Genomic DNA, 57,671 nt, shown 5'->3' with positions numbered 1-57,671 from the left:
CCACCTGCTTTCTCTGCGTTGTCCGGCTCCGCGGTCTGCGGTCGTCCGCGGCCCGTCCACTTTACTTGCAGCCTTGCGCAAACGGGCAACCAGAGGTGACTTCCGCCCGTCTTTGGGGATGAGTCTTTGGGGGACCGTGGGGAAACGCCTTTGGGAGCGAGGGCGCGGAGGGGCTGGGGGGCTCGGAGATGGGCGGAGGGGGCGGCGGCCGGGAGCGGCGGCGCGGCCGGACGTTCGGCGGCGCGTCGCTGGCGCTGCTGATACTGCTGCTGGCCGCGGCCGGCTGGACGTACCTGCGGCTCGACGGCAACCTCGGCGTCTTCGACGCGGACGGCATCGCCCGGGACCGTCCCGGCTCCGCCGCCGGCGACAACGTCCTCGTCATAGGCTCCGACTCGCGCGCCGGCGGTAACCGGGACCTGGGCGGCGGCACCGGCCGCGTCGGCCGCTCGGACACGGCCTTCCTGCTGCACGTGTACGGGGACGGGGAGCGGGCCGCCGTCGTCTCCATCCCCCGGGACACCCTCGTCGAGATACCGCCCTGCCGGCTCCCCGACGGCAGTTGGACGGCCGCGCGGGACAGGGCGATGTTCAACTCGGCCTTCTCGGTCGGCGGTACGGCCGAGGGCAACCCCGCCTGCACCCAGAACACCGTGGAACGGCTCACCGGGCTGCGCGTGGACCACACCGTCGTCGTCGACTTCGCCGGTTTCGCCGCGCTGACCGACGCCGTGGGCGGCGTCGAGGTCTGCATGCCGCAGGACGTCTACGAGGGCGACCTCGACCCGAACCGCGGCAGCCGCGGCGACCTCCTCTTCACGAAGGGGCGGCAGACCGTGTCGGGGCGGAAGGCGCTGGACTACGTACGGGTGCGGCACGGGCTCGGCGACGGTTCCGACATCGGGCGCATCCGCCGCCAGCAGGCGTTCGTCGCCGCCCTGATCAAGAAGGTGCGGTCCCGGGGGCTCGATCCCACGGCGCTGCTGCCGCTGGCGGACGCCGCCACCAAATCCCTCACCGTGGACCCGGGGCTGGGCTCCGTGGAGAAGCTGGTGTCCTTCGCGCGGTCGCTCAAGGGCATCGACCAGGGCGACATCACGTTCGTGACGATGCCGTGGCGGTACGAGGGCGACCGGGTGGCGGTCGTCCAGCCGGAGGCGGACGCGCTGTGGGCGGCGCTGCGGGAGGACCGGGCGGTGGCGGGCGGAGGATCCGGCGGCTCCGCCGGGGACACCAAGGGGTCGGGGGACCGCAAGGGATCGGGGGACAGCAAGGGATCAAAGGGTGGCGAAGGCGCGGGCGTCCGGGTCTCGCTCGCCGACGCGACGCACACGGACGGGCCGGCCGCCCGCGCCGCCGCGCTCCTCCGGCGGCACGGCTACACGGTGACGGGCCCGCGCACGGTCGAGGCCGACGACGCGGGCACCACGGTGATCGAGTTCGGCCCGGGGCAGGCGGGCCGCGCCCGTACGCTGGCCCGGCTCTTCCCCGGGGCGTTCGTGCGGGGCACCGCCGATTCCGGTATTTCCGTCACCCTGGGGCGGGACTACGGCACGGCGGCGGACGGCACGGCGGCGGAGGGGACGGCGGCGGAGGGGACGGCGGCGGCGGACGCGTCGCGAGCGTCCACGGGCGTCTCCGCCATGCGCCCGGCGGCCGACAACCCCTGCCCCGGCCTGTCCTACGGGTGACATCGGGGTGACATCAGCGTGCGGAAGGAGATGCCTGGGGAACCGACTGCCCGAATGGCCCGTTGTTTCAGTGAACGCGGAGTAAGTTCGGGATTCCCATGAAATGCCGCCGCAGTGGCTGTCACCCGACCTGCCGCCGACGCATCCATCCGTAGTCATCCGTTCCGTACGCCCCTCCGAGGAGCACCGTCTATGTCCGCCACTCCCAGGGCCCTCCTCCGGCCCCTGCCGGCCCTCTTCGCGGGGCTCGTCGCGGCGCTGCTGCTGGTGGCCGGCGGCGCGGCCCTCGCCCCGCCCGCCCACGCCGCCACCGGCCTGAACGAGGTCGCCGAGGGGCTCAAGAAGAGCCCGGTCTACGTCGACCCCCGGGCGTCCTCCCAGCTCTCGTCGGCCGACGCGGACGCCCTCGCCAAGAAGATCAAGGACGCGGGCAAGCCGGTGTTCGTCGCCGTGCTGCCGAACACGCCGGAGTTCCCGCGGTCGACCGTCCTGGGGGACCTGCGGGGGAAGGTCGGCGTCAGCGGCGTCTACGCCATCCGGCTCGGTGACAAGTTCAACGCCGGTGCCGACCGCGGCGTGATGTCCGGCAACGCCGTCGCCAACCTGCGCGACTCGGTCCGCCGCAACGACAACGCCAGCGCGAGCACCGAGCTCAACGCGTTCGTCGACGGCGCGATCAGGACCGCCCGGGGCCACGCCCCCGGCTCGTGGGGCGGCTCGGGCTCCGGGAGCGGCTCCACCGGCCTGATCGTCGTCGGCGCGATCGTCGTCGCCGGCGCGGGCGGCGCCTACGCGTTCTACCGGCGGGCGAAGAAGAAGCGCGAGGAGCGCGAGCGCGCCGAACTGGACGCCCTGCGCGTCGTCGTCGACGAGGACATCACCGCGTTCGGCGAGGAGCTCGACCGCCTCGACTTCTCACCGTCGGAGCCGGGCGCCACGGACGCCATGCGGCAGGACTACGAACAGGCCCTCGACGCGTACGAGGAGGCCAAGCGCCGGATCGCGGCCGCGACCAGGCCGCAGGAGGTCACGGCCGTGACCGAGGCCCTGGACAACGGCCGGTTCGCCCTCGCCACCCTCGCCGCCCGCCGCACCGGCGCGCCGCTGCCCGAGCGCCGGCTGCCCTGCTTCTTCGACCCGCGCCACGGCCCGTCCGTCGAGGACGTCCAATGGGCGCCCCCGGGCGGCGCGCCGCGTACCGTCCCGGCCTGCCGGGCCGACGCGACGCGCATCGCCGACGGCGAGGACCCCGTGTCCCGTACGGTCCAGACCGCCCAGGGCCCGCAGCCGTACTGGAACGCGGGACCCGCCTACGCCCCCTGGGCCGGCGGCTACTTCGGCGGCGGCATCCTGCCCGGCCTCCTCATGGGCACCATGCTCGGCAGCATGCTCAGCGGCCCCGCCTACGCGTCGGACTTCGGCGGCGTTCCCACGGACACCGGCCCCGAAGGGGGCGACTTCTCCGGCAGCGACTTCAACCCCGGGGACTTCGGCGGCGGCTGGGGCGACGGCGGCGGGGGAGACGGCGGTGGTTTCGGGGGCGGGGACTGGTGAGCGCGCCTTCCGGGCCCCCGCCCCCGCCCCCGTCCTGATCCCCGTCCCCGTCCCCCGCCCCGCTCATCCGCCGACCCGCCGCGCGTACCGGTTCCTGGCGACGGTGAGGGCCGCGCCGTACACGGTCAGGACGGTGGCGAGGAGGACGTACGACAGCGGCGGCAGGCCGGTCATGGCCAGGAGCGGGCCCAGCGGGGACAGCGGCAGGAGGAGGCCCACGACCGCCAGGGCGGTGGTGGCGAGGCGGACGGGGCCGGGGGGACGGCCCTCGGCCAGGTGCCGGCCGGAGCGCAGGACGAGCATGACCAACGCCTGGGTCAGCAGGTTCTCGGTGAACCACCCGGCGTGGAACGCCTCCTGGCCGCCGTCGTCCCCCAGCGACCGTACGGCGAAGGCCAGGACGCCGAACGTGGCGAGGTCGGCGGCGGCGTTGAGCAGGCCGAAGACCGTGACGAACCGCAGCAGGTCGCGCGGGCGCAGCCGGGTCGGCCGGCGCAGCGCGGCGGGGGCGGGACGGTCGAAGGCCAGGGCGAGCTGGGCCGCGTCGAAGAAAAGGTTCTGCACCAGCACCTGGGCGGGGAGCATCGGCAGGAACGGCAGGAGCAGCCCGGCCGCCAGCATGGCGATGACGTTCCCGAAGTTGGACGAGAGCGTGATCCGCAGGTAGGCGGCGATGTTGCCGGTGCTGCGCCGGCCCGCGGTCACCGCCCGGTCGAGGGCCGTGAGGTCCTTGGAGGCGAGGACGACGTCCGCCGCCTCGCGCGCGACGTCGACGCCCGCGCGGGGGCAGACACCGACGTCGGCGGCGTGCAGGGCGGCCAGGTCGTTGACCCCGTCGCCCAGGAAACCGGTGGTGCGGCCGTTCGCGCGCAGGGCGCGGACGATGCGGGCCTTGTGGTCGGGGGAGCAGCGCGCGAAGACCGTCGTCCGGCCGGCGAGCGCGGCCAGTTCGGCGTCGGTGAGGCCGTCGACGCGGTCGGCGGTCACCACCTCGCCCGGGTCCAGACCGAGGTCGCGGCAGACGCGGGCGGCCGTGCCCGGGTGGTCGCCGGTGAGGACCCGGACGGCGATGCCCCGGTCCGCGAGGACGGCCAGCGCCTCGGCGGCGGTGGGGGTGAGGGCGTCGTGCAGCGCGAGGAAGCCGGTGAACTCCAGGCCGTGTTCGTCGGCCGGGCCGTAGGGGCGGTGGCGGGACGGGCGCCCGGCGCGGGCCACGGCGAGCACGCGCAGTCCGTCCGCCGCCAGGTCCGCCGCCCGCCGCGCCAGGCGGTCGCGCTCCGCCGGTTCGAGGGCGCAGCGCTCCAGGACGTCCTCCGGGGCGCCCTTGACGACGAGGACGTGGACCCCCGCGAGGCCGAACCGGGGCTCGTCGGCGCGTCGGACGACGGCCGTGGACAGGGGGCGCCCGGGAGCGCAGGGGAGCGCGGCGATCCCCTCGTACTCCTCCTCGGCGGCCAGCAGGGCGTCGTCCCCCGCCGCGTCGAGGACGGCCTCGTCCAGGGCGTCGGGCAGCGGGAGTTCGGCGAGGTGCAGGGTCCACAGGGCGTTGACCGCCGCCCAGCGCAGCACCTCCTCGCCGTCGCGCCCGTGCCCGTCCTCGGCGTGGTGGAGGACGGGGCGGTCCTGGGTGAGGGTGCCCGTCTTGTCCACGCACAGCACGTCGACGGCGCCCAGGTCGTGGAGGGCGGGCAGGCGCCGCACGATCACCTCGCCGCCGCGGGCGAGACCGGCGGCGCCGCGCGCCAGCGCCGCCGTCACGACGACGGGCAGCATCTCGGGCGTCAGCCCGACCGCCACCGCCACGGCGAACGGCAGCGTCTCCATCCCGCGCCCGCGCAGCAGCGCGCTCGCGACCAGCACCAGGGGCGCGGTCAGCAGCATGAACCGGATCAGCGTCCAGGCGATGCCGTTGACGGACCGGTCGAACGGCGTGACCCGGCGCCCGCCCCTCCCGGCCGCCGCGCCCGGCAGCGCCCCGGAGAGCCGGGTCGCGGCCCCGGTCGCGACGACGACGCCGGTGGCGGTGCCGGAGAGGACGCTGCTGCCCTGGAAGCAGAGGTGGGCGGGGTCGGGGTCGTCGTATGCGCCGCCCGGGCCGCTTGTCCGGCGGCCGTCCGCGTACTCCGGACCGGGCGCCGGGCGGTGGGGGCCGTGACGGTGGAGCGCCGCTCCGTCGTCGTCCGCCGGGGTGCTCGCCCCGTCGGCCGGTACGAGGGTGAGGCGGCGCGCCGGTGACGGCGTCGTCCGGAGGCCGTCGGCCGCGCCTTCCAGGGCGGTGTGCGGGAGAGGGGTGCGCTCCGCCGGCGTCCGGCCGGGGAGGCGGGAGCGGCCGGCGGGACCGCCCGTCCGGTCGCGGTCGTCCGTTCCGTCGACGGGGTCGTCGGCGGCTCCCGCCGCGGCCGGGCCGCCGACGTCGCCCGCGTACGCGGCGGTGGACACCGGTCGGAGCGCGCCCGCCGCCAGGTCCCGGGCCCGCTTCTCCGCCGGCGTCGACTCGCCCGTCAGGACGGCCTCGTGGACCGTCAGACCGGTCGTGCGGAGCAGGCGCAGGTCGGCCGGGACGAGGTCGCCGGGGGAGAGGAGGACGACGTCGCCGGGGACGAGTTCGCCGACGGGCAGCTCCCGGTGGGCCGGGGGCGCGTCGGGCGCGGGGCGGCGGCGGACGGTTGCGGTGGTGGGGACGAGGTCGCGCAGCGCCGCCGCGGCGCGTTCCGCGCGGTGCTCGCCGACGGTCCTGAGGGCGCAGCTGACGGCGACGAGGACACTGATCACACAGGCGGTGCCCCAGGAGGCGACCGCGGCGGAGACCAGGCCGAGGCAGAGGAGGACGGCGGTGAACGGGTCGCGGAGGCCGTGCGCGAACCGCCGGACGGGCCCGGGCGGCCGGCGGCCGGGCAGGACGTTCTCGCCGGCGTCGGCCAGCCGGCGGGCGGCCTCGTCCTCGGTCAGTCCGCGCGGGCCGCTGCCCAGCTCCCGCAGCGCGTGAAGGGTGGAGCCGGCCTGGCCGACCTCAGGCGCCCAGGCCACGGAGGCGTCCGGAACCGGCGCCGGACCGGGACCGGGGCGCGGGTTCGGCCCGGCGGTCGGAGAGCTGGTCGACCATGAGGCGGACGATGGTCACCACGTGCGGGTCGTCCACCAGGTAGACCACCCGGCGGCCTTCGCGGCGGGACCGCACCAGCCCGGCGAGCTTGAGCTTCGCGAGGTGCTGGCTGATCGCGGGCAGCGCGCCGCCGACCCGTTCGGCCAGCCCGGTCACGTCGCTCTCGCCCTGGGCGAGGGCCCAGACGAGGTGCAGCCGGGCGGGGGAGGCCAGCAGCCCGAACGCGGCGGCGGCCTCGCCCAGCACGTCCGCCGACGGGTCGGCGGCGCTCCGTTCGACGGCCCCCTCGGGGCTCTCGAATCTGCCGACGCCTGCCGTCACTGTCGCTCTCCCGTCCCTGCCGGGCGTCGTCACGCCCGAGGAGAACAGTCTAGGCAGAGGGGCGGCCGGCTCCCCAGTACCCTCCGGGCGGCCGGGCTCAGGACAGCTTGCCGTCGTAGTCGGGGAGCTTGACCGTGAGTTCCGCGTGGCCGCCGGAGAGGTCGGTGGTGTTGTTGCCGATATTGGCGATGATCTTGTAGCCCTTGGCCTCGATCTTCGCGCGCTCGGCGGTCTTGTAGGCGCTGACGTCGCGGAAGAGGTCGGGGAGGCGGCGGACGGAAAGGCCGTCCACCGGGTAGCCGACGCGCTTGAGGTTGTCCTCCGTCAGGGAGCCCAGGAGGCGGGGGCGCGCGGTGACGAAGAAGACGGCGGCGCCGCGCTCGTGCGCGTACCGGACCAGCTCGCGGACGGGGGCGACGGCCGGCGTCGGGTACGTCCAGTGGAAGTCGGTCTCCAGCGAGGTGTTGTCGATGTCCAGGACCACGGCCTGCTTCTCGGTACGGGCCTGGGCGGTGCGCTCGCGGACGTACGGCGTCGCCCGGTCGACGGCGGCCTGCACGTCCCGCTGCCAGGCCGCGTAGTCGACGCCCTTGAGGCCGGCGGTGCCCGAGGTGTGCGCGGGAGAGGTGGTGGCCTGGGTGTCGTTCGTCGCGGGGGCGGCGGGGGCCGTCGTGGTCGTGCCCAGCGTGGCGAGGGCGGCGGCGGTCGCGGAGACGGCGACGGCCGTGCGACGGGCCCGGATCGATGCGGTCATGCCGGGAACGATCACGTTGTTGTGTGACGGGGGAGGAACGTGGGGTTGTCCGGGGGGTGATGGTTGGGTTCCGTGCGCGGGGTGGTGCGGTACGGGCGTGTGGTGCTGGATGCGGGTGCCGGTCGGCGCGCGGGCGGGCCGGCCGGCCGGTCGGGGAAGCCGCCTTGAGGCCGAGGTGCCGCCGTCCCCTCCACGGCGGCAGCCCCGCGTATTCCCTGCGGCTTCCCCGCAGGCCTGTGGGTCACCGGCGGGGTTCAGGCCGCCGGCGTCAGGCTCCCGCCCTCCGCGCCGAGCACGCGGGCGGCGACCCGCAGGGCGTCCTCGACGTGGCGGGTGCCCGTCGAGACGCACAGCGTGTACGCCAGGTCGTCGGCGCGCCGACGCGTCGCGGCGTCCGCCGCTCCGACGGCGGCCTGGGCCGTGTACCGCTCCACCAGTTGGTGCAGGACGGCTGGGTGGGCCATGAGCATGGGGGCGTCTCCTCGTTCCGGGGCCGTGGCGCCGTGGTCCGGCGGTGCTGCCATGGCACCACGGGTGGTCGCCAAGTGCCGGGTGGGACGGGGGAGTTCGTCAGCTGGGCGAGGGTACGTGACGCACTCGGTGTGACGCGCGCCGCCAGGCGCCGGGGACGGCCTCCGTGGGAGTCGCTCGTGGGAGTCACTCCAGCCGCTTGTCTCCCAGGCTCACCAGCAGGGCGCGCAGGGCCTCCGCGACGCGGTCGCATTCCTCGCGGCCGAGGGCGGAGAGGATCCGCTCGCCGTTCGCCGCGTGGAGGGCGATCAGCTCGTCCATGAGGCGGTAGCCGTGCTCGGTGAGGCGGATGCGGACCGTGCGGCGGTCGGCGGTGTCGCGGACGCGCTCCACCAGGCCCTTGGCCTCCATGCGGTCCACCCGGTTGGTGATCGCGCCCGAGGTGACCATGGTCGCGCTGGTGATGGCGCCCGCCGTCCGCTCGTAGGGCGGTCCGCAGCGGCGGAGGGTCGACAGGACGTCGAACTCCCAGACCTCCAGGTCGTGCTGGGCGAAGAACGCCTTGAGCTCCTTGTCGAGGAGACGTGAGAGGCGCTGTACCCGGCTGATCACCCCGGTCGGCCAGACGTCCACGTCGGGGCGCTCGCGCGCCCACTGCTCGATCACGCTGTCCACTGCGTCGATGGCCATGGATGTCTCTCCCTTGAAAATCTCAACGTTCAGATAGTTGACGTTCGCTGAAGTGCCGTGCTGTTATTTCAACGTTGAGATTATCAATGAGGGGAGAACGGCATGCAGACGACCACACCGGCACCGGTGGGCGGCGGCGCTGCGGGCGGAACGTCCGGCACAGCCCAGACGAGCGCCCGCGGAACCGCCGCCACGGGAGCAGCCGCCGGATCGAACGTCCGGGACCTGCTGCTCACCGCGCTGGCACCCGCCAGCTGGGCCACCGTCTACTCGGTGACCGCCGCGCTCCTCCCCGACAACCGCCCGATGCTCGCCGCCACCCTGCGCGCGCTGCCCGCCGGACTCGTCCTGCTGGCGTACAACCGCAAGCTGCCGCGCGGCTCGTGGTGGTGGAAGTCGACGGTGCTGGCGATCCTCAACTTCGGCGCCTTCCTCCCGCTGATCTTCTTCGCCGCCTACCGGCTCCCCGGCGGGGTGGCCGCCACGATCGGTGCCGTGCAGCCGCTGATGGTGGCCGGTTTCTCGCTCCTCGTCCTCCGGATCCGCACCTCGCCGCCCGTCCTGCTGGCGGCCGCCGCCGGGGTCGGGGGCGTGGCCCTGATGACGCTCACCGGCAGGGCCGCCCTCGACCCGGCGGGTGTCGCGGCGGCCCTGCTCGCGGTGGGACTGATCGCCCTGTCCATCGTGCTCACCAAGAAGTGGGGCAGCGGTGAGAGCCCCCTGGTCATGACCGGCTGGCAGCTCACCATCGCCGGTGTGCTCCTGACGCCCTTCACACTGCTGGGCGAGGGCCTTCCGGCGCATCTGACCGGTGCCAACATCGCCGGCTACGCCTACATCGGCGTCGTGGCCACCGCCGCCGCCTACCCCCTCTTCTTCCGCGGCATCGGACGGCTCGCCCCGACCTCGGTCTCCCTGCTCAGCCTCGTCGGCCCGCCGGTCGCCGCGGTCATCGGCGTGGTGGCGATGGACCAGACCCTCACCGCCTGGCAGGTCGCCGGACTCGTCGTCGCCCTCGCGGCGGTGGTCGCCGGCCAGACGCTCGGCCGCAAGAGCTGACCGGAGGAGCGATGAAGGCAGGCGAAGGCAGGCGACGACGCGGCCTTGGCCGGCAGGAGGCTCCGGCAGGACGGCCCGCAGGTCCGACGGACCGGCGGGCCGCCGCCGTGCCGGGGCTCCGGCGGACCGGAACGCCGCCACCGCGCCCGCCGGCACGGCCGCCGTGTCACGACCGCCGTGCCGCGCCGCGCCGCAAAGCCGGGGCCCACGCCCGTCAGGAAGCGGTACGCGCCCCGGCTTCCTCCCGCACCTCTCCCGCACGCGTCCCCACCCGGCCCGCCACCCCCAGCGGCACCACCGCCGCCACGGCCAGCAGCCCTCCCAGCCACAGGGCGGCGGGCACCGACACCGCGTCCACCGCCCGGCCGCCGAGCAGCGCGCCCAGGGCGATGGCCACGTTGAACACCGCCACGAACAGCGCGGACACCGTCTCCCCGGCCTCCGGCGCGACGGCGGACAGCCAGGTCTGCGTACCGACCGAGACGCCCCCGTACGCGAGCCCCCACACCACGAGCAGCACGGCCGCCCCCGCCGTCCCGCCGGCCGTCAGGGACACGGCGGGTATCACCGCCCCCAGGGTCACCGCGATCACCGCCAGTACGCGGCGCGGACGCCGTACGGCCGCCGTGCCGGCCAGGAAGTTGCCGGCCACGCCCGCGACGCCGTACGCGAGCATGAGACCGCCGACCGTCCCGGCTCCGGTGCCCGGGATCCGTTCCAGCGCGGGGCGGACGAAGGTGTAGCCGGCGAAGTGGCCGCACACCAGCAGCAGGACGACCAGCAGCGCCGCGCGGACCCGGGGGGCGCGCAGCAGCGCCGGCAGGGCACGCGACGGCGCCGCGCCCCGGGGCGGCAGCGGCGGCAGGAGCGCCGTCAGGGCGACCGTCACCAGGAACGCCACCCCTCCCATCACGAGGAACGTGGCCCGCCAGCCGGCCCGGCCGCCCACCAACGTGCCCGCGGGAACGCCGAGTACGGAGGCCACGGCGATCCCGCTGAAGATCACCGAGGTGGCGCGCCCGGCGGCGCGGGACGGGACGAGCCGGGCGCCCAGCCCGGCCGCGATGGCCCACACACCGCCGATGCACACACCCACCAGCACCCGCAGCCCCAGCAGCACCTCGATCCCCGGCGCGGCGGCGGAAAGGAGATTGGCCGCGGTAAGCAGCGCCATCAGCGTCAGCAGCAGGACGCGCCGGTCCAGCCGCCCCGCGCACACCGTGAGGACGGGCGCGGCCGCGGCGGCCACCAGGCCGGGGAGCGTCATGGTCAGTCCCGCCGTCCCGTCCGACACCCCCAGCCCCGCCCCGATCGGGCTGAGCAGCCCGATGGGCAGCATCTCGGTGGTGACCACCGAGAACGTGCTCGCCGCCACGGCGGCCACGGCCGGCCACCCTCCCACGTTCCTGATCTTCGCCATGCCCCCAGCCTCCGCACGCGCCAGGCCGGGAACAACGGCCGGTCCCTCACCGCTCCATGAGCGGGACTCATCGATGAGGGCCACGGACGGCGGCGGAGGACGGTACCGCGCGGACCGAGGGAGACGTGAGGGAGACATGGTGGGCGGACTGGACCTGAGGGAGCTGGAGTGCTTCCTCGCCCTCGCCGACGAGCTGCACTTCGGCCGCGCGGGCGAGCGGCTGTTCGTCTCGCAGAGCAGGGTCAGCCAGCTGCTGCGCGCGCTGGAACGCCGCGTCGGCGCGCGCCTCGTCGACCGCACCAGCCGCCGCGTGGCCCTCACCCCCCTGGGTGAACGTTTCCTCGCCGACCTCCGCCCCGCCTACGACGCCCTCAGGAGCGCGGTCGGCGACGCGCGCGACGCGGCGCGCGGCGTCGAGGGCGTCCTGCGCGTCGGCTTCCAGGGCGTCGCCGGCCGTACGGTCATGGCGGCCGTGCACGCCTTCCGGGAGCGCCACCCCGGCTGCGAGATCGAGATCGCGGAGATCCCGCTCGCCGACCCGTTCGGGCCGGTGCGCCGGGGCGAGGTCGACACGGCCGTCGTCCTGCTGCCGGTCGCCGAGCCCGACCTGACGCTGGGGCCGGTCTTCTCCCGCGAGCAGCAGACGCTCGCGGTGTCCGTACGGCACCCGTTCGCGTCCCGCCGCCGCCTCGACGCCGAGGACCTCGCCGACTGCCCCCTCATCGCTCCCGCCGCCCCGGCCCCCGCCTACTGGCGGGACGCCCAGGCCCCGGCCGTCACCCCGGGCGGCCGGCCGGTCCCCGCGGGCCCGGCGGTGTCCACCCTCCAGGAGGGCATCACCCTGGCCGCCGCCGGCCGCGGCGGCATGCTGCTCTGCCGCCCGACCGGGACGTACCAGGGCCGCGACGACCTCGCGTTCGTCCCCGTCGACGGCCTCCCCCCGTCCGCCCTCGGCCTGATCCGCCACCGCGACGCGACGACGGCCCGGCTCCGCGCCTTCGGCACGGCGCTGGCGGGGGCGGCGGAGGAGTGACCGCGGCGACTCCTCCGGCACACGCCCCGGTTCACCTCACCCCTCCCACGGCCACGCCGCGTCCCGGCCCGCCTCCAGCAGTGGGATCGCGCGGAAGGCCGCGTCGGTGAGGCCGCCGAAGGTGTGCCGGTCGCCGGTGCCCGAGGGGGCGTGGGCGGTGCGGTAGCCGGCGAGGTTCCAGGTGTAGACGGGGACGCGGGGCGGGACGGCGGAGGTGGCGTCGTAGGGGCCGCCGGGGGCCGTCTGCTCGTCGGTGACGATCACCACGCGGTCGTGTCCGGCGTAGTGCCGGCGCACGGCGTCCGCGGTGTTCGTGCCGCCCAGATTGCCGAACCGTTCCGTCGCCCGCAGCACCGAGTCGCCGGGGGCCAGCGGGATCCGGCGGCTCGTCGTGCCGAACTCCACCAGGTCGGCCGAGGCCGCCCGGAGGGCGAGGGCCGTGCCGAAGACCGCCGCGCTGTCCGCCCGGTTGAGCCGCGTCCGCTCGCTGATCCCGTCGAACATCGACCCCGACCGGTCGACCAGCACCAGCGTCCGGCCGTCCAGCGCCGGGACGTTGGCGAGCGAGTGGGACAGCGCGCGCTCCAGCGCGTCCGTCCAGCGCGCGGAACCGGTGTGCCGGTGGGCCGCCAGGTAGCGGAAGGGGAACTGCCGGGAGCGCGCCACCTCCGCCGGATCGGCGATCCGCGCGGCGACGGCGGCGGCGACCTCGTCCCCCACCCCGGCCTCGTCGAAGTTCCGCAGGTTGCGGACCAGCGCCATGGTGCCCATGGACGGGATGACGGCCTCCCAGGCCGCCCGGTCCAGCGGCCCCTGGAGCCAGCCGGCCAGCGCCTCCCACGTCATGCCCGCCGCGGCGAGCCGCTCGGCGCCGCCCGGGCCGGTGAGGACGGACCGCCGCTCCGCCGGCGGCACGGCCATCAGCTCCCGGTGCGCGGTGAGCACCGGGTCCGCGGCCGGCGGTATGGCGTCCTCCGGGTGGTGCCGGCGGTCCAGCGCGTAGCGGAACAGCTCCCCCTGCCACGGCTTGGCGGGATCCGGCGCGGGATGGACGAGGTTGAGCACGTCGCCGAAGCGGAAGCCCTTGCCCGCGGTGTCGTACTTGAGCAGCGCCCTGCCGTGGTACAGCCGGCGCACCGCGTCCGCCACGCCGCGCTTGACCGGCTTCGGCACCGCCCGCCCGTACCGCGACGTCCAGTAGCCCAGCATCTCGCCCGGCTCGTCCGGGCGGAGCAGGACGGACGCGACGACGCCCCGGTTGCCGTACGGGCCGGCCGCCGGCGCCGCCGCCCCGCCGGCCGCGAGCCGCGCGTGGACGAACTCCGCCGCGCCGACCAGGGACGCCGTGCGCACGCCGCCGTCCGCGCGCAGCCAGCCCAGCAGCCGCGCCGTCCACTCGGGGTCCTCGACCGCCAGCCGGCGCACGAGACCGGCGAACCGGTCGTCGCGCCGCCCGCCGCCCTCGTAGAACGTGTCCTGGGCGACGGTGTCCGTGACGGCCAGCAGGAACAGCTCGCCGCGGGCCTCGCGCAGGTGCCCGGTGCCGCCCTGGTGGTTGACGGTCGTGGCGCCCGTCGTGGCGACGGGCGACGTGGCGGCCCCGCGGCGGCGCGCGCGGGCGTTGAAACGGGACATGAGAAGCGGATCCCCCCCTGGAGAGCCGGGCGAGGGCTCGTGGTGTGTGGCGGTCGGAGGGAGGCCGGACGACGGTCCGGGGCGTCCGAGATCGAATGGCCGCGGATCGCCCGCCAGGAGTGGGCAGCACGCCGCCCGCCCCGAGCCGACGGGACGGCGGCGTGCGGGAGTCGAACCCGAAGTAGCCGCGGACCGGCGCACCGGACGCCCCGGTGCCGCGCCCCCCCCGAGACCAGGTCCGGCCACGGCGTGTTCCGATGGAGAAGGAGCCGTGGCCCGCGCACCGGGAGGTGCGTATGCGGTGGTGCTCGCGCTCTCCCGAGATCAGGGGCGGGGACGGCACATGGCGCTCTGCCGCTGAGCTACCGGGGCCCTGGGCCCCGGACGGGATTCGAACCCGCGACCACCCGTACCCGAAACGAAGTAACCGTCCCCTGCGCACCGGGAGATGCGTAAGCGGTGTCCTCAACTGTGCCCGGGCGGACGGCGGGCGGCAACGGGTTTTCGCGCGGCGGGCCGGCCTCGACGGACGGTGTCTCCCTCCCCGTATCCGGCTCGGGCAGCAAGTGAATTACGCCGAGAATAAGGGGAGTCGGGTGAAGTGCGAGAGGTGCTGGCGGCCACGCGAATGCCCGGAGCGATCCCGAAAGCACGACGCGCTCCGCCATTTCCCCGGAACTTCACCGAAACCGTCCCCGATATCCGGATTCCGCTTCGCCGGCCCTTCCGCCGTGAACCCTGCCGACTTCCTCGGACGGCCGGATGCGTAAACTCGGTCGCCGTTTCCGGACGCGGATCCGGAACGGCATCACGGAACAATCGGGGGACACCTTGCTCAGCCAGTTCGCAGATCTCACCGCCGCGGCACCCCGCCGCGCCGCGCTCACCGCGGGGGCCGTCGTGGCCGCCCTGGCGCTGACCGCCTGCGGTTCGTCCGGCCACTCGTCCGACCGCTCGTCCGGCAAGGGGAAGCCCGGCGACGCCAAGGCGGACGCCGGGGCGGACGCCGGGGCCAAGGAACTCCCCGCCGGGCAGCCCAGCCCGGAGGAGCAGGAACTGGAGTCGGACAAAAAGAAGGGGAAGTTCGTCGTCACCGGTCAGAAGGTGGTGATGGGCAAGCCCGAGGACCTCCAAGGCGGTTCCGACGCCAAGAAGTTCGCGGGGAAGACCGTCGCCTTCGCCTATCTGAAGGCCAGGCTGGCCGACGCCGACGCCCCCATGAGGCCGCCGATGATGACCACCGACATCGGCACCCTGGTGCAGGGCGGAGAGCCGGGCCGTCCGCTCATCACCATCGGGCAGCTCCCGGGGACGCCGTCCGACTGCGAGAGCGCCGATTACGGCAAGGCGTGGAAGAAGGGCGAGGAGCGCACCTTCTGCCAGGCGTTCGTGGTGCCGCAGGGGAAGAAGGTCACCCACATCACCTACCGGCGGGGCTTCTACAAGGAGCCCCTGAAGTGGGTCCTCCCCAAGTAGCCGCACGACGCGCGACGGGTGCGCGGCCGCCGGGGCGCCCGCTCCACGGCGCGCACCCGTTCCCGTACGCCCGCGCCTTGCGGACGCCCATGACGACGAGGGGCCCGGCCGGAGATCCGGCCGGGCCCCTCGGGTTCCCGTGTGCCACCGCACGCCGGTGCGACGCGTCGAGCGCCCCGCCGACGGTGGACGAGGAGGGAGACCTTACGCCTTCTTGGTCTCCCAGAAGATACGGTCGATCTCGGCGATGAGCTCCAGCGCCTTCTCGCCCGTCTTCGGGTCGGTCGACGCCTTGGCGGCGCTCAGCGCCTTCAGGGTGTCATTGACCAGCTGGTGCAACTGGGGGTACTTCTCGAAGTGCGGCGCCTTGAAGTAGTCGCTCCACAGCACCGAGACGTGGTGCTTGGCGAGCTCCGCGCGCTGCTCCTTGATGATCGTGGCGCGGGCACGGAAGTGGGGGTCCTCGTTGGCCTGGTACTTCTCCTGGACGGCCTTGACCGATTCCGCCTCGATGCGGGCCTGGGCCGGGTCGTACACGCCGCAGGGCAGGTCGCAGTGGGCGCTGACCTTCACCTTGGGGGCGAACAGGCGGGAAAGCATAGTGGTGCTGTCCTTCCTCGTGATCGTCTTCTCAGGTGCGAGATTACTCGGTGCGGGAAGGCTTTTCCCGGGTACCCCGTGGGGCTTAGGGCGAAAGACCGGTGTCAGGCTGGGACCGGACGGAGAAGGACGGGAGTGAGGAGCCGAGGTGCAGGAGCGACTGGACGAGCCCGCGTACGGGCTGGACCGCGAGCGTCGCGGACTGCTGCGGATCGGGCTGGCCGAGGTCTACAACCCGTCGATGGTCCCGACGCTGAACCCGGGCGACCAGCTGGTGGTGCAGTACGGCGCGAGCGTGCGCCCGGGGGACGTGGTGGTGCTGCGGCACCCGTTCCGGCAGGACCTGCTGATCGTCAAGCGCGCGGTCGAGCGGCGCGACGGCGGCTGGTGGGTCACCGGGGACAACCCCCTGGTCGAGAACGACAGCCGGGAGTTCGGCGCGGTGCCGGACGAGCTCGTCGTGGCCCGCGCCTGGGTGCGGCTGCGCCCGCTGCCGCAGGCGGGTCAGCGGTCGGCGGGCGCGCTGCTCTCCTGGGCGGCCTCGGCCGTCCGGCCGGTGCGCTCCGCCGGGCTGCTGGGGCTGCCGCTCTCGCGCCGCTTGCGGGCCCGGTAGGCGGCGACGTTGGCGCGGGTGGCGCAGCGGTCGGAGCAATAGCGGCGGGAGCGGTTGGTGGAGGTGTCGAGGTAGGCGTTGCGGCACGGCGGGGCCTGGCAGATGCCGAGCCGGTCCACGCCCGCCCCGGTGAGGTGGACGGCGAGGCCCATGCAGGCCGTCGCCGTGTAGCCGGCCGCCGAGTTCGCGGCGTGGTCGGCGATGTGCAGGTGCCAGTCCGGGCGGCCGGCCTCGTCGCGCTGCTGGTGGCCGGAGATCTGCGGGCTGACGGGGAACTCCATCAGCAGCGCGTTGAGCAGGTCCACGGCCCGTACCTCGTCGCCCTCGGCCGCCGCCTCGAAGACCGCGCGCAGCCGCGTCCGGACGCCGCGCAGCCGGGTGACGTCGCCGTCGGTGAGCCTGCGCGCCATCTGCGAGCCGGGGCCGAACATCTCCCGGGCGCCGTCGAGCGAGGTGAGCGTGTCGGTGCCGCGCGCGGGCGCCTCGGTGTTGACCAGCCGGACGGCGTAGTCCGCGTAGGAGGCCAGTTCCACGGGGGGTCCTTCGGTGGTCGGCCCGGGGCCGGGCCCCGATGGGTAATGGATGTCTATGCAACGAGGCTATTACAGCGTACGACGGGCGGGTGGGCGGGACGCGCTTTCCGGCCACGTACGCCGTAGGCGAACTGGTGTCCGCAAACGCCGGACGGCGGTCGCGCGGAACCGTGTTCCGTACGACCGCCGTCCGGCGGCGCGCATCCGTCATCCGTTCGGTGGGCGCGTCGCGGGGGAGCGGGAGGGGGAGCGTCCCCGGGCGAGCGCGCCCCCGGCGGTTCGGGTGGCTTCCCGAAGTCCGTCCTCCGGGCTCACAGCACCGTGGCGTTTCACAGCGCCGTGGCGCTTCACAGCGCCGTGGGGCTTCACAGCACCTTGGACAGGAAGGACTTCGTCCGCTCGTGCTGCGGGTTGGTGAGCACCTCGCGCGGGTCACCGGACTCGACGACGACGCCGTTGTCCATGAAGACCAGCGAGTCGCCGACCTCGCGGGCGAATCCCATCTCGTGGGTGACCACCACCATGGTCATGCCCTCCTCGGCGAGGTCCCGCATCACGTCGAGGACGTCGCCGACCAGCTCCGGGTCGAGCGCCGACGTCGGCTCGTCGAAGAGCATCAGCTTGGGTTCCATCGCCAGCGCCCGGGCTATCGCGACCCGCTGCTGCTGGCCGCCGGAGAGCTGGGACGGGTAGTTGCCGGCCTTGTCGGCGAGGCCGACCCGGTCCAGCAGCTTCAGCGCCCGCTCCCGGGCGACCGCCTTGGTCTCGCGCTTGACCTGCACCGGCGCCTCCATGACGTTCTCCACGGCCGTCATGTGCGGGAACAGGTTGAAGCGCTGGAAGACCATGCCGATGTCCCGGCGCTGGGCGGCGACCTCGCGGTCCTTCAGCTCGTAGAGCTTGTTGCCCTGCTGGCGGTAGCCGACCAGCTCGCCGTCGACGTACAGCCGGCCGCCGTTGATCTTCTCCAGGTGGTTGATGCACCGCAGGAACGTCGACTTGCCGGAGCCGGAGGGACCGATGAGGCAGAACACCTCGCGCGGGGCGACCTCCAGGTCGATGCCCTTGAGGACCTGGACGGCGCCGAAGGACTTGTGGACGCCCTCGGCCTTCACCATCGGGGTGGCGGTCATGCGGAGCCTCCGGCCTGGCGGTTGCCGAACGAGAGCAGGTTGGCCTTGACGACCTTCTGCAGGGGGGTGGGCGGCAGGTTCCGCGTCGAACCGCGGGCGAACCGGCGTTCCAGGTAGTACTGGCCGACGCTCAGCACGCTGGTCAGGACCAGGTACCAGGCGGCGGCGACGAAGAGCATCTCGACCGTCGCGCCCGAGGTCTGGCCGACGTTGGACGTGGCCTGGAGCAGGTCGTAGTACTGCACCGCGATCACCAGCGAGGTGGTCTTGAGCATGTTGATGAACTCGTTGCCGGTCGGCGGCACGATCACCCGCATCGCCTGCGGCAGCACCACCCGGCGCAGCGTCTTGGCGTGGCTCATGCCGAGCGCGTGCGCGGCCTCGGTCTGGCCCTCGTCCACCGACTGGAGGCCGGCGCGGCAGATCTCCGCCATGTACGCGGCCTCGTTGAGGCCGAGTCCGAGCAGGGCGGCCAGGAAGGGCGTCATGAACGACGACCAGTAGTCCTTGTAGATCGGCCCGAGGTTGATGTACTCGAAGACGAGCCCGAGGTTGAACCAGAGCAGCAGCTGGACGTAGACCGGCGTGCCCCGGAAGAACCAGATGTAGAACCAGGAGATCGAGGAGGTGACGGGGTTCTTGGAGAGCCGCATCACGGCCAGGATGACGCCGAGGACGACGCCCACCACCATGGATAGGATGGTGATGGTGATGGTGTTCCGGACGCCCCTGAGGATGTCGCCGTCGAAGAAGTAGTCGGGAACGGTGCCCCAGTTGACCTTGCCCTGGGCGAACGCGTTGATCAGGAGGCCGAGGACGGCGAGGGCCAGGACGGCCGACACCCAGCGGCCGTAGTGGCGTACGGGGATGGCCTTGAGGGTCTCGGAGGCGGCGCCGGATTCCGGACGGGCGTCGTCCGGGCCCTGCGCCTTTTCGGTGTTCACGGTCACGGAGGTGGCCTTTCAGCGAGCGTGCGGTGGGTCAGGAACCGCCGTTGACCTTGGCTTCCTTGATGGCGCCCGCCGAGACGCCCCACTTGTCCATGATCTTCTGGTACTCGCCGTTCTTGATGATGGCGTCCATGGCGGCCTTGATGGCGTCGCGCAGCTGGGCGTTGTCCTTGCCGACGGCGATGCCGTACGGGGCCGCCTCCACCTGGTCGCCGACGATCTCGAAGTCGTTGCCGCCCCCCGAGGTCTTCACCGCGTAGGCGGCGACGGGGAAGTCGCTGGCACCGGCGTCCGCGCCGCCGCTGCGCAGCCGGGTCTGGGCCAGCACGTCGGTGTCGTACGCCTCGATGGAGATCTTGTTGTCGCCGCACTTCTCCGACTGGGCGTTGGTGAGGTCCTGCGAGACGGTGCCGCGCTGGACGACGACCTTCTTGCCGCACAGGTCCTGCCAGCCCTTGATCCCCTGGGTCTTGCCCTTGGGCGTGTAGAGGGAGACGCCGGCCTGGAAGTAGTCGACGAAGTCGAGACCGTCGGAGACCTTCTTCTTGGTCTTGGGGTCGACGCCGTTCTGCCGGTCCTTGGTGTCGGTCATGGCCGACATGGCGATGTCGTAGCGCTTCGAACGGAGGCCCGCGACGAGTGAGTCGAACTTGGAGTTGTTGAACGTGAAGCGGACGCCGAGCTGCTTGCCGAGCGCGTCGGCGATGTCCGGGTCGATGCCGACGGTCTTGCCGTCCTTGACGAACTCCACCGGCGGGTAGGCGATGTCCGAACCCACCCGGATCACCCGGGAGCTCTTCACGGACTGCGGCAGCTTGTCGAACAGCGGGGCCGAGGCTCCGGCGGACGACGAGTCGCCCTTGTCCTTGTTCTTGGTCTGATCGCCGCAACCGGTCAGCAGCAGGGCGCCGGCGACCGCGATCGCGCCGGCGGCGGCCAAACGACTCCTGGCGGCAGCCGGGCGGGGGGTGGTGCTTGCGGTCATTGCTGGTTCCTCCTGCGGGTGAGGGGATAGCCGACTCTTCACACGGACTGTTCAAGGGAAAAAACGGGCTGCGAGGCCGCGCCGAGGGCGTCAGCACACTTCACCGGCTGCCGCGACCTCGGGTGTTTGGGGCATCTTGCCATCTGGACTACACCGTTCGGGGGGCCAGCAATGTCAAAATCGGATAACGGGATGATCGTCTTGCTGAAGAGGGTTGTTCGGGTGGTGTGGGGTTGGTTGACCGCTTCCGTTCGTTCTGGGAGCGAGACGCACATCACGCGTCACACGTCTCACTCCATGGACTCTCAGCCTCAGTTGACACCGATTTCCGGCCGACATCGGCGCGGCGTGGCAGAGAACCTCGTAACTCACTCGTCGGCCGTAGCGCTCATCCGGTAGAAAGGGCCCTTACCCCGCACCCGGGGCTCACGGCGCGTCGTGCAGCGCGCCCGGTGTCCGCACTCCCCGCTCGCGCTCCCGCGCGCGGACCGCCCGCACGGCGGTCGCGGCACGCCCCGGCCATCCGCCGGGACGAGCGGACACCCGCCCGGCCGCCCCGCACTCCAGGGGACGGATATACCCTCGATGGACATCTCGACAAAGGGGTCAAGAAAGTGGCAGCGGAGATCGTCAATCCTCTCAGCGGGAGCGGTGCGGAGGAGGGTGCTCGGGACGAGCCCTTCGATCCGGCCTTCGCGCTGCACCGCGGTGGCAAGATGGCGGTGCGGGCGACCGTGCCCGTGCGGGACAAGGACGACCTGTCCCTCGCCTACACACCGGGCGTCGCCAAGGTGTGCACCGCGATCGCGGAACAGCCCGAACTCGTCCACGACTACACCTGGAAGTCCCAGGTCGTCGCGGTGGTCACGGACGGCAGCGCCGTCCTCGGCCTCGGGGACATCGGCCCCGAGGCGTCCCTGCCCGTGATGGAGGGCAAGGCCATCCTCTTCAAGCAGTTCGGCGGCGTGGACGCGGTGCCGATCGCGCTCGACTGCCGCGAGGTGGACGAGCTCGTCGAGACCGTCGTCCGCCTCGCGCCGTCCTTCGGCGGCGTCAACCTGGAGGACATCTCCGCTCCCCGCTGCTTCGAGGTCGAGCGGCGCCTGCAGGAGCGGCTCGACATCCCCGTCTTCCACGACGACCAGCACGGCACCGCCGTCGTCACCCTGGCCGCCCTTCGCAACGCCGCGAAGCTCACCGGCCGCACCCTCGGCGACCTGCGCGCCGTCATCTCCGGCGCCGGCGCCGCCGGCGTCGCCATCGCGCGCATCCTGGTCGAGGCGGGCATCGGCGACGTGGCCGTGTGCGACCGCAAGGGCATCGTCTCCCGCGACCGCGCCGACCTGACGGACGTCAAGCGGGAACTGGCCGGGTTCACCAACAAGGCCGGGCTCGCCGGGCCCCTGGAGTCCGCCCTCGACGGCGCGGACGTCTTCATCGGCGTCTCCGGCGGCACGGTCCCCGAGGCGGCGGTCGCGAAGATGGCCGACAACGCGCTGATCTTCGCGATGGCCAACCCCACCCCGGAGATCCACCCGGACGTCGCCCACAAGTACGCGGCCGTGGTGGCCACCGGCCGCAGCGACTACCCCAACCAGATCAACAACGTGCTCGCCTTCCCCGGCATCTTCGCCGGCGCCCTCCAGGTGCGGGCGTCCCGGATCACCGAGGGCATGAAGCTGGCGGCGGCTGACGCCTTGGCTGCTGTCGTCGCTGGTGAGCTGAGCGCGGAGTGCGTGATTCCGTCGCCGTTCGACGAGCGGGTCGCTCCGGCGGTGACGGCCGCTGTGGCCGCGGCGGCGCGGGCGGACGGGGTCGCGCGGCGGTAGCCCTGCGGGCGGCCTTGCCCCGGTCCCTCCCCCAGAGGGGGCACCCCCATTTCACCGTTTCCTGTGAGGGCGAGCCCCCGCACCCCGAACCGCGCTCCGCGCGGTTGTCCTCAAACGCCGGACGGGCTGGATAGCCCGTCCGGCGTTTGAGGACCTCGCGGCGAAGCCGCGATGCCGGGGGTCCGGGGTGCTCCCCGGGAATCGGCGAAATGGGGGTGCCCCCTCTGGGGGAGGGACCGGGGCACCCCCCGCGACGCGAGCCGCGTCACACCGCGCCCCCGTTCCCCCACACCAAGAGCCCCCGCTAGGTTCGCACCATGTTCGCCGCCTACGCCGCACGCATCGACCGGGACCAGCCGCTGAACGGGCTTCGACTGGGCGAACGCCCCGAGCCCGCCGCACGCCCCGGCTGGACGACCGTCACCGTCAAGGCCGCCTCCCTCAACCACCACGACCTGTGGACCCTGCGCGGGGTGGGGATCAAGGAGGACGCCTTCCCGATGATCCTCGGCTGCGACGCCGCCGGGATCGACGAGGACGGGAACGAGGTCGTCGTCCACTCCGTCATCGGCCAGACCGGCCACGGGGTGGGCCCGGACGAGCCGCGCTCGCTGCTCACCGAGCGCTACCAGGGCACGTTCGCCGAGCGGGTCACCGTCCCGGCCTGGAACCTGCTGCCGAAGCCGAAGGAGCTGTCCTTCGAGGAGGCCACCTGTCTGCCGACGGCCTGGCTGACCGCCTACCGGATGCTGTTCACCAACGCGAACGTCCGTCCCGGCCAGAGCGTCCTGGTGCAGGGCGCCGGGGGCGGCGTGGCCACCGCCGCGATCGTGCTGGGCGCGGCGGCGGGCCTGCGGGTCTTCGCGACCAGCCGGGACGAGGCCAAGCGGCGGCGCGCCGTCGAGCTGGGCGCGGAGGACGCGTTCGAGCCGGGCGCCCGGCTGCCGCACCGGGTGGACGCGGTCATCGAGACCGTCGGCGCCGCGACCTGGTCGCACTCGGTCAAATCCCTTAAGCCGGGCGGCACGCTCGTGATCTCCGGCGCCACGAGCGGTCCGAACCCGTCGGCCGTGGAGCTGACCCGGGTCTTCTTCCTGGAGCTGAGGATCGTCGGCTCGACCATGGGCAGCAAGGAGGAGCTGGCGGACCTGCTGGCCTTCTGCGCGGCCACCGGCGTCCGGCCGGTGATCGACTCCGTGCTGCCGCTGGACCGGGCGCGCGAGGGGCTCGAAAGGATGGCCGAGGGCGAGCTGTTCGGGAAGGTCGTCCTGACGGTATGACCGTCGGATGCGGACGAGACGTGTGCGCCGCCCGGGGCCCGTCGTGGCCTCGGCGCTCGCGCTGCTGACAGCTGTCGCACCACTCGCCACTCCTGCGCCGAGGGCCGAAGCCGCCCCGGCGGCCCCGGCGGTCCCGGCGGTCCCGGCGGTCCCGGCGGTCCCGGCCGCGCCGGGTGACGGGATCCCCCCGCTGACCGACGACGGCGGGCGGACCCTCACCCTCCGCGGCTGGAACCTCGCCGACAAGGACCACCGGGGCGACCGCGCCCTGGAGGACATCACCGAGCGCCACCTCCGGGACCTGTCGGCCCGCGGCTTCGACTTCGCCCGGCTCGCGGTGTTCTGGGACGATCTCGAACCCCGGCCCGGCCGCTACAGCGAGCGCTACCTGCGGAAGATCGAACGGATCCTGGACTGGGCGGCCCGGTACCGCGTCAGGGTCGTGATCGACGCCCACCAGGACGTCTACGGGCCCGCGTTCGGCGGCCACCGGGGCATCCCCGAGTGGGCCACCCGCACCGACGGCCTGCCCTACCGGCCGCATCCGGACGACTGGTTCGCCGAGTACTACGAACCCGGTGTGCAGGCCGCGTTCGAGCACCTCTACGAGGACGCGGACCTGCGGCGGGCCCAGCAGCGGATGTGGCGGGTGCTGGCCGGCCGGCTGGCCGGACACCCCGCCGTGTACGGCTACGACCTGATCAACGAGCCGATGGGCCGGCTGCGTCCGGGCGAGGACCTGCCCGCCGCCGCCCGCCGGGTGGAGGCCACCCAGGTCACCCCCATGTACAACCGCCTCGTGGCGGCGATCCGTTCCGTCGACCGCACGCACCGGATCTTCGTCGAGCCGACGCCCGTCGTGGGCGAGGGCGTCCCGACCTCCCTCGGCCGCGTCGAGGACCCGGCCGGCCGGATCGTCTACGCGCCGCACTTCTACGAGACCTCCATGGAGACCGGCGCCGACTACGACCCGGCGGCCCGCTGGATCGAGCGCTACGAGGCCGCCGTCGTCCGCTACCCGCGCGAGCGGCGGGTCCCCGTCGTGGTGGGCGAGTGGGGGCCGCCCGACAGCACTCTGCCGAACATGGGCCGCTACTACGCGGACGCGCTCGCCTCCCTGGACCGCTACGGCTCCGGCTGGGCGGGCTGGACCTGGTGCTACGGCGGCGGCTACTGCGCCCTGGACCGTGAGGGCCGCTTCCAGCGGCACAAGGAGGACACGGCCCGGCCGTACGCGCCGGCCGTGGCGGGCGGCGTACGGCACACGTCGTACGACCCCCGGGACGGCGTCTTCCGGCTGGAATACACCGCCTCGGCGGCGGGCGGCGGCCGGACGGACCTGACCCTGCCGCCGGCCCCGCGCGGCTGGCGCGTCACGGTCTCCGGGCCGGCCCGCCCGGACACGGCGTACGTCCGCCCCGGCGAACGCGGACGGGTGACGGTCCGCGCCCGGCCGGGGGCGGCGGTCGGGGTGGTGGCGCGGCGGCTCGGACCCTGACGGCGCTGGGTCCCTGACAGCGCTCGGACCCTGAGGGCGCCTCGGACCTGACGGTACTGGGCCCCTGACGGCGCTCGGCCTCCGACAGCGCTGGACCCCTGACGGCGTCCGGGACCTCACAGCGACTCCGACCCTGGCGCGGCGGCCGGGATCTGGATCTTCCGGGGCGGTCCCCGGACGACTCGGGTGGCCGGGGCCCGCCTCCTCGTCCGGGCGGGAGAGGGCCGGGCGGCGGCCGGACGCCTGGTGGTGGGTGACCGGCGCTGTCGTGACGGGGAGCCACCCGGGCCCGCGACCCGGGCGGGCCAGGGTCCGCCGTCCTGTCCGGCCGGCGGTGCGGAGGGCCGGCCGCCCCGCCTGGTGGCGGCCGGCGCCGCCACGCAGGGCAGCGGCCGCCCCTCCGCACGGCGTTCGCCGGCCGGGGACCGGCGGCCGAGTGCGGACGAGGTGAGGGGGGCACGCAGGGAGCCGTGGAACAGCGCGGGCCCCTGCATCACCTCCGGAGCACCCCGCCCATCCGCATCGCCGCCTCCGCCAAGTGCTCCCGGCACTCGTCGAGTTGCCCCGCGGTCACCCCGTGGTCGCGCGCCGCGTCGCGGATCTCGTCGCGGAAGCGGTCCAGCAGCCGGTCGAGGTCGCGGGCCGGGTCGGTGGAGTGGGCGTAGTCCACCGACGCCCACTCGGGCGCGTCCGCGCGCTCGACGCGGACCGTCGGGGACCCGGGCGCGGACTCGGGACGGCCGCCGGCCAGGGCGCCGAGCTCCTGGGCGAGCGCGCTGACGCCCTCCATGAGGCCGGTAGGCCAGTCGCCGCGCCGGGCGTGCTCGCGGACCTGCTCCTGGACACGCTCCTTGATGCGGAGCACCTCCTCGCGGGTGTGCTCATGGGCCTCCCGCGCCTGGTGGCGGGCCTGCTGGGCCTCCTGGCGGGCGCGCCGGCTCTCCTCCTTCGCGCGGCGTGCCTGCTCCTTCCACTCCTCCTTGGCCCGGCGCAGCTCCTCCTTCATCCCGGCGAAGGCGTCGCCGCCCTGCCCGCCGGCCCCCGGGGAGCCGTCGCGCAGTCGGCCGGCGGCCTCGCGCAGCTCGCGGCGCAGGGCGCCGGCCGCCCCGCGGACGTCCTCCTGGATGTCGGCGGCGAGGGCCGTGACGGACTCCTGGATCTCCCGCTCAAGACCGGCCAGTTCACCGGCCCGGTCGCCGAGCTCGGCGCGGCCCGCGTCGGTGATCGCGTACACCTTGCGGCCGCCCTCGGTGGTGTGGGTGACCAGGCCCTCGGCCTCCAGCTTGGCGAGGCGCGGGTAGACGGTGCCGGCGGACGGGGCGTAGAGCCCCTGGAAGCGCTCCTCCAGCAGCCGGATGATCTCGTAGCCGTGGCGCGGGGCCTCGTCCAGCAGCTTGAGCAGGTAGAGGCGGAGGCGGCCGTGGGCGAAGACGGGGGGCATCAGAGGACCTTTCCCTGAGCGGGGGCGTCGGCGGGCGCGTCGGGCGCGTCGGGGCCTTCGGCGAAGACGTCGGTGAAGGCGTCGGCGGCCGGGGGCCGGCGGAGGACGGTGACGGCCCCCGAGACACTGGTGACCCGCACCAGGCCGGTGCCCTGGCCCAGCCGGCCGGTGAGGCGCCGGCCGGCCCACTCGCCGGACTGCCGGAGCTCGCCGAACGCGTGGGAGACGGCGCCGGTGGCGGTGCCCGCCTCCACGACGGCGTCCGTCGAGCCCGGCAGGCGCAGGGCGACGTCGCCGGAGACGGTGCTGAGTTCCAGGGTGGGCGCCGGGCCGGGGACGGCCGCGGCGGGCTCGGCGAGGTCGATGACGATGCCGCCGGTGACCGTATCCGACTTCACCGTCTCGCTCCGGCAGTCGACGAGGGTGAGGTCGCCGGAGACGGAGTTGTGGCGCAGCGTCCCGGAGAGCGACTGGGCCTCCACGTCGCCGGAGACCGTCTCGGCCCTGACCGGGCCGGTCAGACCCACCAGCGTGGCGTTCCCGGTGACGCCGCGGACGTCCGTGGCGCCGGAGACGCCCGAGACGACGGCGTGCGCCCCGACGACACCCACCTTGACGCGGGTGCCGGTGGGCACGGCCAGCGTGACCGTGACCGAGCGGTGGCGGAGGCCGTGGGCGATCCGGCTGAGGATGTTCTTCCAGGCGAGATCCTCGTATCCGACGGTCAGCGCTCCATCCTTGTGGGTGACAAGGAGGGGCGCCCCCGCGTGCGCGGAGAGCTCCAGGCGGGCGGGCCCCGTGTCGGTGCCGACGACGTTGACGGCCCCGTTCGCGAGGCGCACCTCCAAGGAGGTGACCGGCTCCTCGAAGGTCAGGTTCTCGGGTGCGGTCAGCGACCACTCCGGCGGGGTGGGCATGCGGGCCTCCTTGTGCGGCGTGGGCCGGTCGCGCCGGCGTGGGCTCGGGCGCGGTCGGCGCGGCCCGTGGGGTACGCGGCGAACGGCCCACGGTGTATCGCGTCTTATCGCGTCTCTGTCAAACACGATATATCGCGGCTCCGGGAAGTCAAGCCCGCCCTGGTGGCATAGCGTTGGCGCATGTCCGCTACCGATCACATCCCGGCCGCGGGGTTGCTGCTGCTCTGCCGGGCCGCCCCCGACCGCGTACGCCCCGTCGCGCAGCTCCTGCGGCGGCCGATGCTCCTGGCCCCGGCGGGCGAGGGCTGGAGCGTCCTGGTGCCCGCGGCCGAGTCCTGGCGTGAGGCCGGCACCCATCTCGCGGCGGTCGCGGGGGACTGGGCGCACGCCCTGACGGTGGCCGACAACTGGCCCGTCGTCGGGCTGTGGTGGGACGCGGACGGCGCGGGGTTCGTGGTGGCGGCGGGCTTCCGCCGCACCGTCGGTCACACCTGGCTCCCCGACGGCACACCGCTCGGCGAGGAGGAGGCGCTGACCGCCCTCCGCACCCGGCTCGGGCTCGACCCGGTGCTCGACGGTGCGGCGCTCGACCGGCTGACGCGGCCGGACGCGGAGGCGGACGGGGCCGCCCGTGTCCTCGGCCTCGCCGCCGTCCTGGCCCGGGCGGGCCTCCAGCTCGGCCCGGGCGTCGTCCCCGGGCTGGCCGCCGGGCGGCTCTGCGAGGCGGCCGGGGCGCTGCCGGACGCGGAGCCCGTGGACTGGCCCGGGTGGCGGGCGGCTGTCTGCGGGGGGCTGGGCGCGGCTGAGCGCGGGGCGCTCGGGGCCTGGACGCGGGGGCCGCGGGCGCGGGCTCTGGGTAAGGCTGAAGTCGCCGTCGGCGTCGCGTTGTTGGCCTGGTCGCGAGGTGGTGCGCGGCGTGGGTGGGGGGCGGCGGGTGCCGTGCTTGTCGCCGATGGCGCGTTGACTTTGTTGTACGACCGGTGGCGGGCGGGGCGCGGGGGCTCCTGAGGCGGCCTTCGGCCGGGGGTGCCCCAGTCCCTCCCCCAGAGGGGGCACCCCCATTCACCGTTTCCTGCGGGGGCCGGCCCCCGCGCCCCCACAGCACGCTGAGCGCGCTGTCCTCAAACGCCGGACGGGCTGAACGCGTCCTACTCGTCGTCCTCGTCATCCAGCCGCGCCAGCCACGTCGCCAGGCGTTCCACCGGCACCTCGAAGTCCGGGTTGAGGTCGACGAAGGTGCGCAGCTGTTCGGCCACCCAGCCGAGGGTGACCTCCTCCTCGCCCCGTCGGTTCTCCAGCTCCTCGATGCCGCGGTCGGTGAAGTACAACGCTCTCTCCGTCAACAGGGGGTACGAAAGGGTCGGGATCGTCCTCAGGATAGGCGGCCCCGGCGCGGGGCGTTGGCCACGGCCTCTCGCGCCCGTCACGTCCGAGGGCTAGCCTGCTGCATCATCGCGGTGACGACAGCGGTGAGCGCGTGGTGACAGCGCGACGACGGGGGGACGCGTGATGGACGGGATCACCCAGGTGCGGCTCGACGACGGCACGGTCGTGTGGGCCAGGATCAGCGAGGCGCAGGAGCTGGGTTCGCCCGGGAGCGGCGGGTACCAGGACTCGACGGCGGCGCGCCGCGTCGCCCGGTTGGCGAACGGGCTCGCCGACACCGTGCGCGGGGTCGTCGACTCGCTGCGCATGGGGGTCGCGGCGGCCCGGCCGCACGAGGTGCAGGTGCAGTTCGGCATCGAGCTGTCCGCCCAATCCGGCCAGGTCATCAGTCTGCTCACCGACGCGGGCGGCAAGGCGTCGATCAACGTGACGCTCACCTGGAAGGAGAGCGGACCGGCCGCCGGCGGCGCCCCCGGGGCGCCCACGACCCCCAGTGCTCCTTGAACCCCCATGAAGCCACCGTGCGCCGGTCCGCCGTCCGCATCTCCGGCGCCGGCGGCGGGCAGGAACCCGACGACGACCGGTTCTGGGGCACGGGGTTCTTCATCGCCCCCGGCTGGGCCCTGACCTGCGCCCATGTGGTGGGGAACGGGGGTGGCGGCGTGCTGGACGGCACCACGGCCATCGACGTCACGGACGGCGACGACCGCGTCCACGAGGGCAGGGTGGTGTTCGTCCTGCCGCGCCCGGGCGACCCCGAGCGCCCGCCGGACCGCTGGCCGCTGCCCGACCTGGCCCTGGTCGAGGTCGCGGACGCGCACGGCGCCGAGTGCCTCTGGATGAGCGACCGTTCGGCGGTCGTCCCGGCCGAGGTGGCCGTCTACGGCTGGTCGCGGGAGACCGGCGAGCTGGGCTGGCGCTACGGCACGGGCACCGCCGCCGGCGGGGACGGCAGCGGCCGGGCGATGCTGCTGCGCGGCGAGATCCCGGTGGAGGGCTGCTCCGGCGGGCCGGTGGTGGACACCGGCCGGGGCGCGGTCATCGGGGTGAGCAAGGGGCGGGGGCGGGACCACGGGCTCGCGGTGCCGATCACCGCCCTGCGGCGGATCGCCAACGACCGCCCGGGGCGCGACCGTCTGCACTCCGTGGTCCGCGCGCACGACCGCTACCACCTGCGGCACTACCGCGCGGTCGGCACCGGCCGCAGCTGGACGGGCATACAGAAGGGCCTGCGCCCGGCGGTCGAGGGCTTCACCCCGGTGCTGCGCACCCAGCTGTTCGCCCGCCTCGCCGAGCTGACCCAGCCCCGGACGCCAGGCGAGGTGATGGCCCTGGTCGACCAGGCCAAGAGCCGGGTCGTCCAGGACGCCTACCAGCCCGGCGTCGAGCACGACCCGCGCACCTGGCGTGAGGGCGTCGGCCTCCTCTACGACCTGCGGGACGGCGCCGAGGGCCGCGCCGGGCGCACGGGCTGGCCGGGCGCCGGCTCGGGGCCCGGGCGGGACCTGGAGCTGGAGGCGGTCCTGTTGTACGCGGCGTGGGTCGCGGCGGCCGTCAGCAGGCTCGGCGACCCCGCCGACGCCGGTCCGCTGCGCGAGCTGGCCGGCTGGGTGACCGGCAAGGCGGACCAGGTGCAGGACGTCATCCGCAAGGAGGTCCAGCGGATCCTGCACGGCCGCCGCGACCCCGGCCCGGACCGGCCGGTGCCGGCCGCCGGCGTCGTCCTGGTCAAGGACCGGCCGGGCCCGGTGGAGCCCGCCGAGGAGACCGACCTCCAGGCGCGGGCCGACGTGCTCGTCGAGGTCGACGCCCTGATGTACGGCGACCGCTACCCGTGGCGCGTCAAGCTGCTCGGCCAGGACGACCGGATCACCCCCCTCCGCGACGACGCCCAGGGCGCCCGCCGGGCGGAGCTCCGCGAGGCGCTGCGCGAGCCGATAGCGGAGGCGCTGCGCCAGGGCGACGTGGGCGAGCACCTGGCGGCGCTCCAACTCGTCCTGCCGCGCGAGCTGTTCGACGAGCCGGTGGCCGACTGGCGGCTGGTGCCGCCCGGGACGGACGACGACGGCCTGGACCCGCACACCATGCCGCTCGGCCAGCGCCGCGTCGTGGTCGTCCGGGACCGCCGCCGCCGGGACCGGCGCGACTTCCCGGAGTGGCGGCGGCGGTGGAACGGCTGTACGGCCGGCCCGATGACCGCCGTACCGCTGCGCGCCGAGGTGCCCGTCCCCGGGCACGGCGCACGGCGGCCGGAGAGCAGGCACGCGGCGTACGCCCGGCTCTCGGACGTGGACCCGTCCGCCGTCCCGGTCTTCTGCGGGCCGGTCTCGCACGGCCCGGGCGCCATGGCCCTGGACGCGGCGCTCGCCGCCGGGCACGCGGTGGTGATCTGGCGGGGGTGCGCCGGGGAGCACCTCGATTGCGCCGAATTCCACGACGAGGTCTCCCGACTGGTGTGCGAGGCGGCCACGGCCGAGGGACTCCACCGCCGGCTGCGCAACCTGCGGATTCGCTGCGCCGATCCCGAACAGCCGGACGAGGAGGCGCGCTGGGCGCGGTCGATCGCCCTGCTCCTGGACCGGCCGGAGCACCCGCCGCCGCCCGGTCCGCCGCTGTCCGCGCCGGGTATGCGCCCGGAAGGCGGGTCGTGAAGGTGTCCCGGCGGAGTGACAGGGAAGTGACAGGGAAACGACGGAGCGAGACGGACGAGACGGAAAGGCTCGGCAGGCCGCGCCCGGACCGGTACCGTCGTCCGGGGAGCGGAAGCGGCGACGGCGGACGCGTGGGGGCCCGGCCGATGACAGCCGGGAGAGCCACGCCGGCAACGAGGAGCCCGATGTGAACGATTGGCGCATCTACCGGGGAGCCGGCCTGCCGCACGACGGTGTCCGGCGATTGCCGCCCCCGCCCCCCTGGCGCGACTTCGCCGCCGCCGGGCCCGACACCGGTGCCGGCACGGACCCGAGCGCGGCCCGCAGGCTGGGGGTGCGGCGCCGGCTGGTGGAGAACCACCACCCGCGGCCCGAGGAGGTCGAGGCGGTCAACGCCGCGCTCTATCTGCGCCGTCCGCTGCTGGTGACGGGCACGCCCGGAACCGGAAAGTCCACTTTGGCCCACGCGGTCGCCTACGAGCTCAAGCTGGGCCGGGTGCTGCGCTGGCCGATCGTCAGCCGCTCCACCCTGCGGGACGGCCTCTACCACTACGACGCCATCGCCCGCCTCCAGGACGTGCAGTTGGAGCGGGCCGGGGGGGACGTGGGGGCCGAGCGCCACTCCATCGGCTCCTACCTGCGGCTCGGCCCGCTCGGCACCGCCCTGCTCCCGGCGGAGCGGCCCCGCGTGCTGCTCATCGACGAGCTGGACAAGAGCGATCTCGACCTCCCCAACGACCTGCTGAACGTGCTGGAGGAGGGCGAGTTCCGGATCCACGAGCTGGAGCGGATCGCCGACCGCGAGCCCGAGGTCGAGGTGGGGACGGACGACGGCGGCCGGGCGGTGGTCCGCGACGGCCTGGTCCGCTGCACCACCTTCCCGCTCATCGTCCTCACCTCCAACGGGGAGCGCGACTTCCCCGCCGCCCTGCTGCGCCGCTGCATCCAGCTCGACCTCGAACCGCCGGGCGAGGAGCAGCTGACCGCGATGGTCCGGGCGCATCTGGGCGACGACGCGGTGACGGACGGGAGCGAGCTGATCCAGCGGTTCCTGCGGCGCGAGCCCGGTGAGGTGGTCGCCGCCGACCAGCTGCTGAACGCCCTGTTCCTCACCCAGCACGCCCCCAGCGCGGAACGCGTCACCCGAGAACGGCTCGCCGACATGCTGATGCAACCGCTGGACCGCCCGAGGTGATGAGCGATGACGGCGCCCCCCGAGCCGTGGCTGGAGGAACTGGTCGGCCGGTTGCGGGCCACCTCCCAAGACGTGACCGCCGAGGAGATAGCCGACGCGGTGTGGCTGGCCGGACGGATGACCCCGGATCCCGGGGCGCCCACCCCGTCCGGGGAGGGTGCCGAGCGGCCGGCGACCGGTGAGACGGACGGCGGCAAGACCGGTTCCGGTGCCGGGGCGACCGGTCGGCGGTCCGGACTCACGGACCGTGCCCGGGTTCCGGACGCGCCCCGGCTGCCCGCCGCGGGCGGCGGGGAGCCGCCGCCCGAGGGTTCCGTCGGTGTGCGCGTCGACGGCCGTGGGGCGCGCGGGACGGGTGGGACAGTGGCGGGCGGCCGGGGTACGGGCCCGGCCCGTACCGCCGAGAGCGTCGAGCGGACGTTCCCCGTCCGGGTGCCCGCCGCCTCCCTGCCCGGCCTGCTGGGCCTGCAGCGCGCCCTGCGCCCGCTGCGCGGCTACCGGTCGCTCGCCGCACCCCCGCAAGGGCCGCTGGACGAGGACGCCACCGCCGACCGCGCCGCCCGCACGGGTGTCGTGCACCCCGCCTACCGCCGGGGCGAACGGCAGGCGGCGGCCATGCAGTTACTGATGGACACCTCCGCCTCCATGGTCGTCTGGGAGCGGATGCTGGATGAAATCGAGCAGACCTGTTCGCAGTTGGGCGTTTTCCGGGACGTCCGGGTGCGCTATCTGCACCGGGCGTCCGACGGTACGCCCCTGATCGCCACCTCGGCGGCCGGCGGCGCCCCCGGCTCGTCCCGGCAACGCCCGCGCCCCGCCGACCAGTTCCTCGACCCTTCCGGCCGCCGGCTCACCCTGGTCATCAGTGACTGCGTGGGCCCCCTGTGGCAGGAGGGGCGCGCCCAGCGGCTGCTGCACCGCTGGTCCGCGACCGCGCCGCTCGCCGTCGTCCAGCCGCTGCCGCCCCGGCTCTGGCCGCGTACCGCGCTGCCCGCCGAGGGCGGGACGCTCACCCGCGACCCCCTGTCGGGCGGCCGGCTGGGCTTCGAACCGGACGCCTTCGGCCCGCCGCCGCCGCGGGGCGCGCTGCCGGTGCCCGTCCTGCTGCCCGTCCGCGAGGCGCTCGGCGCCTGGGCCCGGCTGCTGTCCGGCCCCGGGCGGACGAGCGTGCACGGCGCGGCCGGCTGGGTGCTCCCGGAGCACCCAGCGTCGGCGCCGCCGCCCCCGGACGAAGTCGAGAACCTCACCGCCGACGCCCGTTTGGCCGCGTTCCGCGCCACGGCCTCGCCCGGCGCCCTGCTCCTGGCGACGCATTTCGCCGCCGTCCCCCTGGCGTTGCCCGTGATGCAGATGGTGCAGCGGGCGATGCTGCCCGACACCGGCGCCATGGAGCTGGCCGAGGTGCTGCTCGGCGGGCTGCTCTGGCGGGTGCCCGCCCCGGCGGGTACGGACGCCGTCACCGGACCCTGGTACGAGTTCGCCGACGGCGTGCGCGAGCTGCTGCTCCAGTCCCTCGGCGTGGACGAGGCCACCCTGGTGCTCAAGCACTGCTCCGACTACGTGGAGCGGCACTTCGGCCGGAGCGCCCGCAACTTCTCCGCCCTCGCCGTCGCCCGGCTGCGCGGCCACCCGCTGCCCGACACCGGAACCGACGACCCCGGCTCGTCCGACTCCGCCGACGCGGTCGATTCCTTCGGCCCCTCCGGCTCCGAACCCGAGCTGTTCGCCCGGGTCCCGGCCCGCGTGGTGCGCTGGTACCGGCCGACGCCCCCGGAGACCGGGCCGGTCGGCGAGGCGGCGGGCCTGCTCCGGCTCTGGCACGACCAAGGCGACTCCGCCCTGCTGCACGAGGCGCGCGGCCTCGTCGCCCCCCTGGCGGTGGCCCCTCTCGCCGGGCTCACCGGCGACGGCCGCGGCGAGGCGGTACGGGCCCGGTTCGTGCTCGGCGGCGTCCTGCTGGCCCTGGCAGGCACCGAGGCCGTCCGCGACGACCCCGCCGGCCGCCGCGAACTGCTGGACCGCGCCGTCACCCTGCTCGCCGAGGCCCACGCGCACACGCCCCCCGGCACCGGGGAGCGCACCGCCGCCGGCACCGACGCGCACACCGCCACCGGCCTCGAACTGGCCGCCGCCCACTGGGCCCGCTGGCGGTCCGGCCTCGACCGCACGGACCTGATGGCCGCCGAGACGGTCCTGCGGGCCCTGCCCGCCCGGACCGACCGCCGGCTGCGCCTGGGCCGGGTCCTGCTGGCCCTCGCCGAGTCCGGCACCGAGTCGAGGACCCCGCGCGCCGCCGAGGCCGCCGTCGAACTCCGCGCCGCCTGCGAGCTGCTGGAGGCCGAGGACGCGCCGGACGGGCGGCGCTGCGCCGCCCTGCTGGACCTGGGCCGGGCCCTGCGGCTGGCCGGTGAGCCCGCCGCCGGCACGCTCGCCGTCCTCGACCGGGCCGCCGAAGCGGCCGCGTCCGCCGCGGACGAACTCCAGTCGCTCTACGCCCACCTCGAACGCGCCCGGGTGCACACCGACGCGGGCGACGGCCCGCGGGCCGACGAGGCGTACACCGCCGCCGTCGCCCTCACCGGCCGCGACAGCCCGCGCCGCCGCAAGCTGCTCACCGAGTGGGGCGAGTCGCTCCTCGCCCGCGCCGAGGCGGCCGGGCCGGCGGGGGACACGGGGACGGTCTCCCGCGCGGAGGCCGTCCTGCGCGAGGCGTACGCCGTGAGCCCCGGGCGCTCGCCGCGCCGCCCGCGCCTCCAACTGCTGCTCGGGCGCGCCCTGGTGCTGCGCTACGGCCGGCTCGGCTTCCTGCCCGACCTCTACGAGAGCTGCCACCTGCTGGAACAGGCCGCCCGCCGGGCCCCGGACGGCGACACCCGCGCGGAGGCGTGGCTGGAACTGGGCACCGCCCGGCTCGCCCTGCGGGAGCGCTCGCCCGGCCTGCCGCTCACCGACGCGGCCGACGCGTTCGCCGCCGCGGCCGAGCAGGCGCGCCGCAGCGCCGGGGACGAGCCCGGCTCCGTCGTCGCCGCCCGTGCCTCGCACCGCTACGGCGAGGCCCTGGAGCGGATGGGGCTGCGCCGGCAGGCGCTGGCCGCGTACCGGGCCGCGGCGGGGGAGTGGCGCGACCTCACCGCCCGGCTGGCGGACGTCCCTTGGGAGGAGGTCGCGGCCACCCGGGAAAGCGTCGCCCGCCTTTCCGGCGGGTGACCGTACGTGGTCCGAACGGGTTTCCGGATTACGGCGCCCGGGAAGAACCGAGCAGCCGCGAGGGGGCCGTCGACCGGACGTCCGGCGGGAGCCGCGGCCATGAACCATGGCAGGGAGGAGCAGAGGGTGCCCAAGCACAGGAACGCCGCCGCGTCGGACCCCGCGGGCGGAGCGGGGGCGGCGCCGCTGCCCGACCTCCGCGGCGTCGGCCTGCGCGGCCTGCGCGGCCTGCGGGATCCCGGCCTGGCCGCCGCCGTCGACAGCACGCTCCGGTGGCCGGCCGAGCTGGACGAGACCTGGTACTCCAGCGGCCACCAGGGGGGCCGCTTACGGGAGCCGGTGGAGGAGGCGGCCGGGGCGGGCGCGTGACGAGCGGAGAACAGTCCGGGGAGCCGGCGGCGGAGTCGCCGTCCGGACGGCGGCCGCACCCCGCGGGGAGTTCGGGGCGCGGGGCGGACGCGCGGGCGCCGGTGTCCGTCCGGCCGCGCCAGGACCCGGCGCCCGCGCGTCAGGACCCGGCGCGGGCCGGTGACTCCCCCCAACCCCTCGCCCCCACCCCCCTGCCCCTCGCCGTCCGCCTCGTGGCGCCGGACGCGCTGGAGCGGCTCGCGCGCACCCAGGCCACGGCCGATGACCTCGCCCTCCTCCTGCACGCCCTGCACAGCAGACGCCTCGTCCTCCTCAAGTCCCTGCTGACACGCCTGGAACGGGATCCGCGTGCCGTGCCCGCCCCCGCGCGGGAGCGGTTCGAGGCGCACTGGAGCCTGATGGAGCGCGCGGAGGCACGGCACGCGCCGGCGGTTCGCGACACCCTCGACTACCCCTCCGTCGGCAACTGGCTGGCCCGCGCCCTCGCCGCGCCCCAAGGCGCCCCCCTCGCCGCCGAGCTGGAGCACTTCGGGTCCGTCGCCGCCGCCGCGGCGCTCCGCTCCGGGGCCGCCTTCACGGCCGAACTCACCGCCCCCGGAGGGACGCTGGCCCTCCCCGGCATCGGCCTGCTGGAAGCCGGCGCGCCCGTCGTCCGGCTCACCGCCCGGGCCCGCACCGCCCGCCTCACCGTGCCCGGCGCGGAGCACCGCCCCGGGCCGGTACTGCTGCGCGGCACCCGCCGGATCACCGGCGCCGGGACGGGCTGGCACGGCCTGCGCAGGCTCCCCGGCGGCGCCGCCGTCCTGGACGACCTCGACCCCTACCGCGCCCCCGCCGCCGGTGTGGGCCGGTCCGCCCTGCCGCCCTCCGGCCGCACCGCGGGCGCCGGCCGGCCCTGGACCCGCCGCTGGCGCGCCGCCCTGGGCCTGCTGCGCGCCACCGACCCGCAGCGGGCCGCCGAGACCACCGCGCTGCTGCGCTGCCTGGTGCCCGTCGCCGGCCCGGCGGACGGCGGGGAGACCGAGGTCAGCGCCACCGTCCGGGCGGCCCCCGGCGCCATACTGGCCACCCTGCCGCGCACCGCCGCCGACCTGGCCGAGGTGCTCGTCCACGAGACCCAGCACACGAAACTGGCCGTCCTGCACGACCTCGTCCCGCTGCACGACGCCGGCCCCGCGGCCGTGCACCGGGTCGCCTGGCGGCCCGACCCCCGGCCGCTCGCCGGCGTGTTCCAGGGCACCTACGCGCACCTGGCCCTCGCCGAGTTCTGGGACCGGGCGGCCCGACGGACCGCCGCCCCCGACGCGGTGCGCGAGGAGGCGCGGGCCCGGCGCGATTCGTACCGCCGACAGGTCGCGGAAGCGGTACCCATCCTGCTTGAATCCAGTGAACTGACTCCCGCGGGCCGGGAGTTCGCGACGGGCATGGAACGGCTCCTCCTGAGTCTGGGACGAACCGGGCGCATGGCGTCCGGCATCGCCCGTGCGTCATCATGTGATGACGTACAGTGATGATGCCGCCGCACCGGACCCCCGGGCGGCCGCCCGGACCACGCGGTGCGAAGGAACGAGGGACGCGCATGAACACGCAGCGGTATCAGGTCGGCACCGGTGCGCAGGACCGGGTCGGCGAGCACTTCACCATCGTCTTCGCCGGCTTCTACCGGCCTTGGGCGACCTGGATCCAGCACCGGCTGGAGAGCCACGGCCACCGGACGACGCTCCACCGCTGGGACCCGCCCCGCGAGGTCCCCCTGGAGGCCGCGCTGAGCGACCTGCTGCTGGCCAGCGGCCGGATCCTGCTGGTGCTCAGCGACTGGTTCTTCGAGCTCGGCCCACGCCGCGAGGACGAGTGGAACGAGGCCCTGCGCGGCATCGTCGCGGACAACGTCGACCGGTTCGCCGCCGTCAACCTCACCAACCGGGCACTCCTGCCCGCCACCGCCGTCCTGGGGCCGGCCGACCTCTGGGGCGTCGGCGCGCCGGAGGCCGAGCGCCGGCTCCTCGCCCGCCTCCAGCTCCCCGAGGGGCCGCCCCGGCGCCCGCTGCCCCCCGGCCCCGGCACCCGCTACCCCAACGACCCCCCGGCCGTCTGGGGCGACGTCCCCCGCCGCAACCGCCGCTTCACCGGCCGCGACGACCTGCTCAACCAGGTCCAGGAACAGCTGATGGACGCCGACCGCGGCACCGCCGTCTGCGCCCTGGTCGGCATGTCCGGCATCGGCAAGACGCAGATGGCCGCCGAGTACGCGCACCGGTTCAGCTCCGACTACGACGTCGTCTGGTGGGTCAACTCCGACACCCGCGGCACCCAGCGCGAGCGGTTCGGCGAACTCGCCCCCGAGCTCCAGCTCGACGTCGGCTCCGAGCCCGGCGAGCGCATCCGCGCGCTGCGCGAGGCGCTGCGCCGCGGCGAGCCCTACAAGAACTGGCTGATCATCTTCGACGGCTGGGACGACACCGACCTCGTCGACGAGATCCTGCCCTGGGGCCAGGGGCACGTCCTGATCACCTCGCGCAACCGCCTCTGGGACCGGTACGGCGTCACCGTCGACGTACCGGGCTTCCAGCGGCACGAGAGCACCGGCTACCTGATGCGGCGCGCCCCCCGGCTCTCCGCCGAGCAGGCGGACGCCGTCGCCTCCGAGCTCGGCGACGTGCCCATCGCCCTGGTCCAGGCCGCCGCCTGGCTGGGCGAGTCGGACATGGAGGTCGCCGACTACCTGCGGATGGTCCGGGACGGCGACGGGGTCGGCCTGGCCGACCACGGCGAGTACGAGGGCATCCCCACCTCGATGATCACCTCCTGGTCGATACTGATCAACCGGCTCCGCGAGACCCAGCCCCACGCCGTCGAACTCCTCACCCTCTGCACGTCGTTCGGGGCCGGGCGGATCCCGATCGGCCTCATCCGCGTCATGCCGCCCGCCCAGCTGCCCGACAGCCTCGGCTGGCTCGTCTCCGACCTGCCCAGCTGGACGCGGGCGCTGGACACCCTGGTCAACTACTCGGTGTTCACCCGCGAGTCCCGCGACCTGCGCACCACCCAGGCACACGATCCCGGCCCCGAGCAGGAGTCGGTGCACATGCACCGGCTGGTCCACGACATCGTCGCCCGCCTCACCTCGCCCGAGGAACGGCAGCTGCACCGCCGCATCGTCCGCCGTATGATCGCCGCCGCCGACCCGGGCAACCCCCAGGACAGCCGGCTCTGGCCGCGCTACGCCGAGCTCCTCCCGCACCTGGAGCCCTCCGGCGCGCTGGGCAGCCACGACTACCGGGTCCAGGAGACCGTCCTCAACCTGCTGCGCTACTGCATGCACAGCGGCGAGTTCCGCACCGGTGTCGAGCTGGCGGAGCAGATCCGCACCCAGTGGTCCGAGATGTTCCCGCCCGAGCACCCCCGGATGGTCGAACTCACCACCCAGCAGGGCAACATCCTGCGTGCCCACGGCCTCTTCCGGGCCGCCTACGAGCTCGACCGCGAGTGCCTGGAACGGCTGCGCGCCCTCCCGGACACCGACGCCGGCAGCCTGATGACGGCCACCAGCTGCCTCGCCGCCGACCAGCGCTTCCTCGGCCAGTACACCGAAGCCCTCCAGATGCAGCGCGAAGTCCTCAACACGGCCCTCGAACTGCTCGGCCCCGAGGACTACACGACCCTCCTCGCCCAGCACAACCTCGGCGTCGGCCTCCGCCTGCTCGGCCGCTACTCCGAGGCGTACGACATCGACCTGGAGACCCTGCGCGCCCGCGAGAACCAGCTCCGCGCCCGCCACGCCGCCACCCTGGTCTCCGGCATCGCCTGCGCCCGCGACCTGCGCCTGATGGGCCGCTACGGCGACGCCCTGGCCCGCCAGGAGCTCGGCATGCGGCTGCACATCCAGGTCCTCGGCGCCAACCACCCGCAGACCCTGCGCGCCCGCCACAACCTGCTGCTCTGCCAGCGCCGCGCCGGCTCCCCGCAGGACCTCACCGGCGCCATGGCCAGCCTCCTCGAACAGATGGAACAGGTCCACGGCCGCCGGCACTACGCCACGATGGGGCTCGTCGTGGACTTCGGCAACTACGCCCGCGAGCACGGCGACATCCGCCAGGCCCGCGAGCTCATCGAGGAGGGCGAGAGCGGCTTCCGCACCCTGCTCGGCCCCGCCCACCCCATCAGCACCGGGATGCTCTCCAACACCGGCCTCGTCCTCCAGGCCGCCGGCGAACGGGCCGAGGCCCTCACCATGTTCGAGTCCGCCTACGCGGGCCTGGCCGCGTCCCTCGGCCCCGACCACCCCTGGGTCCTCGGCTGCGCCCTCAACGCCGCCGCCGGCCGCAACTTCACCGGCCGCCTGGAGAGCGCCGCCGACCTCAGCCGCGACACCCTCCGCCGCGCCCGCACCGCCCTCGGCCAGGACCACCCCTTCACCCTCTCCTGCGAAGTCGCCCTGGCGGCGGACCTGCGGGCGCTGAGGGAGCACGAGGAGGCGGAAAAGGTGGAGGAGGACGCCCTCCAGCGCCTCGCCCGCACCCTGGGCGCCCAGCACCCGCACGCCCTCTCGGCCCGCCAACGCTCCCGGCCGTACTGGGACTTCGAGCCGTACCTGGGCTAGCGACCCGAGGCCCGCGCCGCGAACGCGTCCTGGGCCGACTCACAAGTCCGTGCGAGAGGACGTGCCTCTCGGACGTGAGTCGGTTCAAGGAGCGGCGTATTGGATACCGAACGCCGGGCGGAGGACGGCGGGGCGAGGCCGCCTCGTGGGTCCGGGCGGATTCGCACGCGGAGGCAGGCCCTCCTGCCGGCCGCGGGTGCCGCCTGTGCCTTCGGCGGCGACCGCCGGGAGCCGGAGCGTCCCGCGCGCCGGCCGCCGGAAGTCAGAGCCCTTGGGCGGGGCTGGAAAGTCCCCCGCCTCGCGGTGATGCCCCTGGGTGATTCGATCACCCACGGCGGCGCCGGCAGCCCGGCCGGCGGCGGCTACCGGCCCGTCCTGCGGGACCGGCTCGCCGGCCACGCCGACGTCGTCGACTTCGTCGGCGGCGAACGGAACGGGCGGCTTCCCGACCCCGACCACGAGGGCCACTGGGGCTGGAAGATCGACGGCCTGCTGTCCCGCATCGACGCCTGGCTGCCGAGAGCCCGCCCCAACGTGGTGCTGCTCCACATCGGCACCAACGACCTGCACGACGACTACCGGGTGGACACCGCCCCCGAGCGGCTGGGCGCGCTCGTCGACCGCATCACCACGGCCGCCCCGGACATGACGGTCCTGGTGTCCTCCCTCGCCCCCTCGGCCGACCCTGCCACCCAGCGGCGCGTCGAAACGTCCAACCACGCGGTGCCTACCCGGGTCGCGGAACGGCGTGGCAGGGGAGCGCGCGTCCGGTTCGCCGGCATGGACCGCGTCACACCCCGCGACCTCGTCGACGACCTCCACCCGAACGACACCGGCAACGCCAAGATGGCGGCGGCCTTCTACGACGCGATCGCCCGCGCCGCCACCGCCGGATGGATCAGCGAACAGGTGGACGTCAGACCCTCCCCGGCCCACCCGGCGACTCCGGGCCCGGACCGTTCGCCGAGGACCGGCCCGGCCGCCCCGGCGGGAGGTCGGCCTGCCGGTGGGGTGTGAGGCTCACCGTGATGTCGCATTCGAGGGCGGTGGCAAGGCGTTGGAGGACCGGGAGGGTCGGTATCGCCTTGCCGGATTCGACGCGCGAGATGAAGGCCTGGCCTGTGCCCGCGCGGGTGGCGAGCTCGGCCTGGGAAAGGCCGAGCTCGATCCTCCGTGAGCGGACGAGGGCCGCGGTGTTCACTGCGGGGCCGCGTTGTAGCGCGGCAGTTCGCCGGTGTCGATGGTCCAGTCGCTGATGGTGATCTCGTCGCCGAAGGTATAGGGGACCCTGGCGCTGTACTCGGGGACACCGTTCTTCTCGGTGATGGCCCAGTAGTGGACGCAGGTGCCGTCGCGGGGGTCGACGATCAGGTAGTGCGGGATGCCGAGCCGGGGGTAGTGGCGCAGCTTGCTCTCGTAGTCGTTCTCCGGGTTGGAGGGAGAGACGATTTCGACCGCTGCGAGCAGGGCCTTGGGGTCGATGGCATCGTCCGTGTCCATGGCGGCTTCGGGCAGGACGAGGACGTCGGGGCGGCGTAGCTGTCCTAGATCCGCCGCTTCGATGTCGCCCGAGGTGGTGGCGACGATTCCGGGGGGAAGCTGCGGCTGGAGTTGGCGTTCGATGCGCAGAGCCGCGAGGTCGTGGCGGCCCGCGGGGCTCATCATCATGATGATCTGGCCGTCGCTGATCTCGACATGCGAGCTCAGGGGCGCCGGCGGAGTGAGGTGTGCGGCCAGTGAACGCAGGTGGCGGTAGCTCTCTCGTCGCGTCTCAGCCATCATGGCGTCACCCTACATGACGAAATCGTCATAGTGGGGGTGCGCGAACGGGCCGGGGCCCGTACCGCTCCTGGAAGCGGTACGGGCCCCGGCCCGTGTGCGGCGGACGGATCCGCAGCGGATCAGCTGTCGAAGACCTCGGCGACCAGGGCCGCCTGCTCCGCCTGGTGGCGCTTGGCCGAGCCGACCGCCGGGGAGGAGGAGTGCGGGCGGGAGACGCGGCGCAGGCGCTCGCGGGCCGGGATGTCGGCGCCGACCGCCAGGTCGAGGTGGTCGATCAGGTTCAGCGCGATGAACGGCCAGGCACCCTGGTTCGCCGGCTCCTCCTGGGCCCAGATGTACTTCTCGGCGTTGGGGAACTTGGCGATCTCCGCCTGGAGCTCGGCACCCGGCAGCGGGTACAGGCGCTCGATGCGGATGAGGGCGGTGTCCGTGGCGCCGCGCTTCTGCCGCTCGGCCTCCAGGTCGTAGTAGACCTTGCCGGAGCAGAAGACGACCTTGCGGACGTCGGCCGCGTTCACCGTGGCGTCGCCGATCACCGGGCGGAAGCCGCCGGTGGTGAACTCCTCCGCCTTGGACGCCGCGGCCTTCAGGCGCAGCATCGACTTCGGGGTGAAGACGATGAGCGGCTTGTGGTGCGGGTTGTGGACCTGCCAGCGCAGGAGGTGGAAGTAATTCGACGGCAGCGTCGGCATGGCGACCGTCATGTTGTTCTGGGCGCAGAGCTGGAGGTAGCGCTCGATGCGGGCCGAGGAGTGGTCCGGGCCCTGGCCCTCGTAACCGTGGGGGAGGAGCAGGGTGACGCCGGAGGTCTGGCCCCACTTCTGCTCGCTCGACGAGATGAACTCGTCCACGATGTTCTGCGCGCCGTTGGCGAAGTCGCCGAACTGCGCCTCCCACAGGACGAGCGCGTCCGGGCGGGCCAGCGAGTAGCCGTACTCGAAGCCCATCGCCGCGTACTCGCTGAGCAGCGAGTCGTAGACGTTGAAGCGCGCCTGGTCCTCGGAGAGGTAGAGCAGCGGGGTGTAGTCCTCGCCGGTCTCGCGGTCGACGAGCACCGCGTGGCGCTGGCCGAAGGTGCCGCGGCGGGAGTCCTGGCCGGAGAGGCGGACCGGGGTGCCCTCCATCAGGAGGGAGCCGAAGGCGAGGGTCTCGCCCATGGCCCAGTCGATCGTGCCGTCCTCGACGCTGGCCGCGCGGCGCTGCAGCTGGGGCAGCAGACGCGGGTGGACGGTGACGTTCTCCGGCAGGTTGACCTGGGACTCGGCGATCCGCTTGACGACCTCCTGGGAGATCGCGGTGTTCACCGGGACCGGGAACTCGGCCTGCGGGGCCGGGACCTCGGCGGAGGCGGGCGCCGAGGTGGCCTCGCGGACCTCGGTGAAGACCTTCTCCAGCTGGCCCTGGTAGTCCTGCAGGGCCTGCTCGGCCTCCTCCAGGGTGATGTCGCCCCGGCCGATCAGCGACTCGGTGTACAGCTTGCGCACCGAGCGCTTCTTGTCGATCAGGTCGTACATCAGCGGCTGGGTGAACGAGGGGTTGTCGGCCTCGTTGTGGCCCCGGCGCCGGTAGCAGATCAGGTCGATGACGACGTCCTTGTTGAACGCCTGGCGGAACTCGAAGGCGAGCCGCGCGACGCGGACCACGGCCTCCGGGTCGTCACCGTTCACGTGGAAGATCGGCGCCTCGATCATCCGGGCGACGTCGGTGCAGTACATCGACGAGCGCGAGGACTCCGGCGGCGCGGTGAAGCCGACCTGGTTGTTGATGACGATGTGCACGGTGCCGCCGGTGCGGTAGCCGCGCAGCTGCGACATGTTCAGGGTCTCGGCCACGACGCCCTGGCCCGCGAAGGCCGCGTCGCCGTGCAGCTGGACCGGCAGGACGGTGAAGTCCGTGCCCGCCTTGCCGATGATGTCCTGCTTGGCGCGGGAGATGCCCTCGACGACCGGGTCGACCGTCTCCAGGTGGGACGGGTTGGCGGCCAGCGAGACCTTGATCTGCTCGCCGTCCAGGCCGGTGAAGACGCCCTCGGCGCCCAGGTGGTACTTGACGTCGCCGGAGCCGTGCATCGACTTCGGGTCGAGGTTGCCCTCGAACTCCCGGAAGATCTGCGCGTAGGACTTGCCGACGATGTTGGCCAGCACGTTGAGCCGGCCACGGTGGGCCATGCCGATGACGGCCTCGTCGAGGCGGGCCTCGGCGGCCGCGTCCAGCACCGCGTCCAGCAGCGGGATGACGGACTCGCCGCCCTCCAGCGAGAAGCGCTTCTGGCCGACGTACTTGGTCTGCAGGAACGTCTCGAACGCCTCGGCCGCGTTCAGGCGGCGGAGGATCCGCAGCTGCTCCTCGCGCTCCGGCTTGGAGTGGCCGCGCTCGACCCGGTCCTGGATCCACTTGCGCTGCTTGGGGTCCTGGATGTGCATGAACTCGATGCCGGTGGTGCGGCAGTACGAGTCGCGCAGCACGCCCAGGATGTCGCGCAGCTTCATCATCGACTTGCCGGCGAAACCGCCGACCGCGAAGTCGCGCTCCAGGTCCCACAGGGTGAGGCCGTGCTCGGTGATGTCCAGGTCGGGGTGCTTGCGCTGGCGGTACTCCAGCGGGTCGGTGTCGGCCATGACGTGGCCGCGCACCCGGTACGCGTGGATCAGCTCGAAGACGCGGGCGGCCTTGGTGACGTCGTCGTCGTGCGAGGCGTCGATGTCCTTGAGCCAGCGGACCGGCTCGTAGGGGATCCGCAGCGCCTCGAAGATGTCGTCGTAGAAGCCGTTCTCGCCCAGCAGCAGCTGGTTCATGATCCGCAGGAACTCGCCCGACGCGGCGCCCTGGATGACGCGGTGGTCGTAGGTCGAGGTCAGGGTCATGACCTTCGAGATGCCCATCTTGTTCAGGGCGTCCTGCGAGGTGCCCTGGAACTCGGCGGGGTAGTCCATCGCGCCCACGCCGAGGATGAGGCCCTGGCCGGGCATCAGGCGCGGCACGGAGTGCACGGTGCCGATGCCGCCGGGGTTGGTCAGCGACGCGGTGACGCCGGTGAAGTCCTCCATCGTCAGCTTGCCGACGCGGGCGCGGCGGACGATGTCCTCGTAGGCCTGCCAGAACTCGAAGAAGTTCAGGGTCTCGGCCTTCTTGATGGCCGCCACCACGAGCTGGCGGTCGCCGTTCGGCTTCACCAGGTCGATCGCCAGGCCCAGGTTGACGTGCTCGGGCTTGACGAGGGTGGGCTTGCCGTCCTTCTCCGTGAAGGAGTAGTTCATCGACGGCATCAGCTTCAGCGCCTGCACCATGGCGTAGCCGATGAGGTGCGTGAAGGAGACCTTGCCACCCCGGGCGCGCTTGAGGTGGTTGTTGATGACGATGCGCTGGTCGAACAGCAGCTTCACCGGGACGGCGCGGACGGACGTGGCCGTCGGCAGCTCCAGGGAGGCGTTCATGTTCTTGGCGACCGCGGCGGCGGGGCCGCGCAGCGTCACGTACTCGGGGCCGGCCGGGGCCTCGGTCGCCGGGGCGGCCTTGGCCGCGGGCTTGGCGGCGGCCGGCTTGGCGGGCGCGGCGGCGGGCTTCGCGGCGGCGGCCGGAGCGGCCTGCGCCGGGGCGGCCTGCGCCGGAGCGGCGGGCGCGGCGGCGGCCGGAGCCGGGGCGGCCTGCGCGGGCGCGGCGGCGGCCGCGGGTGGCTGCGGAGGAGCGGCCGGGGCGGCGGGAGCCGTACCCCCGGTCACCCCCTGCCGCGTGGCCGGCGCGTTGGCGTCCTTGCCCGGCTTGTAGTCGGCGAAGAAGTCCCACCAGGCTCGGTCGACCGAGTTCGGGTCCTGGAGGTACTGCTGGTAGATCTCGTCGACGAGCCACTCATTGGGACCGAACACATCAGCAGGGCTCTTGCCCTGCCCGTCTTGGTCGGTCGAAGTGCTCGAGGTGTTCGGGGACTGTGGCGACACGGCGGCAACCGCCCTCTTCCGCTTCCTAAGGTGGTGGACAGCGGGAATAAAGGCTACGCCTGTCCGCTGCCCTGATGCAGGCCACCGGGGCCAGTCGTCGCGCAAGTCACACTCGGTCCCGTGTTTCAGGGCATGACTTGGCGGGAAACACCCGAGGTTTCGGACTCCCCGGCTGCTTCCGACCCCTCCGTGGGTACGCGGAATGGTGCCCCACATCCGGATGAACGTGTGCTTCCGTCTTCGACCCTACGTCAACTCGGATCACGAGGCTCGTCCTGGAAGAGTGACCCGGATGCGGCAGCCCCGGGGGGATTCGGCCACGCCGATGCTGCCGCCGTGCAGGTCGACCGCCCAGCGGGCGATGGCGAGCCCCAGCCCCGTCCCCCCGTCGCTGCCCGGCCCGTGCTGCCCGGAGCCGCCCCGGTTGAACCGCTCGAAGACCCGGTGCCGCTCGGCCGGCGGGATGCCCGGGCCCTCGTCCAGCACCTCCAGGTCCAGCGACTGCGGCCCCTCGCCGCGCCGGGCCCGGACCGTCACCCGGCCGTGCGGGGGGCTGTGCCGGACGGCGTTCTCCACCAGGTTGGCGACCACCTGGTGCAGCCGCTCCGCGTCCGCGTGGGCGGTCAGGTCGGGCGGCGAGACGTCCAGGTGCAGGTGGACGTCCTTGCGGGCGGCCCGGGGCGCGGCGCCGGTGCCGCAGGCGATGCTGGTCTCCTTCAGCACCTGCGCGAGGTACGGCCAGACCTCGAAGCCGCGGGCGTGCAGGGGCACGACACCGTTGTCGAGCCGGGACAGGTCGAGTAACTGCTCCACCAGCCGCCCCAGCCGTTCGGTCTGCTGGAGGGCGGCCCGCATGGTCTCCGGATCGGCGGCCGAGACGCCGTCCACCACGTTCTCCAGCACCGCCCGCAGCCCGGCGATCGGCGTGCGCAGCTCGTGCGAGACGTTGGCGACCAGCTCCTTGCGGTGGGTGTCCACCGCCTCCAGATCGGCCGCCATCCGGTTGAAGGCGTGCGCCAGGTCGCCGAACTCGTCCCGCCGCCCGTCCCGCACCCGCCGGGTGTAGTCACCGTGCGCCATCGCCCGGGTGACCTCGGTCATCTCGTCCAGCGGCGCGGTCAGGCCGTGCGCCACGAACTGGGTGATCAGCAGCGAGGCGATGATCGAGAAGACGGTGATGACGCGCAGCCCGGTCGCCGACCGGAACGCGACGAACACCAGGAACGTCGTGATCACCACCGAACCGACCACCAGCCACCCGAGCGCGGCCTTGACCGACCGGTAGGGATCCAGCGGGCGCAGCGCCTCCCAGGCGCGGCTCAGCAGGCCCGCTGGTGGACAGCCGCCCGTCATCCCCCGACCATGCCTCTCATGCCGCCGGGGTCTCCAGCGCGTACCCCACACCGTGCACCGTGCGGATCCGCTCCGCGCCGATCTTGCGCCGCAGCGCCTTGATGTGGCTGTCGACGGTCCGGGTGCCGGAGGCGTCCGCCCAGTCCCACACCTCGGCCAGCAGCTGCTCCCGGGAGAGGACGGCACGCGGGGTGTTCGCCAGGCAGACCAGCAGGTCGAACTCGGTCGGCGTCAGGTGGACGTCCGCGCCGCGCACCCGCACCCGGCGCTGCGCGTGGTCGATCTCCAGCTCGCCCAGCCGCAGGATGCCGCTGCGCGGGGTGTGCGCGGCCAGCGTCGCCCGCTCCACCCGGCGCAGCAGGACGTGCACCCGCGCCGCCAGCTCGCGCATGGAGAACGGCTTGGTCATGTAGTCGTCCGCGCCGACGCCCAGGCCGACCAGCATGTCCGTCTCGTCGTCGCGCGCGGTGAGCATCAGCACCGGAACCGGGCGGCGGGCCTGGACCCGCCGGCACACCTCCAGGCCGTCGTAGCCCGGCAGCATCACGTCCAGCACCAGCAGGTCCGGCTGCCACGCCTCGGTGGTGTCCACGGCCGCGGGCCCGTCGCCCGCGGTCCGCACCTGGAACCCCTCGGCCCGCAGCCGTGCCGCGATGGCGTCGGCGATGGTCCGGTCGTCCTCGACGATCAGTACCCGCCGCTGTGCCCCGGCGGAGGCTGCGGCGCCGCTCGGGCCCGTGTGTGTCTGCTCCATGTGCCCCGCCCCTAGCCGTCGTCCCCAGCGTCTTCCGGTGCCGGTCCTCCCACTGTGGCAAGCAGGGTACGGGCAGGTGGCGGGGGACGGCTACGCGGCGAGGACGGCGAGGTGGACGACGTCGGGGACGCCTCGGGCAACGATGATCTCTTCGGTGGTTACCCCGGCGAACCCGGCATTCCGGAGGGCTTCCTCGAACCGTTCGGACGGCTGTGCGGACCACACGGCGAGCACTCCGCCGGGACGGAGCCGGGCGCGGCAGGCGGCGAGGCCGGTGGGGGAGTAGAGGCCCTTGTTGTCTTCGGTGACGGTCCAGTCGGGGCCGTTGTCGATGTCGAGACAGATCGCGTCGTAGTGGTGGCCGGGGGCGGGGGCGGTGTCGCCCGGGTACGCGGCGGGGGCGGCGGCCGGGGTGTGCGGGTACGTGGCGGGGGCTGGGGCGTCCAGGGATGTGGCGGGGGCCGGGGCCGGGGCGTCCAGGTACGCGAGGAGGTCCGCCTCCTCGATCCGTACCCGCGGATCGGCCAGTGCCGCGCCGGACACGGCGGACAGCGGGCCCGCGCGGTGCCAGTCGATCACCGCCCGTTCGCGCTCCACCACCGTGATCCGCCCCCAGCGCGGCTCCGCCGCCGCGTGCGCCAGCGAGAAGCCCACGCCCAGGCCGCCGATCAGCACCGCCGGCTCCGGCCGCCCGGCCGGCAGCGCCCTCAGCGCGGCGTCCACCAGCAGCCGTTCGGAGCGGCCGTCCGAGGTGTCCATCAGGAAGCAGCCGTTCGCGATGATCTCGTACACCGGCGGGGCCCCCTCCGCCGGGCCGCGCCGCCGCAGGACGACCTCGCCGTAGGGACCGTCGCGGCGGTCGAGGGTGGTCACGGGATCATTCGGGACATACGGGACGGGCACGGGAGACCTCCGGAGACCGTTGATGTTCGACGGACGCATCCGAAGGTTATGAGGTTGACAGGCGTGGCCTTGTTCACGGACCGAAGACGGGTCCGGCGGACGCCCGGGCCCGTACTGTTCGTACTGCGGCCCGCCGCCGGGCGGGCCGTCCGGAGCGTCCCGGGAAGGTCCGGACACGCCCCGGGCACGTCGACGGAAGGGAGCCCGGCCGAGTGACCGCCGCTGATCCCGCCGAGGCGGGCGCCCCCGCGCCGGCCGACGGCACCGCCGCCGGACGGCGGCCGGCGCGCCCGCTCAGAGCCCGGCTCCACGGGCTGCGGCAGCTGGTCCCCACCCCCCGGGCCACGCCCTTCACCTTCTGCTACGGCCTCGTCCTGCTCGCGACCGCGGTCTACGCCGAGCTCGGCGACGAGTCCACCGTCAACCAGCTGCTGCGCGACTCCAGCACCGACGCGGCCCATCTGGCCGACCGGCCGCTGGTCGTCCTGTTCGCCAGCGCCCTGTGGGTCGCCGGCGGGCTCTGGTCCTTCTTCGGCTGGGCGTTCGCCCCGGTGCTCGGCGCCCTGGAGCGGCGGGTGGGCGGGCTGCGCACGGCCGGTGTCTTCCTGCTCGGCCACGTCCTGGCGACCCTGGCCACCGAGCTGCCGGTGGCCGGCGCGGTCGCCGCGGGCCGGCTGCCGGCCGACTCGCTGCACCGGCTCGACTACGGCATCAGCTTCGGCCTGATGGCCTGTCTCGGCGCGCTGGCGAGCCTCCAGCGCCCGCCCTGGAAGTGGACGCTGCTGGGCGCCGCCTCCCTGATGTGCGCCCAGGACCTGGTGGAGCTGGCGGATCCGCTGGCCAGTTGGGGGCATCCGATCGCCCTGCTGGCCGGCGTCGCCTGCGAGCTGCTGCTGCGCGGTGACGTCCGGGACGCGGCGCCGGCCGCGCGGGCTCCCCTCCGGCCCGCGCCGGCCGTCGCCGGCGTCCCGGACGTCACCGCCCCGGCGGGCGTCACCGCCCCGGCGGGCGTCACCGCCCCGGCGGGCGTCACCGCCCCGGCGGGCGTCACCGCCCCGGCGGGCGTCACCGCCCCGGCGGGCGTCACCGCCCCGGCGGGCGTCACCGCCCCGGCGGGCGTCACCGCCTCAGCGGACGGCACCGCCTCAGCGGACGGCACCGCCTCAGCGGACGGTCCCGTCCCAGCTCCACTCGGCGAGGTGCCGCTCCCCGGGCCGCGCGATCCGTCCGGTGGCGCGGAGCAGGGCCAGGCCGGGCTCGTCCTCGTGCGGGACGCCGGGGAACAGCCGGGCGAGGGCGGGGCCGGCCAGCTCGTCCGGCGGGGTCCAGCCGACGCCCAGGCCGGTGGCGATGTCATGGGTGTGGACGACGGCCTCCACCACGCCCATGGCGGCGAAGCCGGGTCCGTCGGAGTGGCCCCAGGGGTGCCAGGCCCGGTCCTCGGGCGCGGCGGCGCGGACGGCGGAGGCGAGGAACGACGCCGCGACGCGGATGCCCTCCAGGCGGGCTGAGACCGGGGCCTGCGGGTCGAGTGAGGCGAACAGGGTGATGTACCGGTCCCGCGGCTTGGCGGTGAGCAGGCCCGCGTACCCGGTGATGCCGAGGGCCAGGTGGTCGAGCGTCGCGTGGCAGGACCACTCCAGCCGGCCGGCCGGCCGCGACCAGGCCGTGGCCGGCGCCAGGCCGTCGAGGAAGGCGGTGGTCCGCTCGGCGGTCTCGGTGACCAGAGCGGCCCAGTCGAGGGCGAGAGCGGTGCCCGGCACGCTCAGGGGGCTCACGCGCGTCCCTCCGCCCGGACGAACTCCACCAGCCGGCCCCAGCTGTCGCCGCCGTGACCGGCGTCGACACCCCGCTTGACCAGGCCCTGGAACAGCTCGGGCAGACCGGAGGCCACGCCGCGCGCCTCACTGGCGTGCACGAGGTGCTCGATGGCCGCGAGGTGGACGTCGAGCGTGGCGTCGTCGCCCGGGTAGCTGCGGGCGTCGGCCTGCGGGGCGTAGGTGCTCATGAAGAACTCGACGGCCCGCATCCAGCGGCCGGCGACCGCGGTGAAGGCCGCGGCCTTGCCCTCGCCGTCCGTCCCGACCAGCGCCACGCCGTGCGCCCAGCCGGCGAGCGTGGACCACATCAGGCCGAGCAGCGCGGTGTCGTAGAGGGAGGCCAGGGTGACGTCGGTGCCCAGGTCCACCGGGTCGCCGAGGGCGGCGAGCGTCGCGCGGTGCTCGGCGAGGGCCTCCGGGGAGCCGCTGTAGAGGAACATGAAGTCGGGGTTGCCGACGCCGGGCGGCGTCGTCATGATCGCGCCGTCGAGGTAGCGGAAGCCGTGCTTCTCGGCCCAGCGGGCCGCCTCGGCGGCCTGCTCCGGGGTGCCGGAGGTGAGGTTGACGACGGTCCGGCCGGCCAGCTCGCCGGCCAGCGGGTCCAGGACCTCGTGGACGGTGTCGTAGGTGGCCAGGCAGACGACCACCAGCGGGCTCGCCGCCACGGCCGCGGCGGCGTCCGGGGCCTCGGCGGCGCCCTTCTCCACCAGGGCGGCGGCCTTGCCCGCCGTGCGGTTCCAGACGGTCGTGCGGTGGCCGGCCGCCAGGAACGCACCGGCCAGCGCGGTGCCCATCGAACCCAGGCCGAGGACGGTCACCTTCGTGCTCATGGAAAAGTCACCCATTTCGTGGGGAAGTACCGGGACTTGAGAGGACGTGCTCTCAGGACGTGCTCTCGTGTGACCCCTACGTTTCCACCGCCCGTGCGGCCCCGACAGTGGCAGGACTGACCGCCTCCGCAAAATTCCTGCCACTAGGCTGACCCGTTATGAGCGCTGGTTCCGTGGCCGTGGCAGTGATCGACGACGACATCCCCTACTGGGACCTGTACGAACTGGGGGTGGTCTGCACGGTCTTCGGCATCCCGCACCCGGATCTCGCCGACCCCTGGTACGACCTGCGCCTCTGCGCCGCCGGCCCGTCCCCGGACCAGCCGCCGCCCGGCCCGCTCGGCTTCACCCTGCGCACCCCCTACGGGCTGGAGGGGCTGGAGGGCGCGGACACCGTGATCATCCCGTCCGTTCCGGAGGCGTGCGTCGACGGAGAGCGCGAACTGCCGGACGAGCTCCTCCGCGCGCTCCGACGCGCCGCCGACCGGGGCGCGCGCATGGTCTCCCTGTGCGCCGGAGCCTTCGCCCTGGCCGCCGCCGGGATCCTCGACGGCCGCCGGGCCACCGCCCACTGGATGCACACCGAGGCCCTGGCCCGCCGCCACCCGGAGGTGGAGGTGGACGACTCGGTGCTCTACGTCGACGACGGGACTGTCTTCACCAGCGCCGGCGTCACGGCCGGCCTCGACCTCTGCCTCCACCTCGTCCGCCGCGACCTGGGCGCGCACGTCGCCAACCAGCTCGCCCGGCGGCTCGTCGTCCCGGCCCACCGCCCCGGCGGACAGGCCCAGTTCGTCGAGGTCTCCGTCCCCGAGACCGGCGACGACGGCCTGGCCCCCGTCCTCCAGTGGGCCACCGAACGCCTCGACCAGCCCCTCACCGTCGACGACCTGGCCGCCCGCGCCGGCATGAGCCCCCGCACCTTCTTCCGCCGCCTCCAGGCCGCCACCGGCACCACCCCCCTCCAGTGGCTCCTCTCCCAGCGCCTGTCCCGCGCCCAGTCCCTCCTCGAAGCCACCGCCCTCCCGGTGGAACGCGTCGGCGAACTGAGCGGCCTGGGCACGGCCGCCAACCTGCGCCGCCACTTCACACTGCACTTCGGCGTCACCCCGACGGACTACCGCCGCGCCTTCCCGGGGCACGGGGGCCGAACGGCCCGCCCGGGCCGGACGGTACGGCCCGGGCGGGGCACTGAGACCCAAGGCGCACCTGATCGCTCACAGCGAACACGCCTGCGGGAACATCTCCCCGCGCAAGGACATTGAGTCTGCATAGCTCAACTTGCCTGCCGAAGGGGAGATCATGCCTGCTGAGTCCATGGCGTCCGCACCGCTCACCCTGCCCGTGCTGCCGCTCGACGACGAGGTGGTCCTGCCGGGGATGGTCGTCCCCCTGGACCTCACGGACTCCGAGGTCCGGGCCGCCGTCGAGGCCGCGCAGGCCGCCGCGCAGGGCGGGGCCAAGCCGCGCGTGCTGCTCGTTCCACGGGTGGACGGCACCTACGCCGGCACCGGCACCCTGGGCACGGTGGAGCAGGTGGGCCGGCTCTCCGACGGCGATCCGGGCGCCCTCATCCGCGGCGTCCGCCGCGTCCGCATCGGGGCCGGGACGACCGGGCCGGGCGCCGCCCTCTGGGTGGAGGGCACGGCCGTCGAGGAGACCGCCCCCGACCCGCTGCCGGGCGCCGTGACCGAGCTGATGAAGGAGTACAAGGCGCTCGCCACCAGCTGGCTCCGCAAGCGCGGCGCCTGGCAGGTCGTCGACCGCGTCCAGCAGATCGACGACGTCTCCCAGCTCGCCGACAACTCCGGCTACTCGCCCTTCCTCACCGTCGCCCAGCGCGTCGAGCTGCTGGAGACCGCCGACCCGGTCGCGCGGCTGAAGCTCGCCGTGAAGCAGCTCGGCGACCACCTCGCCGAGCAGGACGTCGCCGAGTCCATCGCCAAGGACGTCCAGGAGGGCGTCGACAAGCAGCAGCGCGAGTTCCTGCTCCGCCGCCAGCTGGAGGCCGTCCGCAAGGAGCTGGCCGAGCTCAACGGGGACGCGGACGGGGAGTCCGACGACTACCGCGCCCGGGTGGAGGCCGCCGACCTGCCGGAGAAGGTCCGTGAGGCGGCCCTGAAGGAGGTCGACAAGCTGGAGCGGGCCTCCGACCAGAGCCCCGAGAGCGGCTGGATCCGCACCTGGCTCGACACCGTCCTGGAGATGCCGTGGACGAAGCGCACGGAGGACGCCTACGACATCCCGGGCGCCCGGGCCGTGCTCGACGCCGACCACGCGGGCCTGGACGACGTCAAGGAGCGGATCACCGAGTACCTGGCGGTGCGCAAGCGGCGTGCCGACCGGGGGCTGGGCGTGGTCGGCGGGCGGCGCGGGGGCGCGGTGCTCGCGCTCGTCGGCCCGCCCGGTGTCGGAAAGACGTCGCTGGGCGAGAGCGTCGCCAAGGCCATGGGGCGCGAGTTCGTCCGGGTGGCGCTCGGCGGCGTGCGCGACGAGGCGGAGATCCGCGGCCACCGGCGCACGTACGTCGGCGCGCTCCCCGGCCGTATCGTGCGCGCCGTCAAGGAGGCCGGCTCGATGAACCCGGTCGTCCTCCTCGACGAGATCGACAAGGTCGGCTCCGACTTCCGCGGCGACCCCGCCGCGGCCCTCCTGGAGGTCCTCGACCCCGCGCAGAACCACACCTTCCGCGACCACTACCTGGAGGTCGAACTCGACCTCTCCGACGTGGTCTTCCTCGCCACCGCCAACGTCCTGGAGGCCATCCCGCAGCCCCTGCTCGACCGGATGGAGCTCGTCCGCCTCGACGGCTACACCGAGGACGAGAAGGTCGTCATCGCCCGTGACCACCTGCTGCCCCGGCAGCTGGAGCGGGCGGGTCTGGAGCCCGGCGAGGTCACGGTGGACGACGCGGCGCTGCGCCGGCTCGCCGGCGAGTACACCCGCGAGGCGGGCGTCCGCACCCTGGAGCGGTACCTGGCGAGGCTGCTCCGCAAGGTCGCGGCGCGGAACGAACTCGGCGAGTCCGAGCTGCCCTTCACCATCGGCGTGGACGAGCTCCGCCCGCTGATCGGCCGCCCGCACCACACTCCCGAGTCCGCCCAGGACCCGGCCGAGCGGCGCACGTCCGTCCCGGGCGTGGCCACCGGCCTGGCCGTCACCGGGGCGGGCGGCGACGTCCTCTTCGTCGAGGCGTCCCTCGCCGACCCGGAGACGGGCGCCGCGGGCCTGACCCTCACCGGCCAGCTCGGCGACGTGATGAAGGAGTCCGCGCAGATCGCCCTCTCCTTCCTCCGCTCGCATGGCGCGGAACTGGAGCTTCCAGTCGGTGACTTCAAGGAGCGCGGCGTCCACCTGCACGTCCCGGCGGGCGCCGTCCCCAAGGACGGTCCGAGCGCGGGCATCACGATGACGACGGCCCTGGCGTCCCTGCTCTCCGGCCGCCGGGTCCGCCCGGACGTCGCGATGACCGGCGAGGTCTCGCTGACCGGGCGGGTCCTGCCGATCGGCGGCGTCAAGCAGAAGCTGCTGGCGGCGCACCGGGCGGGCGTCACCACCGTCGTCATCCCCAAGCGCAACGAGCCCGACCTCGACGACGTCCCGGCCGAGGTCCTGGAGAAGCTGGAGGTCCACGCGGTGTCGGACGTCCGGCAGGTGCTGGAGCTGGCACTGGAACCGGCGACCGCGCCGGCGACGGCCGGGGTGACGGTAGCCGCGTAAAACAGGGAGAAGAAAATCTGACGGGCCGTCAGGGCGTGGGAATGCCGCGCTCTGACAGCCTGTTGTTCGTAGCGTGACGAACACTGACGCACGCCTCACCCGCCCTGCCGGAATCCGTTCCCTCCACCTCGGTGACACCAAGGTGACCTACGTGCCCGACGGCGTCGTCCAGCTGTCGCCGCGAGGCTGGCTCCCGGCCACCACGGACGAGGACTGGGCCGCCCACCCCGAATACCTCGACACCGACGGCTACCTGGTGGCCGGCGTGGGCGGCCTGCTGGTGGAGCACGGCGACCGCGCCCTGCTGATCGACGCCGGCTTCGGCCCGGTCACGCTGCCGGCCGCGCCCGGCAGCCCCGTCGGTAGGGTCGAGAGCGGCGCCCTCTTCGACCACCTCACCGCCCTCGGCCGCCCGCCCGCCGCCCTGGAAGCGGTCGCCATCACGCACTTCCACCGCGACCACATCGGCTGGTCCGCCCAGTTGACCGCGGCGGGCGTGACCCACCTGGTCGCGGAGCCGGAGTGGGAGGGGCGGCACCTCGCGGTGGAGCACGGTGTGCCGGAGGAGACCCTCGCCGCCATAGCGACCGACGTGCGCACGGTCGCCGACGGCGAGGAGATCTTCCCGGGCGTCCGGGCCCTGTTCACCCCCGGCCACACGGTCGGCCACGCCGCCTATGTCATCACCGGCGGCGGCCGCAGCCTGATCGCCTTCGGCGACGCGATGCACACGCCCCTCCAGGTCGCCCACCCCGACTGGTCGGCCGTCGTCGACCACGACGGGCAGCAGTCCGCCGCCTTCCGCCACGACCTCGTCACCCGCCTCACCGAGCCCGACACCCTCGGCTTCGGCATCCATTTCGCCGACGTCCCCTTCGGCCGCGTCCGCCGGACGGAGGACGGCGGGGTGGCGTGGGAGGCGGTGGACGAGTAGGGGGCAGCACCGCGAGTAAGGGGCAGCCCTGCGGGGCCCGTTCCCGGCCTCGGACGTCACTCGCCGGTCGCCGCGGAACGGGCCTCCTGGTACAGCGCCAGGCAGGTGTCCATGGCGGCACGCCAGCGGGGGTCGTCGCGGTCGAGAGTGTTGGCCGCGTCCAGCGCCGCCCGGTAGCGGACGGCCAGAGCCGGCCGGCGCTCGATCTCGATCTCGGTGGCCCATGTGGTCCGGAAGAACCGGACCGGCTGGGACGAGCCGTCTTGCGCGGCGGCGGTCAGGGCCGCGTGGAGGCCTGCCCGGAACTCGGTCAGACGGGAGGGAGCCACCCGGGCGAGTGCGGCACCGAGCGCGGAAACGGTCGTGCCCGGGCGTGGGACGAGTTCGGACGGCTGTCCGCCGTCTGCTGGGCGCATGGCTCCTCCTCGGTCGGTGCGGTGGAGCCGACGGTAGCGGCTGTGCGACGACGGCGCTGAGCGGTGTGCGGGAGGGCGGACGGGGGCGGTGGACGCGTGGCGCGGTGGACGAGTGACGCGGCTCTCGCCGGGCGGGGCGTGCCGGGGCGCCGTGCGCCGCGTTGTACCCCGCGGCCGCCCGCGCCGCGCGGCGGCGGGGGAGAGGAGCACACGGTGACCGACGGGTTGAGTCTGGACACGCTGTTCGCATGGCTTGAACGCATGCCCGTGCCCGAGGGCTGGAAGGTGGAGGTCGTCGGGGGAGCGGTCTGTTTCTGGCCGCAACGGGACAACCACTGGGACCTCACCGCCAACGTCGTCGAGCAGCTCCGCGCGAGGTACCCCCGCCGCCGGCTGCTGTCGGACGTCCGCATCGACTTCCCCGGCCACCTGAACGGTTTCGCCGCCGATGTCGTTCTCCTCAAGGAAGGCGCGGAGAAGAACGCCAAGGGCCGTTGGAAGTACCAGGACGTCGCCTTCGTCGCCGAGGTCATCTCGAAGGACACCGCACGCAACGACTACGGGCCCAAAAAGGACGCCTACGCGGCCGCCGGAGTCCCGGTCCTCCTGATCGTCGACCCGTACACGGGACTCTGCCACGTCTGCACGGACCCCGAGGGCGGGGCGTACCGCCTGGAGCCCGCCGTGAAGTTCGGCGATCCGGTCGACCTCGCGGGCACGGTCGTCGGACTCGTGCTGGACTCCGCCGAGTTCGCCCACGAGTGACCGGAGCGGCCCGGCCGCCTCAGCTCCGTGTCCGGGCCAGGAACAGCACCGACTGCGTCGTCAGG

General features: G+C 74.2%; 47 protein-coding genes (1 of these 47 running past the window's edge). 23 read left to right on the top strand and 24 right to left on the bottom strand.

All coding sequences use genetic code 11. From position 1 onward, the window contains the following. Positions 1-188: 188 nt before the first annotated feature. Positions 189-1,691 (top strand): LCP family protein, encoded by a 1,503-nt coding sequence (locus K7I03_RS10570; RefSeq protein ID WP_185940243.1) that lies wholly within the window; start codon positions 189-191, stop codon positions 1,689-1,691. A 192-nt stretch (positions 1,692-1,883) separates the two neighbouring features. Beyond that, positions 1,884-3,245 carry a hypothetical protein gene (locus K7I03_RS10565; RefSeq protein WP_185940242.1) on the top strand — a complete coding sequence of 454 codons (1,362 nt, stop codon included), beginning with the start codon at positions 1,884-1,886 and terminating at the stop codon, positions 3,243-3,245. Positions 3,246-3,308: 63 nt separating this feature from the next. Here K7I03_RS10565 and K7I03_RS10560 read toward each other — a convergent pair whose 3' ends face one another. The 5 genes from K7I03_RS10560 to K7I03_RS10540 all read right to left on the bottom strand — a co-directional run bounded on the left by K7I03_RS10560 (position 3,309) and on the right by K7I03_RS10540 (position 8,584). Continuing rightward, complete coding sequence (locus K7I03_RS10560; protein ID WP_224346987.1) at positions 3,309-6,272, bottom strand: HAD-IC family P-type ATPase; 2,964 nt, start codon at positions 6,270-6,272, stop codon at positions 3,309-3,311. Then, positions 6,256-6,669: an ArsR/SmtB family transcription factor gene (locus K7I03_RS10555; protein ID WP_185940241.1), complete on the bottom strand. Its 414-nt coding sequence runs from the start codon at positions 6,667-6,669 to the stop codon at positions 6,256-6,258. Before K7I03_RS10555 ends, K7I03_RS10560 begins: the two co-directional genes overlap by 17 nt. 97 nt (positions 6,670-6,766) lie before the next feature. Beyond that, a complete protein-coding gene (locus K7I03_RS10550; RefSeq protein ID WP_185940240.1) occupies positions 6,767-7,423 on the bottom strand; it encodes an HAD family acid phosphatase in 657 nt (218 codons plus the stop codon). Between the two features lie 254 nt (positions 7,424-7,677). Next, the gene (locus K7I03_RS10545; protein WP_224346986.1) at positions 7,678-7,947 is read right to left on the bottom strand and encodes a DUF5133 domain-containing protein; all 270 of its coding nucleotides are present in this window, start codon (positions 7,945-7,947) and stop codon (positions 7,678-7,680) included. A gap of 133 nt (positions 7,948-8,080) precedes the next feature. Next, a complete protein-coding gene (locus K7I03_RS10540) occupies positions 8,081-8,584 on the bottom strand; it encodes a MarR family winged helix-turn-helix transcriptional regulator (RefSeq protein ID WP_185940239.1) in 504 nt (167 codons plus the stop codon). Positions 8,585-8,686: 102 nt separating this feature from the next. Between K7I03_RS10540 and K7I03_RS10535 the strand changes: the two genes are divergently transcribed. After that, a complete protein-coding gene (locus K7I03_RS10535; protein WP_185940238.1) occupies positions 8,687-9,643 on the top strand; it encodes an EamA family transporter in 957 nt (318 codons plus the stop codon). A 214-nt stretch (positions 9,644-9,857) separates the two neighbouring features. On the opposite strand, the gene K7I03_RS10530 is transcribed toward K7I03_RS10535, so the two are convergent. Continuing rightward, a complete protein-coding gene (locus tag K7I03_RS10530) occupies positions 9,858-11,063 on the bottom strand; it encodes an MFS transporter (RefSeq protein WP_224346985.1) in 1,206 nt (401 codons plus the stop codon). A gap of 136 nt (positions 11,064-11,199) precedes the next feature. On the opposite strand from K7I03_RS10530, the gene K7I03_RS10525 reads away from it, so the two are divergent. After that, positions 11,200-12,096: a LysR family transcriptional regulator gene (locus tag K7I03_RS10525; protein WP_185940236.1), complete on the top strand. Its 897-nt coding sequence runs from the start codon at positions 11,200-11,202 to the stop codon at positions 12,094-12,096. A 36-nt stretch (positions 12,097-12,132) separates the two neighbouring features. Here K7I03_RS10525 and K7I03_RS10520 read toward each other — a convergent pair whose 3' ends face one another. After that, positions 12,133-13,731: a TROVE domain-containing protein gene (locus tag K7I03_RS10520; protein ID WP_185940235.1), complete on the bottom strand. Its 1,599-nt coding sequence runs from the start codon at positions 13,729-13,731 to the stop codon at positions 12,133-12,135. 831 nt (positions 13,732-14,562) lie between these two features. Here K7I03_RS10520 and K7I03_RS10515 point away from each other — a divergent pair. Next, the gene (locus tag K7I03_RS10515; RefSeq protein WP_185940234.1) at positions 14,563-15,207 is read left to right on the top strand and encodes a hypothetical protein; all 645 of its coding nucleotides are present in this window, start codon (positions 14,563-14,565) and stop codon (positions 15,205-15,207) included. A 204-nt stretch (positions 15,208-15,411) separates the two neighbouring features. On the opposite strand, the gene sodN is transcribed toward K7I03_RS10515, so the two are convergent. Then, entirely contained in the window at positions 15,412-15,807 is a 396-nt protein-coding gene (gene sodN, locus K7I03_RS10510) for a superoxide dismutase, Ni (protein ID WP_004937667.1), read from the bottom strand. A 148-nt stretch (positions 15,808-15,955) separates the two neighbouring features. Here sodN and sodX point away from each other — a divergent pair, with 148 nt between their 5' ends. Continuing rightward, positions 15,956-16,420, top strand: a complete 465-nt coding sequence (sodX, locus tag K7I03_RS10505) for a nickel-type superoxide dismutase maturation protease (protein WP_185940233.1) — start codon at positions 15,956-15,958, stop codon at positions 16,418-16,420. Here sodX and K7I03_RS10500 read toward each other — a convergent pair. The 4 genes from K7I03_RS10500 to K7I03_RS10485 form a co-directional block, all read right to left on the bottom strand. Next, positions 16,312-16,953: a CGNR zinc finger domain-containing protein gene (locus K7I03_RS10500; RefSeq protein ID WP_185940232.1), complete on the bottom strand. Its 642-nt coding sequence runs from the start codon at positions 16,951-16,953 to the stop codon at positions 16,312-16,314. The genes sodX and K7I03_RS10500 overlap by 109 nt on opposite strands. Positions 16,954-17,318: 365 nt before the next feature. Then, a complete protein-coding gene (locus K7I03_RS10495) occupies positions 17,319-18,086 on the bottom strand; it encodes an amino acid ABC transporter ATP-binding protein (protein WP_274390172.1) in 768 nt (255 codons plus the stop codon). Next, positions 18,083-19,036, bottom strand: a complete 954-nt coding sequence (locus K7I03_RS10490) for an amino acid ABC transporter permease (RefSeq protein WP_185940231.1) — start codon at positions 19,034-19,036, stop codon at positions 18,083-18,085. Before K7I03_RS10490 ends, K7I03_RS10495 begins: the two co-directional genes overlap by 4 nt. Positions 19,037-19,067: 31 nt before the next feature. Further along, positions 19,068-20,021 carry an ABC transporter substrate-binding protein gene (locus tag K7I03_RS10485; RefSeq protein ID WP_185940230.1) on the bottom strand — a complete coding sequence of 318 codons (954 nt, stop codon included), beginning with the start codon at positions 20,019-20,021 and terminating at the stop codon, positions 19,068-19,070. A gap of 614 nt (positions 20,022-20,635) precedes the next feature. Here K7I03_RS10485 and K7I03_RS10480 point away from each other — a divergent pair. The 3 genes from K7I03_RS10480 to K7I03_RS10470 all read left to right on the top strand — a co-directional run bounded on the left by K7I03_RS10480 (position 20,636) and on the right by K7I03_RS10470 (position 24,628). After that, a complete protein-coding gene (locus K7I03_RS10480; protein ID WP_185940229.1) occupies positions 20,636-21,850 on the top strand; it encodes an NAD(P)-dependent malic enzyme in 1,215 nt (404 codons plus the stop codon). Between the two features lie 317 nt (positions 21,851-22,167). Next, on the top strand, positions 22,168-23,130 hold the full coding sequence (locus K7I03_RS10475; RefSeq protein ID WP_185940228.1) for a zinc-binding dehydrogenase: 963 nt from the start codon (positions 22,168-22,170) through the stop codon (positions 23,128-23,130). Positions 23,131-23,137: 7 nt separating this feature from the next. Further along, positions 23,138-24,628, top strand: coding sequence for a cellulase family glycosylhydrolase (locus tag K7I03_RS10470; protein WP_221902404.1), 1,491 nt, complete (start codon positions 23,138-23,140; stop codon positions 24,626-24,628). Positions 24,629-25,121: 493 nt separating this feature from the next. Here K7I03_RS10470 and K7I03_RS10465 read toward each other — a convergent pair whose 3' ends face one another. Next, complete coding sequence (locus K7I03_RS10465) at positions 25,122-26,069, bottom strand: PadR family transcriptional regulator (protein ID WP_185940227.1); 948 nt, start codon at positions 26,067-26,069, stop codon at positions 25,122-25,124. Then, positions 26,069-26,986 carry a DUF4097 family beta strand repeat-containing protein gene (locus K7I03_RS10460; RefSeq protein ID WP_185940226.1) on the bottom strand — a complete coding sequence of 306 codons (918 nt, stop codon included), beginning with the start codon at positions 26,984-26,986 and terminating at the stop codon, positions 26,069-26,071. Before K7I03_RS10460 ends, K7I03_RS10465 begins: the two co-directional genes overlap by 1 nt. A gap of 180 nt (positions 26,987-27,166) precedes the next feature. Here K7I03_RS10460 and K7I03_RS10455 point away from each other — a divergent pair, with 180 nt between their 5' ends. Next, entirely contained in the window at positions 27,167-27,994 is an 828-nt protein-coding gene (locus K7I03_RS10455) for a hypothetical protein (RefSeq protein ID WP_185940225.1), read from the top strand. Positions 27,995-28,134: 140 nt separating this feature from the next. Here the strand turns inward: K7I03_RS10455 and K7I03_RS10450 are convergent, their stop codons facing one another. Further along, complete coding sequence (locus K7I03_RS10450; RefSeq protein ID WP_004937694.1) at positions 28,135-28,314, bottom strand: DUF6104 family protein; 180 nt, start codon at positions 28,312-28,314, stop codon at positions 28,135-28,137. Between the two features lie 181 nt (positions 28,315-28,495). On the opposite strand from K7I03_RS10450, the gene K7I03_RS10445 reads away from it, so the two are divergent. The 8 genes from K7I03_RS10445 to K7I03_RS10410 all read left to right on the top strand — a co-directional run bounded on the left by K7I03_RS10445 (position 28,496) and on the right by K7I03_RS10410 (position 41,411). Then, complete coding sequence (locus K7I03_RS10445) at positions 28,496-28,876, top strand: CU044_2847 family protein (RefSeq protein WP_185940224.1); 381 nt, start codon at positions 28,496-28,498, stop codon at positions 28,874-28,876. A 17-nt stretch (positions 28,877-28,893) separates the two neighbouring features. Beyond that, the gene (locus tag K7I03_RS10440) at positions 28,894-31,023 is read left to right on the top strand and encodes a VMAP-C domain-containing protein (RefSeq protein WP_185940223.1); all 2,130 of its coding nucleotides are present in this window, start codon (positions 28,894-28,896) and stop codon (positions 31,021-31,023) included. A gap of 187 nt (positions 31,024-31,210) precedes the next feature. Next, the gene (locus K7I03_RS10435; protein WP_185940222.1) at positions 31,211-32,218 is read left to right on the top strand and encodes an AAA family ATPase; all 1,008 of its coding nucleotides are present in this window, start codon (positions 31,211-31,213) and stop codon (positions 32,216-32,218) included. A gap of 6 nt (positions 32,219-32,224) precedes the next feature. Next, the gene (locus K7I03_RS10430; RefSeq protein ID WP_185940221.1) at positions 32,225-35,425 is read left to right on the top strand and encodes an SAV_2336 N-terminal domain-related protein; all 3,201 of its coding nucleotides are present in this window, start codon (positions 32,225-32,227) and stop codon (positions 35,423-35,425) included. A gap of 126 nt (positions 35,426-35,551) precedes the next feature. Next, entirely contained in the window at positions 35,552-35,794 is a 243-nt protein-coding gene (locus K7I03_RS10425; protein WP_185940220.1) for a hypothetical protein, read from the top strand. Further along, on the top strand, positions 35,791-37,305 hold the full coding sequence (locus K7I03_RS10420) for an aKG-HExxH-type peptide beta-hydroxylase (protein ID WP_185940219.1): 1,515 nt from the start codon (positions 35,791-35,793) through the stop codon (positions 37,303-37,305). The genes K7I03_RS10425 and K7I03_RS10420 overlap by 4 nt, the downstream gene beginning before the upstream one ends. A gap of 68 nt (positions 37,306-37,373) precedes the next feature. Next, a complete protein-coding gene (gene fxsT / locus K7I03_RS10415; RefSeq protein ID WP_185940218.1) occupies positions 37,374-40,394 on the top strand; it encodes an FxSxx-COOH system tetratricopeptide repeat protein in 3,021 nt (1,006 codons plus the stop codon). 306 nt (positions 40,395-40,700) lie between these two features. Beyond that, the gene (locus tag K7I03_RS10410; protein WP_185940217.1) at positions 40,701-41,411 is read left to right on the top strand and encodes an SGNH/GDSL hydrolase family protein; all 711 of its coding nucleotides are present in this window, start codon (positions 40,701-40,703) and stop codon (positions 41,409-41,411) included. Here K7I03_RS10410 and K7I03_RS10405 read toward each other — a convergent pair. The 6 genes from K7I03_RS10405 to K7I03_RS10380 form a co-directional block, all read right to left on the bottom strand. Next, on the bottom strand, positions 41,311-41,595 hold the full coding sequence (locus tag K7I03_RS10405) for a helix-turn-helix domain-containing protein (protein ID WP_224346984.1): 285 nt from the start codon (positions 41,593-41,595) through the stop codon (positions 41,311-41,313). The two genes, K7I03_RS10410 and K7I03_RS10405, sit on opposite strands and share 101 nt — an antisense overlap. Continuing rightward, a complete protein-coding gene (locus tag K7I03_RS10400; RefSeq protein ID WP_185940216.1) occupies positions 41,592-42,176 on the bottom strand; it encodes a Uma2 family endonuclease in 585 nt (194 codons plus the stop codon). Before K7I03_RS10400 ends, K7I03_RS10405 begins: the two co-directional genes overlap by 4 nt. 119 nt (positions 42,177-42,295) lie before the next feature. After that, positions 42,296-46,111, bottom strand: a complete 3,816-nt coding sequence (locus tag K7I03_RS10395; RefSeq protein WP_185940215.1) for a multifunctional oxoglutarate decarboxylase/oxoglutarate dehydrogenase thiamine pyrophosphate-binding subunit/dihydrolipoyllysine-residue succinyltransferase subunit — start codon at positions 46,109-46,111, stop codon at positions 42,296-42,298. A gap of 261 nt (positions 46,112-46,372) precedes the next feature. Further along, positions 46,373-47,464, bottom strand: a complete 1,092-nt coding sequence (locus K7I03_RS10390; protein ID WP_185940214.1) for a sensor histidine kinase — start codon at positions 47,462-47,464, stop codon at positions 46,373-46,375. Positions 47,465-47,480: 16 nt separating this feature from the next. Beyond that, positions 47,481-48,218, bottom strand: coding sequence for a response regulator transcription factor (locus K7I03_RS10385; RefSeq protein ID WP_171168803.1), 738 nt, complete (start codon positions 48,216-48,218; stop codon positions 47,481-47,483). A 90-nt stretch (positions 48,219-48,308) separates the two neighbouring features. Then, entirely contained in the window at positions 48,309-49,160 is an 852-nt protein-coding gene (locus K7I03_RS10380; protein ID WP_221902402.1) for a spermidine synthase family protein, read from the bottom strand. A gap of 173 nt (positions 49,161-49,333) precedes the next feature. Here K7I03_RS10380 and K7I03_RS34295 point away from each other — a divergent pair, with 173 nt between their 5' ends. Beyond that, positions 49,334-50,632, top strand: a complete 1,299-nt coding sequence (locus tag K7I03_RS34295) for a rhomboid-like protein (protein ID WP_398856934.1) — start codon at positions 49,334-49,336, stop codon at positions 50,630-50,632. Positions 50,633-50,895: 263 nt separating this feature from the next. On the opposite strand, the gene K7I03_RS10370 is transcribed toward K7I03_RS34295, so the two are convergent. After that, the gene (locus tag K7I03_RS10370) at positions 50,896-51,771 is read right to left on the bottom strand and encodes an NAD(P)-dependent oxidoreductase (RefSeq protein ID WP_185940199.1); all 876 of its coding nucleotides are present in this window, start codon (positions 51,769-51,771) and stop codon (positions 50,896-50,898) included. 158 nt (positions 51,772-51,929) lie between these two features. Here K7I03_RS10370 and K7I03_RS10365 point away from each other — a divergent pair, with 158 nt between their 5' ends. The 3 genes from K7I03_RS10365 (at position 51,930) to K7I03_RS10355 (ending at position 56,425) form a co-directional block, all read left to right on the top strand. After that, on the top strand, positions 51,930-53,036 hold the full coding sequence (locus tag K7I03_RS10365) for a helix-turn-helix domain-containing protein (protein WP_224346983.1): 1,107 nt from the start codon (positions 51,930-51,932) through the stop codon (positions 53,034-53,036). A gap of 37 nt (positions 53,037-53,073) precedes the next feature. Next, positions 53,074-55,491, top strand: coding sequence for an endopeptidase La (gene lon, locus K7I03_RS10360; RefSeq protein ID WP_185940198.1), 2,418 nt, complete (start codon positions 53,074-53,076; stop codon positions 55,489-55,491). Between the two features lie 73 nt (positions 55,492-55,564). Further along, positions 55,565-56,425: an MBL fold metallo-hydrolase gene (locus K7I03_RS10355; protein ID WP_185940197.1), complete on the top strand. Its 861-nt coding sequence runs from the start codon at positions 55,565-55,567 to the stop codon at positions 56,423-56,425. A 56-nt stretch (positions 56,426-56,481) separates the two neighbouring features. Here the strand turns inward: K7I03_RS10355 and K7I03_RS10350 are convergent, their stop codons facing one another. Next, positions 56,482-56,841 carry a hypothetical protein gene (locus K7I03_RS10350; RefSeq protein ID WP_185940196.1) on the bottom strand — a complete coding sequence of 120 codons (360 nt, stop codon included), beginning with the start codon at positions 56,839-56,841 and terminating at the stop codon, positions 56,482-56,484. Between the two features lie 261 nt (positions 56,842-57,102). Here K7I03_RS10350 and K7I03_RS10345 point away from each other — a divergent pair, with 261 nt between their 5' ends. After that, entirely contained in the window at positions 57,103-57,606 is a 504-nt protein-coding gene (locus K7I03_RS10345; protein WP_185940210.1) for a Uma2 family endonuclease, read from the top strand. A gap of 19 nt (positions 57,607-57,625) precedes the next feature. Here the strand turns inward: K7I03_RS10345 and K7I03_RS10340 are convergent, their stop codons facing one another. Next, positions 57,626-57,671, bottom strand: the final stretch of a protein-coding gene (locus K7I03_RS10340) for a class I SAM-dependent methyltransferase (RefSeq protein ID WP_185940195.1). It continues 791 nt past the right edge of the window; only the last 46 of its 837 coding nucleotides appear in the window; the start codon falls outside the window, past its right edge; it ends in the stop codon at positions 57,626-57,628.

The organism is Streptomyces mobaraensis, assembly GCF_020099395.1.
Lineage (GTDB): Bacteria > Actinomycetota > Actinomycetes > Streptomycetales > Streptomycetaceae > Streptomyces.
Note: the sequence above shows the minus strand (reverse complement) of the source record. Positions and strands in the feature narration are given on the sequence as shown.

Excerpts from the sequence above, each read along its gene's own strand:
- K7I03_RS10570 (WP_185940243.1), top strand. The coding sequence starts at position 189 with ATGGGCGGAGGGGGCGGCGGCCGGGAGCGGCGGCGCGGCCGGACGTTC.
- K7I03_RS10565 (WP_185940242.1), top strand. The coding sequence starts at position 1,884 with ATGTCCGCCACTCCCAGGGCCCTCCTCCGGCCCCTGCCGGCCCTCTTC.
- K7I03_RS10550 (WP_185940240.1), bottom strand. The coding sequence starts at position 7,423 with ATGACCGCATCGATCCGGGCCCGTCGCACGGCCGTCGCCGTCTCCGCG.
- K7I03_RS10545 (WP_224346986.1), bottom strand. The coding sequence starts at position 7,947 with ATGGCAGCACCGCCGGACCACGGCGCCACGGCCCCGGAACGAGGAGAC.
- K7I03_RS10540 (WP_185940239.1), bottom strand. The coding sequence starts at position 8,584 with ATGGCCATCGACGCAGTGGACAGCGTGATCGAGCAGTGGGCGCGCGAG.
- K7I03_RS10535 (WP_185940238.1), top strand. The coding sequence starts at position 8,687 with ATGCAGACGACCACACCGGCACCGGTGGGCGGCGGCGCTGCGGGCGGA.
- K7I03_RS10530 (WP_224346985.1), bottom strand. The coding sequence starts at position 11,063 with ATGGCGAAGATCAGGAACGTGGGAGGGTGGCCGGCCGTGGCCGCCGTG.
- K7I03_RS10525 (WP_185940236.1), top strand. The coding sequence starts at position 11,200 with ATGGTGGGCGGACTGGACCTGAGGGAGCTGGAGTGCTTCCTCGCCCTC.
- K7I03_RS10520 (WP_185940235.1), bottom strand. The coding sequence starts at position 13,731 with ATGTCCCGTTTCAACGCCCGCGCGCGCCGCCGCGGGGCCGCCACGTCG.
- sodN (WP_004937667.1), bottom strand. The coding sequence starts at position 15,807 with ATGCTTTCCCGCCTGTTCGCCCCCAAGGTGAAGGTCAGCGCCCACTGC.
- K7I03_RS10495 (WP_274390172.1), bottom strand. The coding sequence starts at position 18,086 with ATGACCGCCACCCCGATGGTGAAGGCCGAGGGCGTCCACAAGTCCTTC.
- K7I03_RS10485 (WP_185940230.1), bottom strand. The coding sequence starts at position 20,021 with ATGACCGCAAGCACCACCCCCCGCCCGGCTGCCGCCAGGAGTCGTTTG.
- K7I03_RS10475 (WP_185940228.1), top strand. The coding sequence starts at position 22,168 with ATGTTCGCCGCCTACGCCGCACGCATCGACCGGGACCAGCCGCTGAAC.
- K7I03_RS10470 (WP_221902404.1), top strand. The coding sequence starts at position 23,138 with ATGCGGACGAGACGTGTGCGCCGCCCGGGGCCCGTCGTGGCCTCGGCG.
- K7I03_RS10465 (WP_185940227.1), bottom strand. The coding sequence starts at position 26,069 with ATGCCCCCCGTCTTCGCCCACGGCCGCCTCCGCCTCTACCTGCTCAAG.
- K7I03_RS10460 (WP_185940226.1), bottom strand. The coding sequence starts at position 26,986 with ATGCCCACCCCGCCGGAGTGGTCGCTGACCGCACCCGAGAACCTGACC.
- K7I03_RS10455 (WP_185940225.1), top strand. The coding sequence starts at position 27,167 with ATGTCCGCTACCGATCACATCCCGGCCGCGGGGTTGCTGCTGCTCTGC.
- K7I03_RS10445 (WP_185940224.1), top strand. The coding sequence starts at position 28,496 with ATGGACGGGATCACCCAGGTGCGGCTCGACGACGGCACGGTCGTGTGG.
- K7I03_RS10430 (WP_185940221.1), top strand. The coding sequence starts at position 32,225 with ATGACGGCGCCCCCCGAGCCGTGGCTGGAGGAACTGGTCGGCCGGTTG.
- fxsT (WP_185940218.1), top strand. The coding sequence starts at position 37,374 with ATGAACACGCAGCGGTATCAGGTCGGCACCGGTGCGCAGGACCGGGTC.
- K7I03_RS10410 (WP_185940217.1), top strand. The coding sequence starts at position 40,701 with ATGCCCCTGGGTGATTCGATCACCCACGGCGGCGCCGGCAGCCCGGCC.
- K7I03_RS10400 (WP_185940216.1), bottom strand. The coding sequence starts at position 42,176 with ATGATGGCTGAGACGCGACGAGAGAGCTACCGCCACCTGCGTTCACTG.
- K7I03_RS10390 (WP_185940214.1), bottom strand. The coding sequence starts at position 47,464 with ATGACGGGCGGCTGTCCACCAGCGGGCCTGCTGAGCCGCGCCTGGGAG.
- K7I03_RS10385 (WP_171168803.1), bottom strand. The coding sequence starts at position 48,218 with ATGGAGCAGACACACACGGGCCCGAGCGGCGCCGCAGCCTCCGCCGGG.
- K7I03_RS10380 (WP_221902402.1), bottom strand. The coding sequence starts at position 49,160 with ATGCGTCCGTCGAACATCAACGGTCTCCGGAGGTCTCCCGTGCCCGTC.
- K7I03_RS10370 (WP_185940199.1), bottom strand. The coding sequence starts at position 51,771 with ATGAGCACGAAGGTGACCGTCCTCGGCCTGGGTTCGATGGGCACCGCG.
- K7I03_RS10365 (WP_224346983.1), top strand. The coding sequence starts at position 51,930 with ATGAGCGCTGGTTCCGTGGCCGTGGCAGTGATCGACGACGACATCCCC.
- lon (WP_185940198.1), top strand. The coding sequence starts at position 53,074 with ATGCCTGCTGAGTCCATGGCGTCCGCACCGCTCACCCTGCCCGTGCTG.
- K7I03_RS10350 (WP_185940196.1), bottom strand. The coding sequence starts at position 56,841 with ATGCGCCCAGCAGACGGCGGACAGCCGTCCGAACTCGTCCCACGCCCG.
- K7I03_RS10345 (WP_185940210.1), top strand. The coding sequence starts at position 57,103 with ATGCCCGTGCCCGAGGGCTGGAAGGTGGAGGTCGTCGGGGGAGCGGTC.